Source organism: Paenibacillus mendelii (assembly GCF_024498075.1).
Classification (GTDB): Bacteria; Bacillota; Bacilli; order Paenibacillales; family Paenibacillaceae; genus Paenibacillus_Z; species Paenibacillus_Z mendelii.
On record NZ_JANHOF010000007.1, the window covers coordinates 230686 to 285320 of the forward strand.

The 54635-nt window shown below is 52.3% G+C and carries 47 protein-coding genes and 1 riboswitch (1 of these 48 running past the window's edge); of the genes, 31 read left to right on the plus strand and 16 right to left on the minus strand.

Annotated features, from left to right (window positions below):
* Positions 1-397, plus strand: partial view of a sulfatase family protein gene (locus NNL21_RS22185; RefSeq protein ID WP_204820268.1) — the end only. It extends 1118 nt beyond the left edge of the window; 397 of the gene's 1515 nt are visible here — the last part of the coding sequence; its start codon lies beyond the left edge, outside the window; it ends in the stop codon at positions 395-397.
* Positions 398-624: 227 nt separating this feature from the next.
* Here the strand turns inward: NNL21_RS22185 and NNL21_RS36325 are convergent, their stop codons facing one another.
* Complete coding sequence (locus NNL21_RS36325) at positions 625-1998, minus strand: BclA C-terminal domain-containing protein (RefSeq protein WP_204820267.1); 1374 nt, start codon at positions 1996-1998, stop codon at positions 625-627.
* 236 nt (positions 1999-2234) lie between these two features.
* Between NNL21_RS36325 and NNL21_RS22200 the strand changes: the two genes are divergently transcribed.
* From NNL21_RS22200 to NNL21_RS22235, 8 genes are all read left to right on the plus strand, one after another.
* A complete protein-coding gene (locus NNL21_RS22200; protein WP_204820266.1) occupies positions 2235-3527 on the plus strand; it encodes an MFS transporter in 1293 nt (430 codons plus the stop codon).
* Between the two features lie 75 nt (positions 3528-3602).
* On the plus strand, positions 3603-3833 hold the full coding sequence (locus tag NNL21_RS22205) for a hypothetical protein (protein WP_204820265.1): 231 nt from the start codon (positions 3603-3605) through the stop codon (positions 3831-3833).
* A 354-nt stretch (positions 3834-4187) separates the two neighbouring features.
* Positions 4188-4586, plus strand: a complete 399-nt coding sequence (locus NNL21_RS22210; protein WP_204820264.1) for a VOC family protein — start codon at positions 4188-4190, stop codon at positions 4584-4586.
* Between the two features lie 571 nt (positions 4587-5157).
* Positions 5158-5364 (plus strand): hypothetical protein, encoded by a 207-nt coding sequence (locus tag NNL21_RS22215; RefSeq protein ID WP_204820263.1) that lies wholly within the window; start codon positions 5158-5160, stop codon positions 5362-5364.
* Positions 5365-5529: 165 nt separating this feature from the next.
* Positions 5530-6312 carry a YheC/YheD family protein gene (locus NNL21_RS22220; RefSeq protein ID WP_204820262.1) on the plus strand — a complete coding sequence of 261 codons (783 nt, stop codon included), beginning with the start codon at positions 5530-5532 and terminating at the stop codon, positions 6310-6312.
* A 185-nt stretch (positions 6313-6497) separates the two neighbouring features.
* Positions 6498-6863 carry a GntR family transcriptional regulator gene (locus NNL21_RS22225; protein ID WP_204820261.1) on the plus strand — a complete coding sequence of 122 codons (366 nt, stop codon included), beginning with the start codon at positions 6498-6500 and terminating at the stop codon, positions 6861-6863.
* A 2-nt stretch (positions 6864-6865) separates the two neighbouring features.
* Positions 6866-7759, plus strand: coding sequence for an ABC transporter ATP-binding protein (locus tag NNL21_RS22230; protein WP_204820260.1), 894 nt, complete (start codon positions 6866-6868; stop codon positions 7757-7759).
* Positions 7759-8442, plus strand: coding sequence for a hypothetical protein (locus NNL21_RS22235; protein WP_204820259.1), 684 nt, complete (start codon positions 7759-7761; stop codon positions 8440-8442). The genes NNL21_RS22230 and NNL21_RS22235 overlap by 1 nt, the downstream gene beginning before the upstream one ends.
* Positions 8443-8488: 46 nt before the next feature.
* On the opposite strand, the gene NNL21_RS22240 is transcribed toward NNL21_RS22235, so the two are convergent.
* Positions 8489-8995 carry a hypothetical protein gene (locus tag NNL21_RS22240; RefSeq protein WP_204820258.1) on the minus strand — a complete coding sequence of 169 codons (507 nt, stop codon included), beginning with the start codon at positions 8993-8995 and terminating at the stop codon, positions 8489-8491.
* Between the two features lie 137 nt (positions 8996-9132).
* The gene (locus NNL21_RS22245; RefSeq protein WP_204820257.1) at positions 9133-9483 is read right to left on the minus strand and encodes a hypothetical protein; all 351 of its coding nucleotides are present in this window, start codon (positions 9481-9483) and stop codon (positions 9133-9135) included.
* A 370-nt stretch (positions 9484-9853) separates the two neighbouring features.
* Here NNL21_RS22245 and NNL21_RS22250 point away from each other — a divergent pair, with 370 nt between their 5' ends.
* Together NNL21_RS22250 and NNL21_RS22255 are read left to right on the plus strand one after the other, a co-directional pair.
* The gene (locus NNL21_RS22250) at positions 9854-11050 is read left to right on the plus strand and encodes a ParM/StbA family protein (protein ID WP_204820256.1); all 1197 of its coding nucleotides are present in this window, start codon (positions 9854-9856) and stop codon (positions 11048-11050) included.
* Between the two features lie 51 nt (positions 11051-11101).
* Positions 11102-11452, plus strand: a complete 351-nt coding sequence (locus tag NNL21_RS22255) for a hypothetical protein (RefSeq protein ID WP_204820255.1) — start codon at positions 11102-11104, stop codon at positions 11450-11452.
* A 177-nt stretch (positions 11453-11629) separates the two neighbouring features.
* On the opposite strand, the gene modB is transcribed toward NNL21_RS22255, so the two are convergent.
* On the minus strand, positions 11630-12292 hold the full coding sequence (gene modB / locus NNL21_RS22260; RefSeq protein ID WP_204820254.1) for a molybdate ABC transporter permease subunit: 663 nt from the start codon (positions 12290-12292) through the stop codon (positions 11630-11632).
* Between the two features lie 185 nt (positions 12293-12477).
* Here modB and NNL21_RS22265 point away from each other — a divergent pair, with 185 nt between their 5' ends.
* The 5 genes from NNL21_RS22265 (at position 12478) to NNL21_RS22285 (ending at position 18873) form a co-directional block, all read left to right on the plus strand.
* The gene (locus NNL21_RS22265; protein ID WP_373567590.1) at positions 12478-13839 is read left to right on the plus strand and encodes an extracellular solute-binding protein; all 1362 of its coding nucleotides are present in this window, start codon (positions 12478-12480) and stop codon (positions 13837-13839) included.
* A 147-nt stretch (positions 13840-13986) separates the two neighbouring features.
* Positions 13987-14877 carry a carbohydrate ABC transporter permease gene (locus tag NNL21_RS22270; protein WP_204820253.1) on the plus strand — a complete coding sequence of 297 codons (891 nt, stop codon included), beginning with the start codon at positions 13987-13989 and terminating at the stop codon, positions 14875-14877.
* Positions 14878-14893: 16 nt separating this feature from the next.
* Complete coding sequence (locus tag NNL21_RS22275) at positions 14894-15775, plus strand: carbohydrate ABC transporter permease (protein ID WP_204820252.1); 882 nt, start codon at positions 14894-14896, stop codon at positions 15773-15775.
* 76 nt (positions 15776-15851) lie between these two features.
* Complete coding sequence (locus NNL21_RS22280) at positions 15852-17717, plus strand: sensor histidine kinase (RefSeq protein ID WP_373567591.1); 1866 nt, start codon at positions 15852-15854, stop codon at positions 17715-17717.
* Positions 17695-18873 carry a response regulator gene (locus NNL21_RS22285; protein WP_204820251.1) on the plus strand — a complete coding sequence of 393 codons (1179 nt, stop codon included), beginning with the start codon at positions 17695-17697 and terminating at the stop codon, positions 18871-18873. Before NNL21_RS22280 ends, NNL21_RS22285 begins: the two co-directional genes overlap by 23 nt.
* A gap of 35 nt (positions 18874-18908) precedes the next feature.
* Here NNL21_RS22285 and NNL21_RS22290 read toward each other — a convergent pair whose 3' ends face one another.
* The gene (locus NNL21_RS22290) at positions 18909-19859 is read right to left on the minus strand and encodes a phytanoyl-CoA dioxygenase family protein (RefSeq protein ID WP_204820250.1); all 951 of its coding nucleotides are present in this window, start codon (positions 19857-19859) and stop codon (positions 18909-18911) included.
* A 450-nt stretch (positions 19860-20309) separates the two neighbouring features.
* Here NNL21_RS22290 and NNL21_RS22295 point away from each other — a divergent pair, with 450 nt between their 5' ends.
* The 6 genes from NNL21_RS22295 (at position 20310) to NNL21_RS22320 (ending at position 28557) form a co-directional block, all read left to right on the plus strand.
* Positions 20310-21185, plus strand: coding sequence for a helix-turn-helix transcriptional regulator (locus tag NNL21_RS22295; protein WP_204820249.1), 876 nt, complete (start codon positions 20310-20312; stop codon positions 21183-21185).
* Positions 21186-21346: 161 nt separating this feature from the next.
* The gene (locus NNL21_RS22300; RefSeq protein WP_204820248.1) at positions 21347-22354 is read left to right on the plus strand and encodes an ABC transporter permease; all 1008 of its coding nucleotides are present in this window, start codon (positions 21347-21349) and stop codon (positions 22352-22354) included.
* Positions 22355-22427: 73 nt separating this feature from the next.
* Positions 22428-23300 (plus strand): carbohydrate ABC transporter permease, encoded by an 873-nt coding sequence (locus tag NNL21_RS22305; protein ID WP_204820247.1) that lies wholly within the window; start codon positions 22428-22430, stop codon positions 23298-23300.
* A gap of 112 nt (positions 23301-23412) precedes the next feature.
* Entirely contained in the window at positions 23413-25137 is a 1725-nt protein-coding gene (locus NNL21_RS22310) for an extracellular solute-binding protein (RefSeq protein ID WP_204820246.1), read from the plus strand.
* A 125-nt stretch (positions 25138-25262) separates the two neighbouring features.
* The gene (locus NNL21_RS22315; RefSeq protein WP_204820245.1) at positions 25263-27050 is read left to right on the plus strand and encodes a cache domain-containing sensor histidine kinase; all 1788 of its coding nucleotides are present in this window, start codon (positions 25263-25265) and stop codon (positions 27048-27050) included.
* Positions 27016-28557 (plus strand): response regulator, encoded by a 1542-nt coding sequence (locus tag NNL21_RS22320; RefSeq protein WP_204820244.1) that lies wholly within the window; start codon positions 27016-27018, stop codon positions 28555-28557. Before NNL21_RS22315 ends, NNL21_RS22320 begins: the two co-directional genes overlap by 35 nt.
* Before the next feature lie 186 nt (positions 28558-28743).
* On the opposite strand, the gene NNL21_RS22325 is transcribed toward NNL21_RS22320, so the two are convergent.
* Positions 28744-29256, minus strand: a complete 513-nt coding sequence (locus NNL21_RS22325) for a cupin domain-containing protein (RefSeq protein ID WP_204820243.1) — start codon at positions 29254-29256, stop codon at positions 28744-28746.
* A 186-nt stretch (positions 29257-29442) separates the two neighbouring features.
* A riboswitch (cyclic di-GMP riboswitch) is annotated at positions 29443-29533 on the plus strand.
* An 80-nt stretch (positions 29534-29613) separates the two neighbouring features.
* On the opposite strand from NNL21_RS22325, the gene NNL21_RS22330 reads away from it, so the two are divergent.
* Entirely contained in the window at positions 29614-31059 is a 1446-nt protein-coding gene (locus NNL21_RS22330) for a putative bifunctional diguanylate cyclase/phosphodiesterase (protein ID WP_204820242.1), read from the plus strand.
* Positions 31060-31179: 120 nt separating this feature from the next.
* Here the strand turns inward: NNL21_RS22330 and gdhA are convergent, their stop codons facing one another.
* Positions 31180-32541 carry an NADP-specific glutamate dehydrogenase gene (gene gdhA / locus NNL21_RS22335; RefSeq protein WP_204820241.1) on the minus strand — a complete coding sequence of 454 codons (1362 nt, stop codon included), beginning with the start codon at positions 32539-32541 and terminating at the stop codon, positions 31180-31182.
* Between the two features lie 441 nt (positions 32542-32982).
* Positions 32983-33966 (minus strand): diaminopimelate dehydrogenase, encoded by a 984-nt coding sequence (locus NNL21_RS22340; RefSeq protein ID WP_204820240.1) that lies wholly within the window; start codon positions 33964-33966, stop codon positions 32983-32985.
* A 345-nt stretch (positions 33967-34311) separates the two neighbouring features.
* Between NNL21_RS22340 and NNL21_RS22345 the strand changes: the two genes are divergently transcribed.
* The 3 genes from NNL21_RS22345 to abc-f all read left to right on the plus strand — a co-directional run bounded on the left by NNL21_RS22345 (position 34312) and on the right by abc-f (position 37286).
* Positions 34312-34845 (plus strand): YceI family protein, encoded by a 534-nt coding sequence (locus NNL21_RS22345; protein ID WP_204820435.1) that lies wholly within the window; start codon positions 34312-34314, stop codon positions 34843-34845.
* A 251-nt stretch (positions 34846-35096) separates the two neighbouring features.
* The gene (locus NNL21_RS22350) at positions 35097-35240 is read left to right on the plus strand and encodes a hypothetical protein (protein WP_204820239.1); all 144 of its coding nucleotides are present in this window, start codon (positions 35097-35099) and stop codon (positions 35238-35240) included.
* 96 nt (positions 35241-35336) lie between these two features.
* Entirely contained in the window at positions 35337-37286 is a 1950-nt protein-coding gene (abc-f, locus tag NNL21_RS22355) for a ribosomal protection-like ABC-F family protein (RefSeq protein WP_204820238.1), read from the plus strand.
* Positions 37287-37378: 92 nt separating this feature from the next.
* Here the strand turns inward: abc-f and NNL21_RS22360 are convergent, their stop codons facing one another.
* The 6 genes from NNL21_RS22360 to NNL21_RS22385 form a co-directional block, all read right to left on the minus strand.
* Entirely contained in the window at positions 37379-38173 is a 795-nt protein-coding gene (locus NNL21_RS22360; RefSeq protein WP_204820237.1) for an ABC transporter ATP-binding protein, read from the minus strand.
* Positions 38173-39105, minus strand: a complete 933-nt coding sequence (locus NNL21_RS22365; protein ID WP_204820236.1) for an ABC transporter permease — start codon at positions 39103-39105, stop codon at positions 38173-38175. The genes NNL21_RS22360 and NNL21_RS22365 overlap by 1 nt, the downstream gene beginning before the upstream one ends.
* Before the next feature lie 89 nt (positions 39106-39194).
* Entirely contained in the window at positions 39195-40241 is a 1047-nt protein-coding gene (locus NNL21_RS22370; protein ID WP_204820235.1) for an ABC transporter substrate-binding protein, read from the minus strand.
* Between the two features lie 472 nt (positions 40242-40713).
* Positions 40714-41910 carry an MFS transporter gene (locus NNL21_RS22375; RefSeq protein WP_204820234.1) on the minus strand — a complete coding sequence of 399 codons (1197 nt, stop codon included), beginning with the start codon at positions 41908-41910 and terminating at the stop codon, positions 40714-40716.
* A gap of 62 nt (positions 41911-41972) precedes the next feature.
* Positions 41973-42254 (minus strand): ArsR/SmtB family transcription factor, encoded by a 282-nt coding sequence (locus NNL21_RS22380; RefSeq protein WP_204820233.1) that lies wholly within the window; start codon positions 42252-42254, stop codon positions 41973-41975.
* Between the two features lie 129 nt (positions 42255-42383).
* On the minus strand, positions 42384-43769 hold the full coding sequence (locus NNL21_RS22385) for an MATE family efflux transporter (RefSeq protein ID WP_256555398.1): 1386 nt from the start codon (positions 43767-43769) through the stop codon (positions 42384-42386).
* Positions 43770-44039: 270 nt separating this feature from the next.
* On the opposite strand from NNL21_RS22385, the gene NNL21_RS22390 reads away from it, so the two are divergent.
* From NNL21_RS22390 to NNL21_RS22400, 3 genes are all read left to right on the plus strand, one after another.
* The gene (locus NNL21_RS22390) at positions 44040-44996 is read left to right on the plus strand and encodes a phosphotransferase (RefSeq protein ID WP_204820231.1); all 957 of its coding nucleotides are present in this window, start codon (positions 44040-44042) and stop codon (positions 44994-44996) included.
* Positions 44997-45149: 153 nt separating this feature from the next.
* Entirely contained in the window at positions 45150-45611 is a 462-nt protein-coding gene (locus NNL21_RS22395) for a zinc-ribbon domain-containing protein (protein ID WP_204820230.1), read from the plus strand.
* A 95-nt stretch (positions 45612-45706) separates the two neighbouring features.
* Complete coding sequence (locus tag NNL21_RS22400) at positions 45707-48034, plus strand: ATP-dependent DNA helicase (RefSeq protein ID WP_204820229.1); 2328 nt, start codon at positions 45707-45709, stop codon at positions 48032-48034.
* Positions 48035-48153: 119 nt separating this feature from the next.
* Here the strand turns inward: NNL21_RS22400 and NNL21_RS22405 are convergent, their stop codons facing one another.
* Together NNL21_RS22405 and NNL21_RS22410 are read right to left on the minus strand one after the other, a co-directional pair.
* A complete protein-coding gene (locus NNL21_RS22405) occupies positions 48154-48876 on the minus strand; it encodes an amino acid ABC transporter ATP-binding protein (RefSeq protein ID WP_204820228.1) in 723 nt (240 codons plus the stop codon).
* Positions 48869-50407 carry an ABC transporter substrate-binding protein/permease gene (locus NNL21_RS22410; RefSeq protein WP_256555399.1) on the minus strand — a complete coding sequence of 513 codons (1539 nt, stop codon included), beginning with the start codon at positions 50405-50407 and terminating at the stop codon, positions 48869-48871. Before NNL21_RS22410 ends, NNL21_RS22405 begins: the two co-directional genes overlap by 8 nt.
* Positions 50408-50618: 211 nt before the next feature.
* On the opposite strand from NNL21_RS22410, the gene NNL21_RS22415 reads away from it, so the two are divergent.
* On the plus strand, positions 50619-52610 hold the full coding sequence (locus tag NNL21_RS22415; RefSeq protein ID WP_204820227.1) for a GTP-binding protein: 1992 nt from the start codon (positions 50619-50621) through the stop codon (positions 52608-52610).
* 153 nt (positions 52611-52763) lie between these two features.
* Positions 52764-53837: a nitric oxide synthase oxygenase gene (locus tag NNL21_RS22420; protein ID WP_204820433.1), complete on the plus strand. Its 1074-nt coding sequence runs from the start codon at positions 52764-52766 to the stop codon at positions 53835-53837.
* The last annotated feature ends 798 nt before the right edge of the window (positions 53838-54635 follow it).

A 54635-nucleotide genomic window follows, 5' to 3' on the forward strand; every position in this document is an offset into this window, starting at 1 on the left:
CGTCGGTACCTGCGACATTCATGCGACAATCCTGGGGCTGGCCGGCGTGGAGATGATGCCGCAGGGCGCGGATGGCCGTTCCTTCGCTCCCGTGCTTGACGGACATGAGCTGACGGATTGGCCGGACAGTGTCGTTACCGAGGGCGCGGGCTTGGAGGGCGTCATGTACACCCAGCGGATGATCCGCAAAGGGCACTACAAGTACGTATTCAATTGCGGTGATTTGGACGAGCTGTACGATCTGAGCAAGGATCGCCACGAGCTGGATAATCGGATCAGCGATCCGGAGTACGGCAGCATCTTGAGTGAGATGCGGCAGGCGCTGGCTGATTGGATGGTCCTTCACGAGGACGGGGCGCTGAAGCAGTACAAGCGGTTGAGAATGAGTTCGCAATGACGCGGGGGGTCAGCGTGATCCAATAACGTTAAAAAGGGTATTTCAACTTAGATGAGTTGAGGTACCCTTTTTTATATGTGATTGTTTGACTCCAGGATTGGGTTGGTTACGACCAACGCAAAAACAAGGTGGCGCAGGAATAACTCCCTGCGCCACCTTTGTTTGAAGCTAGCTGCTGTGCACATGCTTTAGTTGCATTAGTTGCATGCCTGTGATGCAACTGCTGCTTAGCTATCGGAATGGATTTTCATGATAGTAAGAGCGGCTCCCTGGCTGCCTGGCAACAACACGGCGGCTCCAATTAAACCATCTAGTTGAAGGCCGACGGTAGATCCAGCGGATAAACGAACGATGGCGCTTGCCGAGAAACTGTTCCGCGATAGTACAGGTGCGATTGTAAGCTCGGGTTTTGCTGTGCCATTAACGATTATTTTGCTGTTGACCAGAAGACTTGCAGTCAGATTAATGGAATAAGAAACGTAATACGTTCCAGCTTCTGCGACTGTAAACGTGGTGTTGGAGCCATTCACAGTTATGCTTGTTCCGATTGTTTGGCTGTTCGGCAACGGTATTGGGGTTCCTCCCAGAATGACGGCAATTGTTGAACCGGTAGTGTTCACTGCGAAAGCGTAAGGCAGCTCAGAGGCGCCTGCAGATCCCTGCGGTCCTTGTGGACCAGCAGGTCCAGGTTCTCCGGTATCCCCCTTGGGTCCCGCAGCCCCTGGTGCTCCCGGCGTTCCAGGAGCGCCGGCAGGTCCTTGTGGTCCCTGCACTCCTTCAGGCCCTTGCGGTCCAACCGGACCAGCTGGACCAGCAGGTCCGGTATCGCCTACCGCTCCAGCTGGTCCTACGGGACCCTGCGCACCAGTATCGCCTTTAGCTCCCTGCGATCCTGAGCCGCTGGAGCCAGCCGGTCCTTGCGGTCCGGTGTCACCTTTATCGCCCTTATCGCCCTTATCGCCCTTATCACCCTTGTCTCCTTTCTCTCCTTTATCGCCTTTAGGACCAGCAGCTCCCTGCGGTCCAGTATCGCCTTTCTCGCCCTGCTGTCCGGCATTAGGCTGCTGCTTCTCGATCGTGATTCTTTTACTTCCGCTGTCCCAAGCCACATTCAGCCCGAGTGCCTGTCCTAATGCCCTCACAGGCAAATAGACCGTCCCTTCGATTAGGGTTGGATTAATCCGTTTACTTGCCGCATCGAGCAGCACTGTTTTTTGTCCGTCAATGAATATCTCGCCTGTGCTTATCGTGCCTTTAACGGTCCTGCCGAAGGCATTTCCTTCACTCCGGGGGGCCGCCTTGTCGGCCGAACTGGCCGGGGAGTCAGTCGTAATATAGACGGCATGGGTATCCGATTTCCATTCCACCTTCAAATCGAGGGCCTCTGCAATTGCCCGCAGCGGCAGGTAATAGGAGCCATTCACCGTAACAGGCATTGTGCTGGAATATAGCAGCTCGCCATCAATGTAGACCGGGGCGGCGCTTGTAATTGCCGTCACGCTTGAGCTGGCCCCTGCCGCTTTCCCCCAAGCCGTCTGGCCCATAATAGCCGATGCGATAACGACGGCTGCGGTCATACTGCTAATTGTTCTTAATTTCACCAATATTCCTCCTTATATATTGAACTAGTCAACAAAATTCGACAATAAATCAAAGAATCCTGCAAGAAAATGTCAATTTATCTGGAATACAATCAAAAATGATCCGTTATTTATCACGATCACACATCACAATGAGGGGCATAGAAGCAGATCCAGAACATAAATAGTACTAACCCCCTAAGCGGTGCTGTGAGAGGGGGATGACCGGAGCTTCCGGGCCGTAAAGGAGCCGTGCGATGAAGAAGAAGTTTATGAATTCACCGACCGCTTTTGCGCTGGGCATGTTCGCGATTATGATTCCGAGCACCGCCTTTGGTTCGTTCTATAGCTACTATTACGTGGAGAAGCTGGGGCTTGGAGTGGGGCTGGCAACATTGGCGCGTACAATTTACCTCATCTGGGATGCAGTAAACCAGCCGCTATTCGGCTATTTATCCGACCGTACCCGTACTCGATATGGACGTCGGAGGCCTTGGCTCATTTCCGCTATACCGCTCTTCATGGTCACCTTTATCCTGGTGTTTGCTGTGCCGGAAGGGCTGGCAGGTTACAGTCTGTTTCTCTGGTTCCTCATTGCCCTGATTCTGTATGAAGGCGTTGCTACGATTCTGTGGGTCAACTACGGTGCGTTGTTTCCAGAGCTGTTCAAGGGAGACCGGCTGCGGGCCAAAGCCTCCGCGGTACAGCAAGGTTATCAAATTGTTGCGCTCCTCATCGGTACCGCGTTAACGCCGATCCTGTATGATGCGCTGGGATTTGGTTCAATGGCGGCTGTGTATGCGCTTGTTTTCGCACTCGTCATGCTGCTGTTTCTGCGGTACGTAAGAGAAGGCGATGAAGCACGCTTGGAACCGCCGCTGCGAATGAAGGAGGCATTCCGCGAAACGTTGAAGAACCGTCAATTCTGGATATTCAACATCGCAAACTCGTTTGCTCAGACCGTCAACGGACTGGTCAGCTCGATGATTCCCTTTTACGCAAAATACGTGCTGCACATACCCGAGTCCCAAGTGTCGATTCTTCTCGCCTCGGTGTTCGTATCGGTCATTCCTCTGGTGGCGGTCTGGTATGTCATCGCACGCAAGATGGGAGGCATACGAAGCTGGCGGCTGTCGCTCGCCATCTATGGCTTATCTGTTATTCCATTGGGATTCGGATTTAATTTGATTAGCGGAATCGCGGCAGGTGTTGCGGTAGGCTTCGGTCTGGCAGGGTTCCTGGTAACGCCGCCGGTCGTCAGCAGTCAAATCATTGATCGGGATTTCGAGCAGACGGGACGCCGGAGGGAAGGTGTTTATACGGCCGTTGGCGGCTTCATTACCCGTTCAAGCGGGCTGATCGCGGCGCTTGCGTTCTGGGTGGTCGGCATGATGTTCGGTTATGTCAGCGGAGATAATCCCGGTCCTAACCCGGAAGGGACATTCCGTTTCTTAATCTGCGTTGTTCCCCTGGGTCTATTGGTGCTGTCTTTCGCAATCTCCCTCTTTATCCGAATGCCTGGAGTAGCGTCGACTCAGAGAAACAGATGACTGCCGCAGCTCCTTTCCTCCTTGGGACAAAATCTTCCGAAGCGGGTAAAGGATACGTAGATGGAGGTGTTTGTTTTGTCTAATGATGAGCGGAATAACCCGAAGCCGGAGGAAATACCGGCAAAAGAAATACCGGAGATGCCGGCCAAGGACATACCGGAGATGCCTCCGGCCGATATTCCGGAAGGCATCCCCAAGTCACCACCTGAGATCAGCCCTGATGTCATTCCAGAAATAACGCCTGATACGCTGCCGGAGATTGATCCGAACGTTTCTCCTGCACCGCCTGATACACGACTTCCATAACGCAAGAGAAGCCCCCTCATGCAGGGGCTTCTGTCTGTTGCATGTTAAGAAAAATGGTATGGTTCTTTTTTGAAATTTGCATAATAACAACCTTTTTGTAACAGACTTATTATTGCTATAAGTGTAAATTTATTTAATTTTTTATTAATATAACTTATTTCTTTATTGCATAAAAGCAACTAAAATAATGGTGCGGCCGGGTTGCGGGAATTGTCTTTAACACCTGCCGGCAGCAGTATTTATAAGCGTCTGCCTTGGACCTGAAACACAGCAATCCATAAGAAGTTTGACATCTTTGGAATGCTATAATGGGAACGAGCACACCCAAATAACTTGATGGAAGGATGATGGAGGATGGCAACGCTTAAACCCTATCTATTCTCGGAGGACTCCAGAGCTCAAGCGGAGTTCTATGTCGGAGCGCTCGGCGGGGAGATTCAATCCGTTATGACGTACGGTGAGGCCCCGGAACCCAAATCTGTGAACAAAGACAAAGTCATGCACTTATGCCTGAATGCAGGAGGGGTTAACATCTTCATGTCCGATTCCTTCGATCCCATTACACGAGGGAATGGCATGAGCCTGAATCTGGAGTTTAAATCTGGATCCGAAGGCCGGGAGGCGTTCAATAATCTCGCGGCAGGAGGCAAAGTGCTGTATCCTCTCGAACCGGTTTTCTGGGGCGGAATGTATGGGCAATTGGAAGATAAATTCGGCGTGAGTTGGATGATCAGCTGCGGAGCCGAAGGATAAACCAAGGCTGGAGCTGGCTGGTTGCGTGCAGGTGCCGGAACCGACGCAACTTGCAATCTATAGAACCGTCAGGGGAGCTCCCTGACGGTTCTTTTATTGAAATGGGCGATGCAGAGAGTCCACTCGCTGTCAAACCGCATTGAGGGGCTTACGGCAGTAGGAATGCGGGATAGCGGGGGCAATCGTTTGGACACGATATGAATAATGTTATTCTGCTCGCTCACTCAGGTTTGCCGGGTTACTGCGCAATCCGTACGATGACCTGCATAATGCCATGCTGCAATCGGCAGCAGGTATTGCTTCGTAAATAATAAGACGTATGGTACAATACGACCTGACCGGTGCCGATTAAAGACTTACCTGCCAACCAATTGGCCGAGCATGATTACCCGTTCTGGGTTGGATAGGAATTGGATGGTTCAATCCGCGGTGAATTGGATGGTTCTTAAGCGGGCGGTATGCAGTAATGTGAAGATATAAGTCATTGAACAGTCTTTTATGAACATTGAACAAGGCTTGCGGTGTTTGCGATTTCGGGGGCATGGCACAACATAAAGAGGGAGGGGATTTCATGAATGTTTTGATCGGACTCGTGATTGTGTTTATGGTACTTGCCTTGATCACAACCTTTCTTGTCGGGTTCTCGAAGGAAAATAAAGAAGGCAGTCCCACATATGAACAGAAAACGGGAGCCAAATGGGCTCGGCTGTCGAGTTTCTATATTATTGCTGCCGTCGTCTGTTTAGCCATTTTTTTGATGATCATGATGAATGGATAGATGCCGCACGAGGCATGCAGGCTGCGTGGAGACAATCACTGACGGTAACAGTCAGTGATTGTTTTTTTGCAATCCGGCAGAAGGATTAATTTTTATCTTTGAAACTACGCAAACGTACAATTCCTCCAGGTGCGAGATTCATAAAGTATCGTGAGGTGATCCACGTTGCGCTCGAAAACGTATAAGAGCAGTACGATCTGGGGAAAGCTCCGTGTTTGCCGATATTTATCCGCCGACAAATCGACGAGGAGCATGGTTCCAGATACGGTTTTTTTTACCGAATCGAATTTGAAACGTTTGGCCGGGAAATACAGTACCCTCTACATGAAACCGGATATCGGCTCTCTTGGTATCGGCATCTATAAGTTGAGCCGGACGGCGGATGGCTACCGGCTCGTTCGAATGTCGGGAAGGAAACAGATCTCGGAGACGTTCAGGACACTGACGTCCGTATACAAATATGTGAAATCCCTGCAGAAGAAGAAGCGCCTGATTATTCAAAAAGCGATTAGGCTCGACCGGATTAACGGCAGGCCCTATGATATCCGAACGATGGTTCAGCGCAAGCCAAAGGGTGCCTGGACATGCACGGGGTTCATGGTCAAAGTCGGAGGCCGCCACAAAATCGTCACCAACTATTATCAAGGCGGCGAGATTTATACCATTCACAATTTGTTAAAGCAAATGGGGTTTTCCGGGGAACGGTCCTCCGCGCGGATAGAATCGCTCACCCGCAAGGGAATCGCCGTAGCCAACGTATTAAGCCGCAAACGCTCTGGCATGCGCGAGATGGGTATCGACTTTGCCTATGATGATGACAATCGCTTGTGGGTACTGGAGGTCAACTCCAACCATCCTCAGTTCCATCCCCTCAAGAAGCTGGATCGAAGATCGTATAACCGCATGATGGATTATGCAAGAAGCTATGGCAGATATAACGCAAAATAAGCTTTCTTCATACTCTGACTTCATTGCCCCGTAAACAAGACACTTCGTGGGAAGTGCCTTGTTTACGGGGCATTGTTGTGCTTACGGGCATTCTTTTTGAATATAGGCGAAGAATCGGTTGACAGGTGCCAAATTAACCTATATGGTTAGTTGCATAAGTAATTAACCAAAGTGGTGATGAAGCGATGACATCGATAATTGATGACAGCCGTCCGATCTTCGTGCAGATCGCACAGCGGATAGAAGAAGACATTATTGCAGGATCATTACTCGAAGAAACACAAGTACCTTCGACAAATCAGTTTGCTTCGTTGTATCAGATCAACCCGGCAACTGCGGCGAAGGGCGTTAACTTACTCGTTGACCAGGGCATTTTGTACAAGAAGCGGGGGATTGGCATGTTTGTGGCAGAAGGCGCTCGCCAGAGATTGGTGGAGAATCGGAAAGAACAGTTCTATGAGCAGTATGTTGTGGCGATGATCCAAGAAGCGAATAAGCTTGGCATTACGGCGGAACAGCTGGCTGACATGATTCGAAGAGGGGATGCGTAGCGATGCAGAGCGCAGTTGCTGTAAGTAACCTGACGAAGACGTATGGCAAGGTCGCGGCAGTAAGCGAAGTCAGCTTTACAATGGAGCCTAACAAAATATACGGACTTCTCGGACGGAATGGCGCCGGCAAAACAACGATTATGCATATGATTACGGCGCAGCTGTTTCCGACTAGCGGCGAATTGCGCGTGTTTGGGGAAGCGCCCTATGAAAACGCGAATGTCCTCAGTCAAATATGCTTTATTAAAGAAGGCCAGAAATACCCCGATCTCTTCCGGATCAGTGACGTGCTGGATGTAGCGGGAGGGTGTTTTAAGAATTGGGATAATGAGTACGCCTACTCCTTGGTTGAAGAGTTTCGGCTTCCATTGAAGAGACGGATGAAGAAGCTGTCCCGGGGCATGCTCTCCTCCGTGGGGATCATTATTGGGCTAGCCAGCCGCGCACCGCTCACCTTATTCGATGAACCTTACTTGGGGCTGGATGCGGTGGCCAGAAGCCTGTTCTACAATCGATTAATTGAGGATTATGCGGAACATCCACGGACCATTGTACTGTCCACACACTTGATCGACGAAGTCAGCCAGCTTCTGGAGCATGTGATGGTCATTGATAAAGGGAGGCTCATTCTTAATGAGGAATCCGAGATGCTTCGCGGCCGTGCGCTTACGGTTATCGGCTCGGCAGCAGCTGTTGAATCCTTCGCAGCGGGCAAGGAAATGATCGAACGCGAAGCTTTCGGGAGTCTGATGAAGAGCACTGTAATGGGAGGAATAGATGAGGATGAGATCAGACGGGCAAGAGCACTTGGTCTCGAGACGACGGCCGTCTCGCTCCAGCAGTTAATTGTTCATCTCACGAACGGCAATTCGGAGAGGGGAGCGGTTAGATTATAATGAACGCCATGACCGGTATATTTAAAATCCACTTGAAGTACAAAAATTATTGGTTCACTTTGCCGTGGTGTATTCTACTGTTAAACTTCAGCATCAATTGGACTATAGGTTATTTTTTTGAAGAGGAGTTTTATACAGGCGGATTAAGTTCAATCTATGTTTATATATTCATTATGGGAACCATTCTGCTGCATCAGACTTTTCCCTTCGCGATTGGTCTAAGTATTCGCAGAACGGATTACTATTGGGGAACCGCCGCGATCAGCGTTATTGTGACTCTCTTATCATCGATTCTGTTGATGCCGCTCTCCATCATTGAAACCAAGTTCACCGAAGGCTGGGGAGTCAGCTTGCATTACTTTAATTTGCCTTATTTGAGCGATGGCTCCATTCTCGAGCAAATGTGGATTTCATTTGTACTGCTGCTGTTCTTTTTTTACCTCGGATTCGTCACAGCCAGCGTACATCGGCGGTATGGGAAGATCGGCTTGCTCTTGTTATCTGTGGCCGCCTTTCTAGCCTCCAGTCTTGGAATCTTCCTAATGTCGTACTACAAGTGGTGGGGCAGCCTATTTACATCGATGGCTGATTTGTCCGCCTTCCAGATCGCTTCGTGGACATTCCCGATCACCCTCATTCTCGCAGGAATATCGTATCTATTGCTTCGGCGGTCAACCGTCTGAAGACAGGAAAGCCTCCCGGCATGGCTGCCTGGGAGGCTTTCATTCGTTATACTTCTTTCTTACGCATAATGATCATCAGGGCCCCGATCAGGATGACTGCACCGGCTAAGAACGGACGTCCCAGCGTGAGATGATTGAGCAGCGACCCGACGGAGAAGACGGCGAAGAACAGTAGTGACAATACAGTCAGGATGTTGATTGGAATAAGCAGCCACCTGTTACGGCCCCCAAACCAGTACAATTCGAATAATCCTACCGCTGCAGCGAGAATAAAGCCCGGCCACGTATAGCCCCAACTATCGAACAGCATAGAGACCTGACATACAAGGCCTGCGGTGAGCAGCACGCCGCCCGGAACCAATAGTCCGACGCCTCTTCGGTTGGTCATAAAGAAGTACAGCCAGTGAAAGAACAAGCCCAGCGGTATAACAAACAAGGTTGGCCAGAAATAGCCGAATATGGTCCCTGGTCCGTAAGATTCAGGCCCGTTACTAAATAATAAGTAGGCGCCCAATAGGATCAGTAAGGGACCGAAGATTGTTCTTGGATTCAATTTATTTTCCTCCTCGATTAACGTCTCATTTGTTTAAGCATAGCACTGCAATGGAACGTTTGTCGTCATTCTCGAGGAGGAGACGGTCTCGTTCTAGAGAAGTTATTTTGTCCATGTTGCATATATAGGCGTCAAAGTTATTCTCCTAGCGGAATTCGATATTGAGAATGATCTTCTATGATATGCTCACCCTGCTGGTAGACCCATTTGAATTGGAACTGGCTGCCCTCATAGCCTGTACGGGTACGAATATCTGGCACAATAAGGGATTCGAGATTGTGAGTTATGGTTTGCTGAAGTTCATCGAAACGAAGCTTGTTTGCTTCGCTTTGTTTCCGTGCGCTGTCCTCGTCCATTGTCTGCATGAAATAGGCAGTGGCAATATCCGCTTCACTCATGTCATCGGGAAGTGGATGACCGGAGCCGCGAAAAACCTCTTTCACCGTATTGATCCAATCTTGGTACAAATCCATTGTAACTTCGAACATGTTCAACTACTCCTTTTCTGCTGCGTGGAATGAATCCCGTCAGTTGCTAATCTTGCTTCTGTTCGCCCGAATACGACGGTCACTTCGTATACTGTGCTATAATACGGAGTACTACTACATGTTAATTATTGTCTATATATTCTTTCCTAACGTCAAGGAATCGTAAACGAACCCTGTAAACGTACCATAATTTTTCTCTGTTAGAAACATTAGAACGCCTTAACCTTTCGTGAAGCAGCAGGAAAATGCCCCATGGAGATGGAATTAATATTAAACATAATACGAAGTAGAACTCGTACTTCGAGTTTAAGCAACACGAAGTATGGTAAAGTAATGCTTGATAATACCAGGTATAAAGGAGGAAGTAATCATGAATTATCATTTTTTTGTAGGCAACGATAATGGTAACAGCGAGCATGACATGATTGTTGATGGCCGATTAATTCAACAGCCGAATGTCAATTGTACGGTAGACGTACTGCCGTGGAGCGAGGAGCAATCGCCGGAGAGCTTCATCAAGAATCTCCAGGAACAGTTAGTTGTTACGATCGATTCGCCTGCGACTCGTCCAGGCATGTACTATGTTGGTAAATTCGCGCTGGAGAGCGGTGAGATTCTCGATAACCTGCAAATCGGTATCGATTTGAAATGTGATATGGATTTGCCGGTCGTTAATACACTTGCCCAAATCGCAGCTGTGGCGGTTCAGAAGGCGTATGACGAGGAGAAGAAAATTCCCGATCAAATTGATGTGGAGATCGATATGGCAACTGCGCTGCCGGTTACCCAGCATACGGATGAGAACGCGGCTAAGTTTGAGAAGCGCTTCATGTCCGGCACACATCATGTTACGGTACACTTGGGCATTCATCGGGTTGCGGTCAAGCTCGTCTTCTCGTTCACGAAGGTCGTTCCGGAAGCAACGCCGGTCATCTTCACGCTGCAGAAGGATGCTGACGGCAGCTGGCGCGATGGCGATATTTTCAAGGATTTTACCGAGACATACGGGCTGGAGAAGAAGTTTAACGGCAGTTATTTCAAGGATAAGCGGATTCTTCATGTCGATATCGGAGATGGTTCCACAGAATACCCGATTACCGAAGGGAATAAATTCCTTCGCCAGTTCGTTCATGGCAGCCATCATGGCATTGGATACGCCATCGAGGAAGCGCTGGATGATTTCAATAAACAGATTCACCTTCCCGACAGCCCGCGGCAGTTCTTCAGCGATGTGATTAAGAACACTAAACATAAGTACCATGCCCGTGCGCTCCGTACCTTGAAGCGTCCGCTAGAGAGCCAAGCCAGACAGATTATTCAGAACGTGAAAAGACAGCTCACGAAAGCGCGTAATGAAATCGACGTCATCTGCGTGTATGGCGGCGGAAGCATCTTGCTGCATACGATTCTAAACCCGCTGCTCAAGGAGCTATGCGATGAGCGGGAGATGAAGCTTCTCTATATCCCTTCGGAGTTCGCGGTTCAATTGAACGCGATGGGCCTTGATTCATTCGTCCGCGGGAAAATTTATGAAGCGCTGAAGAACAAAGCGGCTCTGCCTGTATAAGCCGAGCAGAGGTTTCTTTGATAATTCAAGGATTGGCAGAAGGTGACAAGGATGAAGAAAACGAAAGAACCCGGCGGCAATATAAGTTTGAAGACGAAGAAGAACGAGGATCCCGCCATCATGCAATGGCTCAACGCGCAGACCAACCTGATGGATTCCATCCGATATCTGATCGAGAATGAAATCCGTCAGAACGGCGTGCGTAATTTGCAGGCATTCGTTCCTGCCGAACGCGCTTTTGGGGCTTCGAGTCAACCGCTGTCGAATACAGGTGTTCCGGCTTCGGGGGCGGCAGGCTTCCAACAAGAGGTCGCAGCTGGTATTGAAGAGCCCGAATCACAGACGCCTGAGCCGGCGGCAGAAGACGATATCGATGACGATGATATTGAGTCGTGGACATAGAAATCACATAAGTAATACTTAGTAATATGGAATATTACAAAGACGCACTAAGTAAAACTTGGTGCTTCTTTGTGATGAGAAAATAGAATTACTTGATATGACTTAGTATTACTTACGGAAAAGGCTTTCTCCGATCTAACCGGGGAAAGCCTTTTTTTCTGTAGATTTTCACTTTATCTAATCCTTTGAAAACCGGTTTGCAAGCATGAGCATGATGAAGGAAATCAGGATCATTGCCCCGGCCCAGGCCCAAGCCAGCTGCATTCTGTCGCTGTCTACCGCGATATAGATGGCCGTTGCTATCGTCTGTGTTTGGCCAGGAATATTTCCGGCAATCATTAGAGTTGCCCCAAACTCGCCAAGACCACGCGCAAACCCGAGGATATAGCCCGCTGTTAAGGTTCGTACGGCTAACGGTGCCGTTATGTATCGGAATACTTGCCACTCCGAGGCGCCAAGAGCCCGTGCCGAATCCTCGAGCTCGTGATCCACGCCCTCGAAGCCGGCTCTCATCGTCCGGTAGGCGAGAGGGAAGGCTACGACAGCCGCTGCTATGATTGCCGCTCCTAGCGTGAAGACAATCGGTGCGCTGAACAGCTTCTCGTAAGCTATTCCAACCCAGCTTCGCCTGCCCAGGACGACGAGCAGGATAAACCCGATAACTGTAGGCGGCAATACAAGCGGCAGCAGGAGCAGCGTTTCCACGATATTCTTGAAGGTAAAGCGGGCGCGGGCCATCCACCAGGCTAACATCATTGACAGAAAGAAAACAAGGATACTTGCTGCGACCGATATTTTTATCGATATGATGATCGGTGCGATGAATTCATTCCAGTTCATAATGTTCATCCTAACTAAATCTCATCCTTATACATAGTTCCCATTGAAGGTATCGTACCATATTGAAGTGATGGATCGTAAAGAAAATCTAAAGAAAGCAAACCTCTTACCTGAAGTTCCTGCATTGTAAGGGCTATCATTCACCGCGCATAATAAAGCTATAAACGAACCGAGGGGGACTACAAGTGGCTAACAAATTTAACTTGATGAAGCTCGTTCTGGCTGGCACACTGGCGCTTACCTTAACTGCATGCGGCAGCAGCGGAACGAATAACGGCAATAGCGAAAATGCGGCGAAGCCCGACAATACAGCGGCAGGCAGTACGAATAAGCCGGAAGATACGAAGAAAGACAACGTCACCATCACCTTCCAAAACATCTATCCCGATCCGACCGATCCTAAGAATGGCATGATGAAGAAAATCGTGAAGCAATACGAGACGGAGCATCCGAATATCAAGATCGAGCTGGATTCACTCAATACGGACCAGCAGAAGCTGAAGCTGAAGACACAAGCCGCCTCCAAGGAGGTGCCGGACATTACAATCGTGAATCCGGCGGCTCAGATGCAGCCGTTCGTTGAGGCCGGATTGTTCGCACCGCTGAACGACATGGTGGAGCAGAATGGCTTGAAGGATACGTTCCAGGAAGGAATTCTGGATTGGTATACGTTTGATAATAACTTGTATGCACTGCCTGATGGCAACAATATCGGCGTTGTTTACTACAACAAAGAGCTGTTCGAGCAGGGCGGCGTCAACGTACCGACTACATTCGAGGAAATGGTCGATGTGGTGAAAGCCCTCAAGGCTAAAGGCATTCAGCCAATGGCGATTGGCGAGAAAGATACATGGACCGGTTCATTCTTATTCATGAATATGCTGCTTCGTACGAATGGCGGTCCTGGCTTCCTTCAGGATGTTATCGATGGGAAGAAAACGTTCGAGGACCCGGCTTTCACGGAGGCTGTTAGCAGCTTTGAAGATCTGGTTCAAGCCGGCGCGTTCCAAGAGGGAGCAACGTCCTTCGACTACAATGCAGGCGAGAACCTGTTCAAAACCGGTAAAGCTGCGATGTACTATATGGGCAGCTGGGCGACTGGCGGTATTGAGACCTCCTCTGTTAACGGCAAAGTCGGCGTATTCAAATTCCCGACGATCAATGGCAAAGGCAATGCGGATGAGTTCATGCTAGCTCCAGGCAGCGGATTCGCAATCTCCGCGAACAGCAAGCACCTGCAAGAAACGAAGGATTTCCTGAACTACTTCATGATTAATTTCCCGAAAGAAGCATTCGCCGTGAAAGGCGCGGTAGGGATTGCACAGAAGGTGGATGGCGATTTCAAGGCAGCGGGATACTCCGACATGGCTATGGAAGTGCTCTCCTTGTTCCAAAGCGTGAAGGGCGGCGATCTGGCGTTCGATAACACGATGAACCCGGGTACAGCGCAAGGCCATCTCACCAGCATTCAGAATCTATTCGTACAGAAGACAGACCCCGCTGACGTGGCGAAGGAGCATCAATCCGCTTACGATAGCAACAAGTAAGTGAAACCTAATCGATGTGAAGGGGTTCATCAGATCCCTTTCACATCGAAATTGTTTATGCCAAGCGAAGCTTCATACAACAACCTGTTTTGTTGCGAAGATGATTCACAGTAGTAATGCTCCCAAAACTTTTAGGAGGCGAGAAGGTTGAATGTGCTCAGAGTCTCCAAATGGACGATAGCCGCTTTCGTGCTGCCATGTTTGCTGATCTACGTTGGCCTAGTGTTTGTACCGATCCTCGTCTCGATTTATAGCGGATTGCTGGATTGGAACGGTATCGGTGAATCCAAATTCATTGGATTGCAAAATTTCCATAAGCTCTTGTTCGACGATCCGGTATTCTGGCCTTCGGTTCGCCGTACACTCATGTTCGCCGTGTTCTCCATGGTTGAAATTCCAGTCGCGCTGTTCGTGGCTATTCTGCTTAACCGTTTTATCAAAAAACCGAATTTTCTCGTATCCAGTTACTTTCTGCCCGTTATTCTATCGGTCGTCATCATCGGTCAGCTGTGGAAAACGATCTATAACCCTGCTGCGATGGGGGGCATGCTGAATCAAGTTCTCGAAGCGGTGCATCTGGACAGCTGGACGCGGTCCTGGTTGACCGACCCGAGCGTCGCGATGTACGCGCTCTACTTTGTCGCCCTTTGGCAGTACTTGGGCTATCATACGCTCATCCAGTTTACCGGTATACAGAACATCCCGGCTGATATCTATGAAGCGGCTAAGATTGATGGTGCCGATGGCCTGCAGGCCGACTGGTATATCACCCTACCGATGAATATTCCGATTATCAAAATATCGATCGTTCTCGCCTTTATCGGCTCGCTGCAGGCCTTCGACATGATTATGGTTATGACGGGCGGCGGACCGGCACATGCGACAGACGTGATCTCCACCCACATGTACAACATGTCGTTCTTGTCCATGAAATATGGATACGGCAGTGCGATTGCTGCTTTCTTAGTGGTCTTATGCTTGCTGGCGACCCTCATTATCAACCTCGTCTTTAACCGGCTGGAGAAAAAATTTACGTAGAGAGGAGGATGTGGCTATGAGTCAAGCCATTCAAGCAGCGACCGGCAACCGCGCCGTGAGGATCGGAAGAAAACCGTTCTCTCTGACGCGGGTGATCGTGATCGCGTTATTATCCGTACTATTCGTCACGCAGCTGTATCCGCTCCTCTGGCTGCTGATTTATTCGCTCAAGAACAATGAGGAGATTCTATCCGGGCGCTTCTTTTCCTTGCCGGCTTCCCCGCAATGGGTCAATTTCACCAATGCGATCGAGTCCGGCAACTACTTCAAATATTTGTTTAACAGTCTCTTCGTGACATCGGTGACGATGATCGGCGTGCTGCTGCTAAGCACACTTACATCATTCGCAATCGGTCGGTTCAGATGGCGTTATGGGCAGGCGGTTCTGGTCTTGTTTCTGGTCGGAATGATGGTTCCGATGCAGGCGACGCTGCTGCCCCTGATGATTATTTTTAAGAATATGGGCATTCTGAATACGCATCTATCGCTTATTCTGCCGTATATTGCCTTCCAGACGCCGATCGCCGTATTCATACTGAGCGGTTTCATGAAATCCATCCCCCACGAGATCGAGGAATCGGCGGTGGTCGACGGTGCGGGCATCTTCCGGATCTTCCGGAGCATCATTCTGCCGATATCCGTTCCGCCGATGATGACGGTATGCATCCTGACGTTCATTAATATCTGGAATGAATATATTCTGGCGGCAACATTCATCTCCTCGGAGAGGCTCAAGACGCTGCCTTTCGGCGTAAACAGCTTCGTCAGTCAATATTCCGTCAATTATGGAGCGATCGGGGCGTTTCTGGTGCTTGGCGCGCTTCCGGTTATTATCATTTATTTCTTGCTGGCGGACAAAATAACGAAAGGCATGGTAGCGGGAGCGGTGAAAGGTTAATTTCGCCACTCTCCTTCTTTTTGTTACCTGTGATAAGATGTGAGGAAACGCCGCACAAGAAAGGGGACGACATCGATTGGCACGGTCACGGGGCATGCATTCCATTCATAACCGGCTGTTCCTGTTGTTTCTCTCCTGTATGATGGCACTTCTCATCGTCGGTAGCTATTTGTATTATCGGAGCACCACGGAGATCATTCATGACAAGATCGGAGACATGGCCGAGAAAAATATTTCGCAGACAGCGGGTCTGTTCGACCTGCTGCTCGAAGGATATGACAGCGTTACGAAATCGCTCAACAGCAATTATGAGCTGCTGCGTCTGCTGGAGCTAAGAGAGAAGGAGAAGAATCCGGCGGTCAGCGCGAATATCGAACGGTCGATTACGAATATTCTGGGTGCTGTGTTCTATTCGCGCGACGACATCATCGGCATTCACGTTGTGACCCATAAGGGGAAGCTATACAACTACGAGAAACGCTTCGCCGGGGTAATTGATCCGGATTATAAAGAATCGGGCTGGTTCCAGAAGCTGAAGCAGTCGAGCGGCGAAATGGTATGGATGGGATTGTACGACGGCTCCGTCATCAATACGATGCAGGAAGAGCCGGTATTTGTCTTTGGCCGGCAGCTGTATGACTTGAATACGTACAAGAGGATCGGGGTGGTCTTTATCGAAACCGACCCGAAGCCGATTATGTCGGCGCTCTCCAATGTGACGATTAGTCCGAACAGCCGGGTGTACATCGCCGATAACGAGGATCGGATTATTGCTACAACTGAGAATGATGGGGTAGCTGCACCGTCCTTCAGCGGCTTGCCGCGGCCGGATCGCGATCATGTGATCGTAGACAACCGGACCGACCAGCTCATCGTCGCTGCAAGAGCGGAGCTGGCCGATTGGACGGTCTTCGGATTAACGCCCAAAGCGGATATCAACGCAGAGGTCGTGAAGGCGAGAAAGTATTTGCTGATCGTCATTGTCTTATTCGTCATGATGTCCACGGCGCTGGCATCCTTAATTTCCCGGAACATTGCTTCGCCGCTCAAGCTGTTGATTCGTCAGATGCGGCAGGTCGAGATGGGGAATTTCAAGGGTACGGTGAACGTCAATTCATTCGAGGAAATCAACAGCCTAGTCTCCTCGTTCAATCGAATGGTAAACCGCATGGATGAGCTGATTGAGCGGATCACGCTCGCATCGATTAGCGAGAAGAATGCGGAGCTGCAGGCGCTGCAATCGCAGGTCAATCCGCATTTTCTCTACAATACGCTGGATATGATCTACTGGATGCTGGACGAGAGGGAGAATGATCGGCTGGGGAGGGTGATTCTCTCACTGTCTCATATGTTTCGCTACAGCAGCGACTGGCAGGAAGCCTCCCGGACGACGCTCCGCCAAGAGCTCGATCAGATGCGTCACTACATGACGATCATAGAGAATCGCTTGGAAGGAAGGGTACGGACTGAGGTTCAAGTGGACGATGCCTGGCTGGATATAACCCTTCCGAAGATGACCATCCAACCGATTATTGAGAATGCGGTAAAAAGCGGCCTTGAACCGGTGAATCGCCCCGGCTTGCTTCGGGTCTATACGGAAACGAGCGGGCAAGAGCTGCATATCGTCATTGAAGATAACGGAATTGGCATGGATGAGCACACGTTAACAGCCTTGCAAACGGCCTTGTTGGACGGAAGCTCCACGCCTGATAGGGATGACGGCCAAGAATGGTCGGCAGACAGTGGAATCGCAGGTGCATCCAGTGCCATGAAGCGCAAGGGAATCGGACTTCCCAATGTGCATCGCCGTATTGTCCTCATGTTCGGGGAGCAATATGGACTTCGGGTCGAGAGTGAACAAGGTAAGGGAACGACGGTAGTGATCTCCATGCCGCTTCCCTCGAAAGGCAGGATGATCGATGAACATACTGATCGTAGATGATGAAACGACGATACGGGAAGGAATTCAGCGTACACTGCACAATCGGTTTCCGCAATACCGTATCTTGCTGGCATCTAATCCGGAGGAAGCCGCGGGGCTGCTGCGCATTCACCATATCCACATCGTGTTGACGGATATTCTAATGCCAGGCATGACGGGTTTGGAGTTTATGAAAATATCCCGCCACCGCCATCCTCATGTTAAATGGGTGGTCATCTCCGCCTACTCGGAATTTGCTTACGCCCAGGAAGCGGTTCGTCTTGGTGCAAAGGATTATTTGCTCAAGCCGATCGGCAAAGAAGCGTTGACCGAGATGATCGGAACGCTGGGTGAAGAGATTGCCCGGGAAATAGAGTTTACAGAGGAGGCAGAGCTGCTTAAGGTCGGACGTAAATACTTACGCGAGGCTGTTTTTCAGCGGTTCGCATCTGGCTTGGATACCGGTCGTATCGACTTGGAGCCATTCATGGAAAGTCATCCGTCCTTCTATCTCATCATGGTGAAGATGGAAAGTGACAAGGTCGTTCATCTGGAGCATTTCATTATTGAGAATGTGCTTAGTGAGCTGATAGAGAAGCATGGCATGGGGTTTGTGGCGATTCATGACCATAAGAGCATGCTGGGTCTGATCACGGTTCCAAACAGGGGGATATTAGCCGTTCTGCTCGACGAGCTGAGATCGCATTTAATCCGTTATTTGAAAGTACCGTTCCAAATCATGCATTCCGAGCTGATCGAGCAATTCGATGCCGTTCCAGAAGAGGTCCGGCGTATGAGTCAGGCCTCCTCCACACAGGTGTATGAACACTATGCCTCAGGCGGCGAACGCGCCGTAGAGGTGGCGCAGCAGTATATAAGGACGCATTATCAAGAGGATTTATCGCTGGAGAGAGTGGCATCGCTTGTTTATTTGAATCCGGCCTATTTCAGCCAGCTGTTCAAGCAGAAGACGGGCCATGGCTTCAAAGAATATGTGATCCAGCTGCGGCTGGATAAAGCCGAGAAGCTGCTGCATAATCCGAAGCTGAAGCTGGCTGAGGTCGCCGAGCGGATCGGGTATCAGGATATTCGGCATTTTGCGACGGTATTCAGGAAGAAGTTCGGTGTGTCGCCGTCGGAATATCGGCAATCATGCGTGAAGACCCCCACGTCTTAATGAGACGGGGGGTCTTCGCGTTTATTTTAGCTGTATTAGCATATTTTGTCCTGCTGCCAACGGATGGAGGCATCGAAGGGCTTGTAGTCGAACGATTCATTCTGCCAGTAGTACTGAAGGTCGGTTCTGCTCCAGCCCTTGTATAATTCTTCCCATACATAAGGTCCGTGTGGAAGCAGGGAATTGTTCTCGATCGGCGCGCTCAGCGGCTGGTAGCGATAATCGCAGGAGATGCGGAGTTGGTTCGGGACTTGGTTGGCCGTTGATTTGTGCACCGTGTGGCTGTGGAACGTAAGAATATCGCCAGCCTCGTAATCGCAGGTCTGCCACTCGTAATCCAGCCCGCACAGAATGCTCTCCAGTCCGCCTGCGCCAGGAGCGTTCGTAACGCCAAGCAGCCCTTCCTGCCGGCTTCCCTTCAACACGGCGAGCCCGCCAAGTGATTTGGGGATATCTCCGATCGGCATCCAGCACGTCCACGTATTCTCTTCGCCTTGAATATGCAGGAAATCCTGATGCGAAGGCGTCACCTTCTGATCGCGATGCGGAATCATGATCCGGCCGATGTTGCGTGGATGCACGAAGGGCGTCTCGCCGAACAGCATGCCGTACAACGACAGCATTTTCGGATCATGGGCGAGGGCGTGAAAGGATTCCAGCTGTTGCACTTCACGGTATATATGCATCGGGACCCCGACGCCGTTCCAGGCAATTTCGTCCTGCGAATAACGATGTGCCTGTTCCGGCAGCGTCATGCCTTCCATCAAGGGACGTGTTGGATCGAGCAACCCATCGCGCTCCACGATCTCCAGAATGTCCTTGCGCAAGTTCAAGACGGAATCCCGGTCCAGAAATCCGCGCAAAAACAAATAGCCATCGGCCGCGGCTTGCGCCCGCAGCGCCTCGGGATCGGTGAGCAGAGGCGTAGCGTCTTGGAGCTCCGACGTAATCGGTTTCTTATCGTTATCAGTAGAAGGGTGGGACATGGGATTTGACCTCCTAAAAGTTTTTGCGTGCTTCGCCGACGTCAGTCGAGCAAAAACTGGCATCGGAAGCATAGGCTTAAAGTTTTTGCGTGCTTCGCCGACGTCAGTCGAGCAAAACTGGCATCGGAAGCATAGGCTTAAAGTTTTTGCGTGCTTGCCCGGGCGCCAGTCGAGCAAAAACTGGCATCGGAAGCATAGGCTTAAAGTTTTTGCGTGCATCGCCCGACGTCAGTCGAGCAAAAACCGACATCGAAAGCAAGTACTTATGTTTCGTGGAGTGATACTGCGATGAATCAACATCGCAGCAAGCTGTATCCTCTTAAAATATCTTATAAGGACAGCATAGTACGACTGCGCGCGGACGTCTTTGGCTGCGGTAGGATTCATTTGTACTTTATCGGTCGATATGCTACATTGAGGGCGATTATGACCCTGATGGGAGGCATCTGTATGATGATAAATAACGATATGACCGGGGAGGTATTGCAGCCTGCCGTCGGATATGCCAATCGGCTCATTTGCAGCGGAGGGGAATCGTTCGGCCCCCGTTTCATCCACGATCATCAATTTATCTATGTAGAGCGGGGAACTGGCGCCGCCGTCATCGCCGGACAACGGTTCGAGGTCGGACCGGGGCAGCTCTATTATTACGGTCCCGGCGAGCCGCATTGGTTTCGAGCCGATGACAATGATCCATTTACGCTATTCGGCCTGCATTTTACCCCATATGCACGGACTGGCGAGGAAGAGGGCGGATTCGTGATCGAGCCCGCGCACAACTTGACCGACCTTCATCATGTACCAGAAGGGGAGCCCCGCCTGCCGGGTATCGCGGTCTGCTGCGAGACCGAGGGCTGGCCGCGTGCGTTGTTTCAGGAAGCGGTCGCGGAATTTCGCAAGAGCGATCCGTTCAGCGCGCTTATTCTGCGCGGCATCCTGCTTCAACTGCTTGGCCGGACGGCCCGTACGCTGGCTGGCGGCGAACATACGGACGACCCGCGGCATCTGCATATTTCGTTCATTAAAGGCAAGCTCGATGAGCTCGCCAGAGAAGCATACGATCCGGGCTGGCTGGAAGCTTGGTCGCCCTATGGGCATGATTACGCCTCCCGGCTGTTCCGCCGCCTATACGGTGAATCTCCGCACAGCTACCACCTGGCGCGCAAGCTGGATGCGTCCAAGGCAATGCTTCAGGAATCCGACCGGTCGGTAACCGCCATTGCCGCTGTACTCCAGTTCAACAGCGTGCATTATTTCTCCCGGCTGTTCAAATCCAGGTTCGGCGAGAATCCAAGCGATTACCGCAATCGCTACCGGTGGCTGTAGAGCAGCGCGCTTCCATCCATTTGTTAGGATGATTTCCGAAGGTCTTCTTCGGCGAATACAGTTCCACCGTGTACATTTTCAATCGCACAATGAACATTCCCTGGAAACAGCCGTGATAGAATGAGCCATAGTAAGCGCTATCATATGAGGGAGGAACAAGCATGTCCGAAGCAAAAAGGCCATCGGCTGGCAAGACGGCAGTAGTAACCGCAGCCGTTACGGGAAGTGCGGTGACGGCAGAATCGCCTGGCGGTGTCCTAAAAAAGTCTTTATGGAAGCGCATCCAACAGCACCGTACGCTCTATTTGCTGTTTATTCCTGTATTGGCGTACTTCCTGGTGTTCAAATATTGGCCGATCCTGCTGGCGTGGGTCGTAGCCTTCAAGGAGCTGCAGCTGGGATCAGGGGTATTCGAGAGCCCATGGGTTGGCTTGCAAAACTTTAAAGACATCTTCCTGTCGCCGGACATTCCGACAGTCATTCGCAACACGATCGAAATTAGCGTGCTGCGGCTCGTATGCGGCTTCCTGCCGCCGATTATTCTGGCGATCATGTTCCACGATATGGCGACCAGACGGCTCAAGAGATGGCTGCAGACACTCGTCTATATCCCGCATTTCTTCTCCTGGGTCATCGTGTTCGGCGTTGTGTTCGGCTTTTTCTCGGTTGGCTCCGGTTTTGTCAATAATATGCTGGCTTCGTTTGGATTTGACCGGCATGAGTTCCTGCTTGATTCCTCGTGGTTCCGTCCGATTCTGATCGGTTCGGCGCTGTGGAAGGAAATCGGCTGGAGTACAATCATCTATCTGGCCGCATTGTCCACTGTCGATTCGCAGCTGTATGAGGCAGCCGTAATCGACGGCGCCGGTCCGCTCAAGCGCATGCGGCATATTACGTTACCAAGCATTATGCCGGTCGTCACCTTCGTGCTGTGTATCAATCTGGGCTTCCTGTTGAACGCAGGCGGCGAGCAAATTCTGTTGTTCTATAACGATGCCGTACTCGACAAGGCGGATGTCATCGATACATGGGTGTACCGGGAAGGCTTAGCCAGGCTTCAGTTCAGTTTGGCGACGGCAGTCGGGCTGTTTCAATCGGTGATCGGGCTTGCGCTTGTCGTGATCTGCAACTATTTCGCCAAGAAGATATCAGGTCGCGGCATATGGTAAGAGATTTTGCTATTGAAGCGAGTATTGGCTCGGCTAACGTCGGACGAAGCACAGAAAACCTTTAGGAGGAGCTATGTATAAATCCAGGTCGGAGAGAACCTATCAAATCGTCATTCACGTCCTCGTCATCCTGATTGTCATTTCGGCGGTTTTCCCGCTGCTCTATGTGCTCGGTATGTCTCTGACGGGTCAGGTGGAGATGATGAAACGCAACTATTTCGTCATCATTCCACATGAACCGACCTTCGCAGCCTACGAACGCATTCTTGTGTCGCCGCTTATATGGAAATCGTTCGGCATCTCAGTCTTCCGCAGCGCCATCGGCACCGGCCTCATGCTGCTGCTGACCGTCGTCGGCGCCTACGTGCTGTCGGTGCGTACCTTGCCGGGCCGGAATATCATGCTGTTTCTCGTCGTCGCGACGATTCTGTTCAATGCGGGCCTAATCCCAACGTATCTGGTCGTAAAGCAGCTTGGCCTCATCAACTCCGTCTGGTCGCTCGTTCTGCTCTATCTCGTGGATAGCTTCGGCTTACTCGTCATCAAAATTTTCATCGAGAATCTGCCGGACGGACTGATCGAAGCCGGCAAGATCGACGGCGCATCCGAGATGCAGATGCTGGTGCGCATCGTCGTGCCGCTAGCTGCTCCGGCGCTGGCTGCCATTGGCTTGTTCAGCATGGTGTTTCATTGGAACAGCTGGTTCGATGCGATGGTGTACTTGAATGATGCGAATCTGTTCCCGATGCAGCTCATTCTGAAAAATATGCTAACCGCCGCTTCGAGCGATGCTATGCAAGCGCTGGTTATCAACGGCAGCGCCATCACGCCGGAATCGATGAAAATGGCGACGGTTATTGTCGGAACGCTGCCGATTCTGATGGTGTATCCGTTCCTGCAGAAGTATTTTGTCAAAGGGGTTTACATGGGTGCGGTCAAAGGCTGATCGCACCGGCAAGCAAAAGGCAAGGTGCATGGAGTTGCTAACGAAGCACCGCGGGCTTCTTGGCATAGATGAATGCAAGACCACCAAATGAACAAGAAGAGGGGATACAAGCATGTTCAGAAGAACGACCGTCATCGCGATTTCGTTGATGCTCGTCTTATCGCTGGTACTCGCTGCATGCAGCGACGGAAGCAAGGACTCGAACTCCGGCAACAACGGGAAAGGCAATCAGGCCGAAACGGGAGGCGACAAGCCGGATCAAGCTTCTGGCGGCGCTGCCGACGAAGCGGCTGGGGTCGTCAAGCCCGAGGATCTCGTATTTCCCGAGAAATTCCCCGACGTGCCGAAAGCCGTCGATTACGACAAGAGCTATGCCTATGACGACATGAGCAAAAATTACACAATCGACATCATGATCGGCGGCTTCATTAATCAGCCTGCCACCCAAGACATGATCAAGGAATTTTACGAGAAAACATTCAACGTGACGCTGAAATTCACCAATCTGTCCGCCGAGGACCTGGTTAACAAGACGAATGTCCGCTTTGCGTCAGGCGATGCGCCGGATGTCGTCCTGCTGGGAGACAAAGCGATTGCGCAAGCGCTGTTCAAGCAAGGACAGCTGCTGGAAGCGACGGAGATTCTGCCCTATATGACGCAGATGATGACGTACGTCACGCAGGAGTATAAGAACTGGTCGACCGATAACGGCAATATGGTAGGCATTCCGCGTCTGCCGGTATTCCCGGACGTATGGGGCAACTTCATCCGTCAGGATTGGCTGAAGAAGCTGGGCATGGAGATGCCGAAAACAGCGGATGAGGTATTCGCATATGCCAAAGCGGTTACCGAGCAGGATCCGGACGGCAATGGCAAGCCGGATACGTATTTCATGGGCGCGGCCGGCGGCGGTCAAGGCTTCGGCATGATGGCCGGTCTGATGGATATGTTCGGCCACAGAAGCTGGAACGTCAAGGACGATAAGATTAACCATCCGATGCTGGATGGCACGATGAAGAGCTACCTGGAATTCATGAAAAAGCTGAACGACAACAAGCTGCTCGCGCCGGACTGGTACACGATTCAATGGGAGCAGTTCAAAGCGTACACGCTGCAAAACAAAATCGGGATGGTCAATTACCCGGGCTGGAACCTGCTGCAGGAGCAATATTCCGCTTCGCAGAACGATGTCAAGACGATCGAGAATTGGGCGCCTGTACCGCCGCTCTCCGCCGTAGCGGGTCAAGAAGGGCTCATGCCTCCGGGCGGATCGCCGGGCGGAATTTACGTCATCTCCAAAAAAGCCGGCGAGGATCAAGGCAAGCTGAAGCGGATCGCCCACTTCCTTGACGCGGTGCAGTATCCGAATAAATATTATTGGGTTGGCAACCAAGGCGGCGGTCCTGAAATTTGGCCGGACTACACGAAAGTTGTCACGAATGAAGACGGCACGTACTACTACGAATCCGACATGGCCAAACTGCAAAACGAAATGAAGCCCGAGCTGAAGGGCATGATGGACTGGCAATCCCTCGGCTACACGCTGATCTGGGAGCGCCACCGTTATTCGCCGGACGTGCCGTACAACGAACCGGGTGACAAATACCAAGATATCGTGCGCGCTTATCCGCGCCAGAAGAACTATGACATGCTTCTTAATCTCGACGGTCCGACAATCAACCGGTTGAAGGATTTCACCGAGAAGAACGAAATTGCTTTCGTACTGGGCAAGCGAAGCTTCGACGAGTGGGATAAATATGTGGACGAATGGAAGAAAGCCGGCGGCGAGAAGCTGATCAAGCAAGCTGCCGAGCAGTTGGAGGCAGCAGCCCCTTAACCGTAAGCTCCGGGCTGCGCGTATTGTATGCCAGGTATATAGCCTGCCGCTTGACCAATGGACGGCTGGCTATATACTTGATACTACATACAAGCGCAACAACGGAGATTGAAGGGGGCTATACAATGCGGGGCGGACGGTTCGGAGCGCGGACGAAGCTGCTGATTTGGCTCATTATGCCGAGCCTGATCCTGGAGGCGGCGGTCATTCTATTGGCGCAATCGGGCACGACGTCTTTTTTGCGTCAGACGCAGGATAGCGCATTGAACGGGATGGTCGTGCAGTCGGTCCGCATGATGGAGAATCAGATGAACGATCTGGTGCTGAATGTGCTCGGCATCGAATCGGAGATTTTATACGGGCAGCAAGGGCCTGCCGATTGGATACGCATGATGGAGGCGGCTGCGCTGACGCGTCCTGAGCTCGTGCGGGGCGTCGTTTATATCCGGAACGACGGACTTGTTGCCGGGTATCCGGAATACTACTGGGATAGCTTTGGAGATAAAGAGATTGCCATCATCAAGAACCAGTCTTACAGCTCCAATACCGGCGTGGTCTGGTCGGAGCCGTTCAACTCGACGATGGGATCCACGGGGCTGACTAGTCTGGTCAGCATCGTCACCAAGCAGGTGGTCGACGAGGAAGGAAAGCAAGAGGGCGTATTGGCCTTCGTAACCGATGTGACCAACATCGTGCAGCGGAGCGCCGCGTTCGCAGGCAGCTATGATACACGGACGCTGCTGTACGACCGTAACGACAGGCTTATTTATTCCATTACCATTGTTGCCCGCAACAGCTATGAGACGCTGGAGTATGCGGAGCGCAATACAGAAACGCTTTCGCAAGCCAAGACTTATTTCGAGCGGACCGGACAATATTACGTCATCTCCGACATGAATCATGCGCCGTTCTGGAAGGCTGTCGTCGTCGGCGACGTCAAGACGCTAGAAAACAAATACCGGCCGGTTGTGAAGTTCGCGATCATGATTTTACTGCTTGGCTCAGCCGGCCTTACTTTCATATATATCGGCGTTTCCTGGTGGTTTACTAGGCCAATCGAATCGCTCACCCGGGGTATTCGACACATCGCCCGGGGTCATCTCGACCATCAGTTCGAGGTGACGCGGCAGGATGAATTCGGGGAGATGGCGCGCGAATTTAATCGGATGATGCGGACCATTCAGGAACTGATCGAGACGCTCAAGCAGACGGAGGAGCAGAAGCGGCAGGCAGACTTTCAAATGCTGCTGTCGCAAATTAATCCCCACTTTCTGTACAACACGCTCAACACCATTGATATCATGGTCGATATTAGCAGCAAAAGCGACGTCCATCGCGTGATGGCTGTCCTAATCAGGCTGTTGAAGTACGGGCTGGACCGGACGACCGTGCTCCGGCCGCTCAGCGAAGAGATGACTTATGTCAAAGATTATTTATATATATTGTCAGTCCGTTATGATAACCGGTTCGAATTCACGGTCGAGGACCCCCCTGAGTCGCTAGCCTCTATGCCGGTACTCAAGCTGGTGCTGCAGCCGATTGTAGAGAATGCCGTGTTCCATGGACTTCGCCCGTTGACGGACCGGAGAGGGAAGCTGACTGTTAGAGCATATGTATATGGGAACGAGCTAATTATCGTCGTCGATGACAATGGCGTCGGCATGACGAAGGAGAAGATCGCCGGGCTGATGAAGGGCGGTCTATCCACGGAGGAGACAGCCTCTGCAAGCGGAGGCTTCCATATTGGAGTGCGCAACGTTCACGAAAGGATTCAGCTGTACTATGGTACGGGATACGGTCTGTCGATCGTCAGCGATCCTCTGGCCGGGACGACCGTGACCGTGCGCCTTAGAATCATCGAAACGGGGGATGCAGCGGATGGAGGAGCAAACCGTCAAATTACTGCTGGTTGACGACGAGCCTTTTGCACTGCTTCGGCTTCGCAGCTTCGGGCTTGCTGCCAAGGGATTCGAAATCGTTGGAGAGGCGGAGAACGGCCTGCAGGCGCTTCAGGCTGTAGAACGACTCAAGCCGGATATTGTCGTAACGGACATCGGCATGCCGGTCATGGATGGACTGGAGCTGCTCAAGCGGTTGCAGACGATGCCGTCGCCTCCGAAGGTTGTGCTGCTCACGTGCTACGAGGATTTCGAGAAGGTGCAGCTTGCTCTGCGGTACGGAGCCGGCGACTACCTGACGAAAGTACTTCTTAGCGAGGAGGAATTTGTCGGTGTGCTGCAGCGGACGGCCGATATGATTCGTAAGGAGCAGGTGGATACCGAGCAGCTGATCCGTCTGCTGCTGCAGGAGCTGCTGCTGTTCCCGGCGGATCAGATGCCAGATAAGCTGAAGCAAGCGGGATTTATACATGACGGCTATGCGCTGTCTGTCATAAGGACCTCGCGGGCGCTGCCCGATGAGGCGGCCGAGGATTGGTTTGACGCAGCGTGCTCGGATCCAAGGTATCGTTATCTGCCGATCCGAATGGCACCTGATATCTGGTGTCTATTCTACTATGTGGTTGACCGGGAGAGCTTCGCTTCCTTCTACAGCTGGTATTACGAGCAGTGCGGCCGCGTCAGCGACAGGCTTCGCAGCCGGGCGGATGCCGGATCCGATGTCGATTACGTCATGAGCATAGGAGCCGTCTATCACCGGACCTCCGATATGCATGAGGCATACAGCCGGGGGCTCGCATTGTGCGAAGCGGGTTTCTATGCCATGCCTGGCGAGACTGTACGGGAACCGGGGACATGCGAGTATGAGCCGTTCCCGCCCGAACGGTTCCGCTCGCTCCTGGCGGCAATCGGCGAAGCCGCCCTGCGGGATGATGGTCAGGAGGCAGGAGATCGCATCCGGGAATGGGCCGAGCTGATTGGCGGGGAATATCGTCCCGTTCCGATTCAGGTCAGGCGGATGGCGCAGTCGATCGCCGCCCAGGTGGAATCGTTCAGCTGGGAGAAGAGCGAGGACGATGAGGCGGGCTGGCCGCCAGAGCGGTTCAAGCAAGCGGCGGGATCGGCGCTTCACGCTTCCGTGCTCGCTTGCGAGGCGCGGCAGCTCGCTGCTCTCATGGCGCAGCGCAAGGGCGGCAATGCCGGCCGCATGCGCAAGGAGATCAAGGAAGCGCTGCGCCTTATTGCGCGTGATTACGCGCAGATTGAGCTAGCCAACGCTGCACGGCAGGTTAACTTGAGCCCCAGCTGGTTCGCAGCGCTCTTCCGCAGTGAAACCGGCAAGAGCTTTCATGATTATGTGCAGGACTGCCGGTTGGACCGTGCGAAGAGTCTGCTTCGGACGACCGATATGAAGGTATACGAAGTGGCCGATCGTGTGGGAATACCCAATTCTCGGTATTTTTCACGGCTGTTCTCCGAATATGCCGGTGCTACACCGCTGGATTACCGGAAGGGCAATTAGCGCTGCGGGTAGAAGAATACTGAAGGGGCACTGCAGCGCTAAAGCTTACAGCATCATCTATCAGATAGCCTGCAAACCGCCGCCAATAGGCGATTTTATGCAGCGTTGCCGGAAGAACACATAGGCTTCCAATCAATCATGAGGCCGCCGCAAGAAACGGCGGCCTCATGATTGAGCTTCGGCCTGCTAAGTGGCTTGAATTCTCCAATATTTCATCAGTGGGCCGTTATGCCCATGTACAGGATCCGTCCCGGGAAGAGGCACCAGCGGAATTTCATCCAGTGCGGCCAAGCGGTCATCAGGCTTGCCCTTGCGCAGGTTATAGTGCATTCCGTCTGGATATGCCCCCACCACTTGAAAATCCGCGCTGGATGTCAGCCTTTTATGCACCGTTCCCGCTGGCAGAACGACAATGTCTCCCGCCTGTACGTGCACGGCAGCTCCTTGCTCGCCGCCAAGCTGAAGGGTTGCGCTGCCTTTGGTAACGCCCAATACTTCATGTGTATTACTGTGATAATGATGATAATCGAATACCCCGTTCGTCCAGCTGTTCCGCCAATTGTTCTGATTGAAGAGCTGCTCGATACGCCCGGTGTCGTCTTGCATAACACCAAGGTACACGAGAACAGGCAAAAGGCGATTATTCGGCATAACACCGTCATCTTCGAAAAAGTAAGTTGCGATCTCCGTTTCTCTCATCGTAGGATCTCCCTTCTTCTTGGCGTATTTATCCACACATAAACTAAAACAAGTTAGGTTAAACATACCAAATTTCGACATTATTCGATGATATCATATAGACAGTAAGTTACACCCAACCTATAATGGTTATATAGTCATGTTATAAATAGTTAATAAGAACTACATCAGCCAAAACATACATAATTTCATTAAAGGCAAACTTATTGAAAAATAAGGACGCAAAGTCATGGACCTAACGCAGATGTACCTCTGTTATGGTTGCCAGACCGCCAACTGTGGAGAACGATCCGGAGGGCGGATTGTTCTTATTTTTTTTGCGCCGACTTTTGCTTGGATTTGCATGAAGGAGGGAAGATGGCAGTGCCGGCATACGTATTTGCATTGCTCCTGGTTACCATATATCTGGCTGCATATTTATATTGGTTAAGCAAAGAAAGAATGCTGCTAGCAGAGAATGAAGCGTTCCTGCAAAAGGAGCAACGATTGCTGGATCGAAATGAATTTATGACCCATTATGACATGCTGTCAGGTCTGCCGAACCGTCAATATTTCGAGGAGAAGGTGTCCCTGGAGCTTCAGCGGCTGAAGGCAAACGGTGTCGAAGGCCGAATGCTGGCGGTCATGTTCATCGACTTGGATCGCTTTAAGTATATGAATGATAGCTATGGCCACGCAACTGGGGATGAAATTATACGGCAAGTCGGTATAAGGCTGAAGGAGTCCAGTGACGCCCGCATGACGGTCGCCCGGCTCGGCGGCGACGAATTCGCCGTTCTCTTCACGGACATCAATGGCCGAGGCGAGCCGTTCGAATGGTCGGAAGCGATATTGGAAGCCATTGAGGAGCCATTGTTGTTAGCCTCTCTCGAGCTTCGTTTGACGGGAAGTATTGGGATTACCATTGCTCCCGATGACGGTATGACAACGATGGAGCTTATGAAGAACGCCGATATTGCCTTGTACAAGGCCAAAGCGCTCGGGCGGAATAAGTGCTGGTTCTATACGAAAGAGCTCAAAGGGGCTCTAAAACGAAAGCTGGCAATCGAGCAGGCCCTGCGTATCGCATTGGAGCAGGACGAGTTCATTCTCCATTACCAGCCCCAGTATCGTGCGTGTACCAAGGAGCTGGTAGGGGCTGAAGCGCTGATTCGTTGGCAGCCTCGCAACGGCTCGCTTGTATCGCCAGCCGACTTTATCCCGCTTGCCGAAGAGACCGGACTGATTGTACCGATTGGGGATTGGGTTCTGCGAACCGCCTGCAGTCAGGCCGCGGAGTGGCTAAGGCAAGGGTTCCCGCCATTCCAAATATCCGTTAATGTGTCTCCCCGGCAGTTGGTGGAAGCCGACTTTGCCGATCGTGTTCGCACAATTCTTAGGGAGACGGGTCTTCCGCCGCAATATTTGATGCTGGAGATTACCGAAGGGGTTGCCATACGGGAGGAGATGGAGACGCTGGCCAAGCTTCTTCCGCTGAAACAGCAGGGCGTCCAAGTTGCAGTCGATGACTTTGGAACCGGTTATTCGTCATTAAGCTACTTAACGGCCGTACAGGTCGACTCGTTGAAGATCGCCCAGATGTTCATTAAGGACATACCCGGCAGCGGAGGGCAGGCGGCTATCGTGAAGGCCATCGTCGCCATGGCAGGCAGCTTGAAGCTCAATGTAATAGCAGAAGGCGTCGAGACGGAGGAGCAGTACGAATTTCTGCGCTCGCAGGGCTGCCATTGGATTCAAGGCTATTACTTCGCGAAGCCGATCGCGGCTGAGGAATTCGAACAACTTCACGGTAACAGACAATAGAGAAGGCGCCCGGTAATGCGGGCGTCTTCTTTATGATTCTTGGAAATAACGGATGACGCAAAAATGTCCCCTAACCGATTTATGAAGCGGTTGGGGGACATATAGGATGAGTGCAGTAAGCTAGATAACGCCTTGTGCCAGCATGATTCTTGCAACTTTCAGGAAGCCAGCGATGTTGGAGCCGACGACCAGATTGCCAGGGCTGCCGTAGTTCTCAGCAGCTTTCATGCTTTCGCTGTAAATGTTCTTCATAATTTGGAGCAGCCGCGCATCGACTTCTTCTGCTGTCCAAGCAAAACGCATGCTGTTCTGAGCCATCTCTAGTGCGGATACGGCTACGCCGCCAGCATTCGCTGCCTTAGCAGGTCCGAACAAGACATTGTTGTCCAGGAACAGATCGATAGCTTCCAGCGATGAAGGCATGTTGGCACCCTCAACGACTGCTTTGACGCCGCCTGCAATCAATTGCTTCGCTGCTTTTGCGTCGATTTCGTTCTGAGTGGCCGATGGGATGGCAACTTCACATGGGATCGACCAGATGTCCGTAAAGTTTACATGGAATTCCGCTTCAGGGTGAACCAGGGTGTAGTCGCTGATTCTTTTGCGGTCAACCTCTTTAAGCTGCTTTACGGTGTCCAGGTTGATGCCGTTGGGGTCGTAGATATAACCGCTCGAATCGCTGCATGCTACGACATGTGCGCCTAATTGCTGCGCTTTCTCGATCGCGTAGATCGATACATTACCGGATCCCGATACGATGACGCGCTTGCCTTCCATGCTGTCTCCAGTAGCTTTGAGCATCTCTTCGGCGAAGTAAACGGCGCCGTAGCCCGTTGCTTCTTTACGAATCAAGCTGCCGCCGTAATCCAGCCCTTTGCCTGTCAGAACACCAGCTTCGTTCGCATTGCGGATGCGCTTGTACTGTCCGAACATATAACCGATTTCTGCGGCGCCAACGCCGATATCGCCGGCAGGAACGTCCGTATCCGGTCCGATGAAACGGTACAATTCGGTCATGAAGCTTTGGCAGAAGCGCATCATCTCCATGTCGGATTTGCCTTTAGGATCGAAGTCCGCTCCGCCCTTGCCGCCGCCGATTGGCAGTCCGGTCAGGGAGTTCTTGAAAATTTGCTCGAAGCCGAGAAACTTAATGATACTTGCATTAACGGTTGGGTGGAAGCGCAGTCCGCCTTTGTAAGGGCCGTTAGCACTGTTGAACTGCACGCGGTAGCCGCGATTAACGCGTACTTTGCCTTGATCGTCTACCCAAGGTACACGGAAGGAAACCATTCTTTCCGGCTCAACGAGCCGTTCTAGAATACCGGCTTTAATAAACTCCGGATGCTGATCAAACACAGGCGCAAGAGAAAATAAAATTTCGTAGACGGCTTGATGAAATTCTTCTTCATTAGGATTGCGTTTAATGACGGTTTCATAGACTGCTTTGACGTAATCGGTTCCTTTTCCAGTCGTAATAAGCATCCGAGGGCTCCTGTCTATATTGTCTTTTGTATAAATCCACATACGATTTGTACTTTTAATCAATTATATAGGGATTTTCATGAAAAACAAAATAAAAATTATTTAATGACCCCTCAAAAAAAAAGTGATGAGGGCAAAAGAACCAATGAAACCGCGGGTTACACCGGTTTGAGTATCCACAATTCGGCAGACGGAAATCCGTCTGATATCGGACAAGAAGGGTGGTTTCGTTCGGATCTAGCATCATTAGAGGTAATGAATGCCATTGCTGCTAAATGGAACGCGGATAGCTGGTCAGAGGTGAGAACAAGCCTCCGAAATCCGCTATATTAGCGGTGCGGAGGCCTGTCCGCAGTGAATTGACAGGTAAACGCATAGCGGGCTTTCCCCTAGCAGGAGAAAGTCTGAATTTGACTGAAATAAACCAAAGAGAGGCAAACCTTACAGGAGCTCTGCTCTTAACTGCTCTGGCGATTTCGGAGACAAATAGCCCGGGGCGATATCAAAGACCGTCTTAGCGCCGGATACGCCTTCGCTAGACAGACGATAAGCGGCTCTAGCATAGGCAACCAGAACGCTTGCTGTAAATTCGGGGTTGCTGCTCAGCTTTAGGGAATATTCAACAATTTGGCGATTGTTGTTCCCGGTTATACCGCTGCGGATCACGAATCCGCCATGAGGCATTTCCGAGTGATTAGCCGCCAATTCTTCTTGGCTAATGAAGTGAACGGTTGTGTCGTAATCGGCAAAATAGTTGGGCATCGTCACGATTTCTTGGGTGATTTTCTCTAAATCTGCACCGTCTTCCGCGACGACAAAACATTCACGCAGATGCTTTTCACGAGTGGCCAGTTCAGGCGTTCCGCCATTGCGAATGTCATCGATAACCGATTGTACCGGTACCGTGTACTGAACGCCGCCTTTAACCCCGGGTACCCGGCGAATCGCATCGGAATGCCCTTGGCTGACGCCTTTTCCCCAGAATGTGTAATCAGTACCTTCGCGAAGAATGGACTCTGCCATCAGACGGTTTAAGGAGAACATACCTGGATCCCAGCCTGTCGAGATGACGGCGACTTTGCCGGACTTAACGGCTGACTGGTTGACTTTCTCGAAATACTCAGGGATTTTAGCGTGGGTGTCGAAGCTGTCTACAGTATTGAACATGGTGGAGAACTGAGGTCCTTGCTCAGGTAAATCGGTTGCCGATCCGCCGCACAAGATCATAACGTCGATCGAGTTTGTGTACTGCTCTACTTCTCTCACATGGAGAAAATTCAATCCGTCCGGATTGTTTAAGGTAGAAGGTTCCCTGCGTGTGAAAATACCGACGAGCTCCATGTCCGGATTTTGACCGATTGCAGAGACAACGCCTTTGCCCAGATTACCATAGCCTACGATTCCGATTCTAATGCTGTTACTCATTCTTGTTAACCTCCACAAAAGATTGAATGCATCTTCCGGTAGTCCCCGAAGCGGTGGTGATCATCCCCCACACACAAAGCTTACCCATCTTGTCATTATAGCAATTATTTCGGAAGTATACCGCTTCATTCCGTTATTTTTATTTGCAGTTTTCCCCCTATTATTTGCACTAATCGTGTAGTCGGCAGTCCAGAATTCACCTTATTTGTTTCAATTGCAGCGGAATAGGGACAATCGATCTCGAAAAGGGATTGACAAATGTTGGTGTGGAAACTACAATAGGTACATACATTCAAATAAGTTAGTATCTAATTAAAAGTAAGTAAATATGAGGAGGAATATATGATGGCATTATCGCAATGGTCTGTGGATCCCACACACAGCAGTATTGATTTTTCAGTCAAGCATATGATGATCGCGAAAGTGAAAGGAACGTTTCACACTTTCGAAGCTCAGATCGAGGCCGACCCTGAGGATCTGACCTCGGCCTCCATTCGGTTCAGCATAGATCTAAGCAGCATCGATACCCGTAATGCAGACCGGGATGCGCATTTGCGCTCCGCTGATTTCTTCGATGTGGAGGCAAATCCGAAGATGACTTTTGAGGCAACGAGAATTACGAAATCAGGCGATGGAGAATATGAGGTAACGGGCGATTTCACGCTTCATGGGATTACACGCCCAGAGAAATTCGCTGTTTCGTTCGAGGGTGCGGGCAAGGATCCATGGGGTAATGCGAAAGCAGGCTTCAGCGCAGTAGGCAGCCTCAAACGGAGCGATTACGGCTTGACTTACAATGCTGTATTGGAAACGGGCGGAGTGCTTATCGGCGATGAAGTGAAAATATCGATTGAAATCGAAGCGCTTCAGCAAGTATAAGAATCCGAAGTGGAGAATAGCAGGCCGGGGATATCCGATCTGCCGTTTGTTCGTCCGTCCGGTGACGTTCAGAACCAACTTTCAAAGGTGATGGGCGCATAGGAGGGCTGGGAACCGCTCTTGTTGCCAATACAAGATGAACTGTGGTAAATTTATAAGCAGTTATCAGCACATAAGTGCGAGCTTTTTCTTTATATGACGGAGCATTCGCTCCGCGGTATTTCAAACGAATGTTAAGGAGGTGAGGTAGGATGAATCGCGAATCGGTGAATAACCGGATCAGCCAGCTGCCCATAGCGATGGCTGGCATTGTGCATGCTTTTTCCCAAGACGGGAGAAGTCTGTCCATTGATATCCATACGGTTACACCATTCGCGAAAAGACGCCTACCTTAACCTCAGACGGATTATATCCAAGAGGGTCGCGGGGCTTTTCCCGCGGCTCTTTTTTGTCGTTTCTGGCTAGGGTCTTCATAACTAGGAGGATCCATTATGTTAATTGTAAATAGTCAAAATATAAAGCAATACCACGGTGCCCAGCTTATTCTAGAGGATGTGACATTCGAAATTCATGACGGGGAGCGGGTGGGGCTTGTCGGCCGCAACGGGAGCGGCAAGACGACCCTGCTGCGTCTTCTTGCCAAGGAGCTGAAGCAAGACGAAGGGCAGCTTGCCATTCGCAAGGATACGCAGATCGGCTACTTGGCCCAAGTGCCGGAAGAATGGAGCTCGGCTACCGTCCATGACGTACTGGCATCGGGCTATAAGGATTTGCTCGATTGTAAGGCCAGTATGAACCAGCTGGAGCTTAGCATGTCCGATCCGTCGACAGCTGAGGACCCGGACCGGCTCGCCCGGCTGCTGGAGGCGTATTCCAAGCTGCAGGAGCGCTTCGAGCGTGATGGCGGCTATGAGATGGAGGCTCACATCGATCAAGTGGCGGGTGGTCTGCAGATTGCGAAGGCGTTCTACAAGCGGCGGTTCGATACGCTGTCAGGCGGCGAGCAAACCAAGATCGGCCTTGCCGCGCTGCTCATTCGCAGGCCTGGATTGCTGCTGCTTGACGAGCCGACCAACCATCTGGATATGGTCAGCGTGGAATGGTTGGAGACATTCATTAAACAGTATGATGGCGCATGTCTGATCGTATCCCATGATCGTACCTTCCTCGACCGCGTTGTGACGAAAATTATAGAACTGGAAGATGGCGAGGCGCATACGTACTTGACCCATTACACCGGCTATATGAAGGAGAAAGAGGAGAGGCTGCTTCAGCTATTTGCCGACTATCAGGAACAGCAGAAGCGGATCAAGAAGATGAGGGAAACGATTCGCCAGCTGGAGGAGTGGGGACGGGTCGGGGGAAACGAGAAATTTTTCCGCCGCGCAGCTTCGATGAGAAAGGCGCTTGAACGAATGGAGAAGCTCAAGCGGCCGGTATTGGAACAGAAGGGGGCCGAGTTCGGGCTTTCACCAGCCGACCGCTCTGGAAGAAAGGTACTCCGGTTCGAAGGGTTAACGAAGTCCTTCGGTGCTGCTCAGGTGCTGAGCGGCATGAATGGCGAATTGGAATATGGGGAGAAGATTATGCTCGTCGGGCCCAACGGTTCCGGTAAATCAACGTTCATCAAGCTGCTTCTCGGTGAGGAGCATGCCGAGGAGGGAACGTTTGAATGGGGATCCCGGGTAGATATTGGCTATTTGGCTCAGCTGGACCCGCCTGGGGATGGCCGTACAAGCGTACTCACCTATTTCCGCGAGGAAGCAGGGCTGGAAGAAGGGGAGGCCCGCTCTCGTCTCGCCCGCTATTTGTTCTACGGAGCGGACGTGTTCAAAACAGTGGGCCAGCTCTCGGGAGGCGAATGGACGCGGCTGCGGCTGGCGCTGCTTATGCTCCGCAAACCGAATATGCTGATTCTCGATGAGCCGACCAACCACATGGATATTGCATCAAGAGAAGCGTTGGAGGAAGCGCTTGAGGAATTTCCGGGAACTATTCTGGCCATTACGCACGACCGCTATTTCATCAACCGGTTGGCCGACAAAGTGTGGGAGCTCGAGATGGGGCGAATTACCGTATACTTGGGCGACTTCGACGCGTATCAGGAGAAGCGGGCGCAGCTGCAAGCGGATCGGGCTGCTGGCTATAATGCCGTAAGGAATCCATCATCCTCCGTGGATGTAAGAACCTTGTCTGAGTCCAAAGCACCCAGGGCGGCCAAATTGCCACGTTCTATGAAGGCCGGGAATGCTTCTGAGCGCTTGGAGCCTTCTATTGCCCAGCAGGAGAGCCGGCTTATCGAGCTGGATGCCCGGCTGAATAAGCTGTCCGAACAATCAACGGATACCGAAGAGCTGGCAGCGCTGTGGGCGGAGCGGGAAGCCGTTCAGGATAGGCTGAACCAGCTTTACGAGGAATGGATGGATCAAGAGAACCCGTGAATAAGGGAACGAATAAAGAGGGCTGAGCCAAAGTCGTTAATTCGACTTCGCTCAGCCCCCTTTGTATGCAAGCTATTGGAATGCCATGCTAACTACCCGAATACGACGCGATCATCAGTCATCTTATGGCCGCTGATTTGTTCGAATTCGCCAAGCAGCTGAGCAACGGTCAGATCCTTCTTCCGTTCCTCGTTCACATCCAGGATGATCCGGCCCTTATCCATCATGATGAGCCGGTTGCCGAGCCGGATGGCCTGCTCCATGTTATGGGTGACCATCAGCGTTGTCAGCTTCATCTCCCGGACGATGCTCTCGGTCAGGCGGGTAATCAATTCCGCTCTAGATGGATCAAGCGCAGCGGTATGCTCGTCGAGCAGCAGGATTTGTGGTTTTGTGAATGTCGCCATTAGCAGGCTTAACGCCTGGCGCTCCCCGCCCGACAGCTGGCCGACCTTCGCACGTATCCGTTTTTCTAGACCAAGATTGAGCCGCCCCAGCTGCTCATAGAACAGCTTGCGTCTTCTCGCCGTAACGCCGAACGCAAGACCGCGAGACTTGTCGCGGGAATAGGCCATGGCGAGGTTTTCCTCGATCGTCATATGCGGCGCAGTGCCTGCCATCGGATCTTGGAAGACCCTTCCGATCCACCGGCTGCGCTGATGCTCCTGAAGATGCGTAATAGCCGAGTTGTTGATTTTGACATGGCCCGTATCTGGCGTCATGACTCCGGAGATAACGTTCATGAGCGTCGACTTGCCGGCGCCATTACTGCCGATGACGGTAATGAAGTCGCCGGGATTCAGCTTCAGGTTGATGCCGAATAATGCGATCTTCTCGTCCGGCGTTCCGGGATAGAACAATTTCGATACGTTAGAAAGCTCGAGCATTATCGTGCACCTCCTGTTGGCGTTGGCGTCTTCGATGCCTCGGCTGTTAGCTGAGCCGACCGTTTCTTGGCCATGCTCTTCTGCTTCATCGCCCGCCGCGCTGAAGGAAGTACGAGCGCTACGATGACGATCAAGGCTGTAATAAGCTTCAAATCCGATGCTTCAAGCCACTCCACCCGCAGAGCGAGTGCAACGACGATCCGATAGACGATGGAGCCCAGAACAGCGGCAAGCGTCGCCCAGAAGACGGTGCGGGCACCGAAGATCGCTTCGCCGATAATGACGGAGGCCAGACCGATTACGATCATGCCGATCCCCATCGAGATATCCGCATAGCTCGATTGCTGGGCAATTAATCCGCCTGAAAGTGCGACAAGACCGTTGGACAAGCTGATGCCGAGCATCTTTGTATTGTCGGTATTGGCACCGAAGCTGCGAATCATGCGTGGGTTGTCGCCAGTCGCCCGGAGTGCAAGTCCCATATCGGTACGCAGGAAGGCGTCCAGCAGAAACTTAATCACGAGAATACAGACAGCCATGACGATAAGCTTGACCCAAATCGGGGATATAGAGGAAAACATAGGCTCGATATCAAGCAAGGAAGTATTCGGCTTGCCCATGATGCGAAGATTTATTGAATGGAGAGCAATCATCATCAGGATGCCTGAAAGCAACCCGTTAATTTTGCCCTTGGTATGCAGTAGGCCTGTGCACGCACCCGCTACCGTTCCGGCAAGGAAGGCGGCGATCATGGCGATCCACATCGAATAGCCATTCGAAAGCAGGACAGCAGCAACTGCGCCTCCTGTTGCAAAGCTTCCGTCCACGGTTAAGTCGGGAAAATCGAGAATGCGGAATGTAATAAAGACGCCAAGCGCCATTAAACTGTACAGTAGGCCGAGCTCGACTGCACCATACATCGAGTCAAGCATGATTGTCCTCCTTTACCAATATTTACAGATGGGTTGATAACAGCATGAAGAGGGAGTGAACGAAAGAACGTTCACTCCCGCATTATCAATTATTGAATCAGGTTTTGTTCTTGATCTTTCACTTGGCTCTTCATATCGTCTGTTACTTCAATACCGTAATCAGCTGCAGCTTTAAGGTTAAGAATAAGGTCAAGCTTGTCCGGAACGGTAACTTTCATTTCGGCAGGTTTCTTGCCGTTCTTCAGAACTTCTACAGCCATTTGGCCGACTTGGTAACCATGGTCGTAGTACTTGAAGCCGACGGTTGCGAAGGCACCCTTCTCGACGGTGTCACGATCACTAGAGAAGAAAGGGATCTTCTTATTTTTTGCAACTTGCAAAATGGCATCCACGCCACTTACAACTTTATTGTCAAGCGTAATGTAGAATGCATCCACGCGGCCTACCAGTGATTCAGCAGCTTGCTTAACTTCAGATGAGTTGGTAATGGCGGCTTTCACAAGCTTGATACCGTGTTTGGTCAATGTCTCTTCGGCTTTCTTCGCCATAATGACTGCATTCGGTTCGCCTTCATTGATGACAATACCGACGGTCTTGATATTAGGGAAGCTGCCAGCGATGAAGTCCATCAGCTTGACGATCGCTTCCGGGTTCGTATCGGATGCACCTGAGATGTTGCCTCCAGGCTGGTCTACGTTCGTAACAAGCTTAGCATCAACCGGATCGGTTACAGCAGCGAATAACAGCGGCGTATCCTTCACCTTCGAAGCAAGTGCGACAGCGGACGGAGTTGCGATCCCGAGAACGAGGTCGTTCTTCTGGCCGGCAATTTTCTGTGCGATCGACAGGTTATTCGCCGGATCGTCCTGTGCATTGTTGTAATCAACTTTCAGGTTGTCGCCTTCGGTCAGGCCGGCATCCTTCAGTGCGGCTAGGAAGCCTTCTCGCGTAGCGTCCAGGGATGGATGCTCGACGATTTGTGAAATCGCGATCGTGTACGTTTTCTTCTCCGCATTTCCAGCTCCGCCCCCTGCGTTGCCCGAATCGGTGTTTCCGTTCTCGGTAGCTTTGCTTCCACAGCCTGCAGTTATCAGGACGGCTGAAAGGACAAGCGCTAGCCATGTCATTTTTTTCACGTAAATTTGCCCCTCTCAATAATGGACGCCACACATAAAACGGTTTAACGCTTTGGTCCATAAAAGCGGAAAAGCGTTGATGTTACGCCGTTTTTTGTGTATGCGTTAACATATAATATACCATATTAAGGTGCAACAACCGATTCGTCAATTGAATATAAAAACCAACTATTTACATGCGAAAGGTCTGCTCCCACTATACATTATGTATTATACAAGTATTATTTCGTTACGTCATGTGTATAACATTAATTACCATTTATATTGGGTGGATAAACAGGCAAGCACGATGGGATAGAACCATATATACAAGCGCCCCTTCACAGTTGGTGAAAGGGCGCTTATCTATAGCAAACTCGATTCATTGCGGTCCATTAGTCCAGCAATGGTTGAGCGGATTGGTATAACCTTACAGCAAGCGTTGTGGATAAAGTGGATATGTTGTTGATAAGTTGGGGATAAGAACAATTGATCAAGCTCCCGCTTTCTCCAGGACGGGCTCGACGACACACCTATGCTTGCGTATGCGGTTTAGTTTTATGGAAGCGAAGGCTGTACCTGCCGCGATGGCGACACCCAATGCGCCGATCCAACTAATGGACGATAGTGAAGCCCGCTCGACGACAACGCCGCCGATGCCTGCGCCTGCCGCCATGCCCAGCTGAAGAACGGAGCTGTTCAGGCTTAGCATAATGCCGGAGGCTCCAGGGGCAAGCGTTAATAAATAATACTGCTGCGTTGGCCCCGTCGTCCACGCGGTGAACGACCATAGCATCAACAGCGGAAACACGATGGCCGGGGTTCCGGCGGTTAGAGACAAGAGGATCAGAGCAGCGGCATGAATGCCTATTCCGCCTACCAGCGTAAGGGGAACCCCCCATCTGTCCGTACTGTAACCGCCGAATTTCGACCCGATCAAGCTTGCGATTCCGAATGCGAACAACCCGGCGCTTACGCCTTTCTCGCTCATTCCTGTTACGGTCAGAAGAAACGGTGATATATACGTATAGGCGATGGCGTAGCCGCTAATCCAGAGAAAGGTAACTGCCAAAGCAATGGCGATTCTGGGCTGTTTCAAGAGGGCCAGCTGGCTTCGCAGCGGTACGGGCTCTTCGCCAGCGCTCTGCGGCAGGGCGAAGTAGATGATAAACATGGCAAGCACCCCAAGCAGACCGATCCCCCCGAAGATGGCTTTCCAGTCGTAGACGGAGGCAATGACTCTGCCAAGAGGTACGCCCACGATTAAGGCCGTACTGAAGCCCATAACGAGTGTCGCGATGGCGCTCCCTTGTTTGTCAGGCGGAGCGAGCTTAGAGGCTACCGTCAGCCCTGTAACGACGAATACTCCGGTGCTGAGCGCCAGGACGATTCGCGAGGCCACAAGAAATTCGAAATTGGGCGATAGGGCTGCGATGATGTTACCGGCGATAAACACAGCAAGTGAGTAGAGCAGAAGCTTCCGTCTTTCCACGCGGGCTGTAACAGCCATGAGAAAGGGAGTGCCGAAGGCGTAAGCCAGTGAGAACACCGTAATTAGCTGACCCGCAGCAGAAACGGAAACACCGGTATCTTCCGCAACCTTATCCAGAATACCTGCAATAATAAATTCTGACGTTCCGACCAGAAAAGTGACGATGGCCAGTATATAGATTTTCCAAGCGTTCGACATGGTCCCTCGTCTCCTCTCTTTATTTCGATATTTCTAAAAACATAGAAATATAAACAAAAATATTACGCCAGCAAATATGGCGCATATTTCTCTGCCATCTCACGGTCCACACTATAGTAGATATAAGTGCCGTCTTTGCGGAGATTCAGCAGACCGCAGTCCGTTAACTGCTTGAGATGATGAGATAGCGTTGAACCGGCGACGGATTCGAGCTTGCCTGCGATATCGGAGCAGCATAGATTACGCTCTTCGGTTAGCAGCAGGGCGATTCTGAGCCGGGTCGGTTCTCCTAGCGCTTTATATACCTTGACAGCTTGCCTTACGTCCGCGTTATCTTCGGCCATATGCTGTCTCACTCCCATCTGCATCTATATTTCTAAACTTATCGAAATAAAAATAACATACCTGGCCCTGGAAGTAAACCGTGAATTCGAATAAAAAAAATTCGGCCCCTAAGCGGGGCCGAGTACGAACTAGCTTGCAGAGCCAGCCACAGCGGCAGCTGCAGGTTCCATGGGATCAACGAGTGAACGCTTCTCCCACACCCTGCTTCGCCAGCGCTGCCACATGATGATCCCTCGCAGCCACTCATCGGCGGCAATCGCCAGCCACACCCCGACAAGTCCCATATCCAGACGGAATACGAGCATATAGCCAAGAGGCAGACTCATGCACACCATCGAAATAAAACCCATATACACCGGAAATTTCACATCGCCTGCCGCCCGCAAAGCATTGATGAACACAAGGTTAACTGAGCGTCCCGTTTCGAGCACGATACTGAACAGAATGACATGTGAGGCCATACGAATGACATCCGTGCTATCGGTGAACAGGCCAATTAACGGCTCGCGGAATGCTATGACCACGATATCGACCACGATTGTAATGGTCACGCTCCAGATAACGCTTTGCAGTACCCGCCGGTACGCCTGGTCTTTCAGCCGTGCGCCGACGTAGCGACCAACGATAATGGCCGTACCCATCCCGATCGCCGCACTGAACAAGTAGATATACTGTGATATTGTCATGGCGTAAGAGCGGGATGCGAGCGCTGCTGCGCCCAAGAAGGTAACGTAGTAGAGAAAGACCGTTTGACAAGCGTGATAGGTCACCTGCTCGAGAGCGGACGGAATGCCGACCGACAGGATTTTACGAATATACGTCTTGGAGAACGTCACATAGTCGCGCAGCATAATGCGGACCTCCATGACGCGGTAGAGCACCCAAGCGAAGACAACCAGCGCCAGCGCGCGGCTGATCACCGTGGATACCGCGGCACCGGCTACGCCCATTTCTTGAAATCCGAGATAGCCGAAGATGAGCACGTAGTTAAGCCCAACGTGAATCACGTTCATGCCGAGAGCGACATACATGGATTCCTTCGTGAATCCGTACGTACGCACCAGGCTGGCGATGACATTGATAAGTGCCTGCAAAAAGAGAAATCCGCCTACGATCCCCATATACGTATTCGCATACTCGAGCACCTGTCCGTCCAGGTTCATCGAGCTAAGAATGGCATCACTGAAGATGAACAGCGCCGCGCTGACTACCAGTCCGAGCAGCAGGTTCAGCGTGATCGATAATGCTGCGATCTTGGAGGCCTCAAGCATCCTGCGGGAGCCTATATATTGCGCCACGACGACGGATGCGCCGTTGCTGATGACTTCCATGATGAGGATGCAAATAAAGATATACTGATTCACGACGCCGACCGCGGATACCGCATCGTCGGATACCCCGCTCAGCATCAGGGTATCTGCCGTTCCCATCAACATAAACAGCAATACTTCGAGAAATATCGGCCACGTGAGTTTATACAAATTCAAGCTTACGCCGCCTGTTTTATTATTCATAGCTGCCTGTTCCATTCTGACTGCCTGCACATCCGTTCTTATCGCTTAATTTTGAACAATGAAGCTATAGTATCACAGAACGGCGAAGGTTTTCATAGATTTTCATAAAAAATATATTTTCCAATCCATGCATGCCAAAATCGATGGGCCGGCACACCGTTTTTGATAAAATCGAGAGCGGATTCTGAACGAAATGAATGATGGATGATATAATAAGAAAAGCAACTTGTGGAAAACAATGGATGCACAAACGAAACGGAGGATCGAAGCATGGGGCTTCCGAGGGGAATGATACTGCCGGACGGCTCTTTGGATGGGAGGCTGATCGCTACGCGGGACGCACTGTATACGGGCATGAACGGCAGCAGCGTCGAGCGTCTCCGCCTGACGGTTGGCGGCAGCTGCATCTTTAAGCCGCTCACCAATGACGGACAGTGGGGCTCTGAGCTGTGGGTTTACAAGCATGTCCTGCCTTATTTTCCGCCCTTATACCCGCGTCTGCTCGCGGCTTCCATAGATAGTCAAGAAGGGAGACACTGGCTTCTCTTCGAAGATCTTGGCGCTCTGGATCATACATTCCGGGAGGAGACGGCTGTTGAGCTTATACGGTATATGGCTTGGTGGCACGCCTTCCCGACGGGCGGACTTCGCGATGGTCCGCTCCAAGGGCCGAAGCCGCCCATCGAGATACTCGCCGCGGAACTTATTTCGGATGAAGAGCATGTGCTGCAGACAGGCGTGGAGCTTGGGGTAAACACCACATATCTCCAAGAGGTGTTGAATATTCTCAAGGCGGAAGAGACGCCGTTCGGACAAGAGAAGGTGCTGTCGCATGGAGACCTGCATGCGGGCAATTATGCCTTGTCCGATGGGCGCTTAATCGTGCTCGATTGGGAGCATATGCACCTGAACTCGCCTTTCTGGGATTTGTATCATGTGCTGGACATGTCTCACCCGACGTTTCCCGGAAGTATGACGGAGAAGGTGAGAGAAAGGCTGCTGGACGTATATGCGGCTCAGAGGAAGCGGCAAGGCAGCAAGCTGGATACGGAGTTGCTCCACAGGGAATATGCCTTGTATGCTGCGGTGTTCTCGATCTGGATGCTGCGGCTGATCGATGGCGACATCCGCCGCGGCTCGGCACTGTGGCCGCTGTCCGCGTTAATCAGGCAGCGGCAGGAAACGTTGACAAGCTTGAACCAGTGCTTGGGACGGTTATTGGGATGAACACTGCTTGCAGCTCATATGTATGAGCTGCGGTGTGCTGCTCAAGGCAACCTTGATAATGGCAGGATGCGCCGATGCTGCAGGCATCTCGCAACCTTTTTGCCTGGTGCACCGTAGGAGAAGCCATCACAAACCGTTTGGAGGCGAAGCGTCATGAGAAGCATCAAGCCTGGAAGAGGACCTTCTGCGATGGGAGCGGCAGGCAGTGTATTTGCCATTATTTTCGGCATTATTTGGACCGTAATTGCATTTAACATCACGAAGGATGCTCCTTTCCCTTTGATCAGCGTCGTCTTCCCGCTGTTCGGTATCGCCTTCATCGGCATGGGCATCGTGCAGGCGGTATACCATTACAAGAACGCCACCTCCCGCAACCGGATGTCCCTGCTCGACATTGTGGACGAGAAGGAGGAGCCGGATCCGCTGAACCTTCGTTTCGGGAGCGGCGGTTCCATGAGCGACAGCATTGATCCAAATGATGTTGATTCGGTTCAGAATGGGAATCGTGCGCGGGGACAGAGAACCCGTAAATATGCCGGAAACTATTGTCCGTTCTGCGGCGATAAGGTGGAGGCAAACTTCGCGTTCTGCCCGGGCTGCGGGAAAGAGATTTAAGAAGGATACAATCTAAGGTGCGCGGGACGCTCCGGCCGTGATACAATGGAGGAACAAATGTTCTCTCGCATGAGGGCAGGCAGGAGAGGCGTATAATGGCGGATACGGTTCAAATTTCTGTAAGGTCGCTTGTCGAATATGTGTACAGGAGCGGGAGCATCGAATCCGGATTCCACACGACGACAACTCTGACGGACGGCACGAAGGCCCATCAGAAGATCCAGAAGCTCTATGGCGAGAAGGATCGCAAGGAAGTATATGTGAAGACGGAGATGCCCCGCGGCGATCTCCTCTTTGTCGTGGATGGGCGCTGTGACGGCCTGCTCGATTTGGATGAAGGGCTTACCGTGGATGAAATCAAGTCTACGTCGGGCAGCATAGAAGCCATTGGCGATGATGGATACCCGGTTCATTGGGCGCAAGCGATTTGCTACGCCTATATGGTGGCGGAGGAGCGGGGGCTTCCTAGCATGCGCATTCAGCTCACCTACGTTCAGGTGGATACCGAAGAGCAGCGCAGGTTCGTCCGTGAGATGACCTTCGAGGAGCTGGCACAGTTCATGGAAGAGATGGTTCGCGGCTACGCCCCTTATGCGGAGCAGAGACACCGTCATGTCATCGCCCGCGCTGCCAGCATGAGGGCGCTGCCTTTCCCCTTCGACGCGTACCGGGAAGGGCAGCGGAAGCTGGCCGGATCGGTGTATCAGTCCATAGCGGATAAACGCAAGCTGTTCGCCAAGGCGCCAACGGGAACAGGCAAGACGATCTCGACGCTGTTCCCGGCAGTCAAAGCGATCGGCGAAGGACTGCTTTCGCGATTGTTTTATTTGACGGCCAAGACGATTACCCGAACCGCCGCAGAAGATGCATTGGCCCTGATGCAAGCGAGAGGGCTGCATATGCATACGGTAACGATAACGGCCAAGGAGAAGGTGTGCTTCCAGTCGGAGATGCGCTGCTCCAAGGAGTTCTGCGAATATGCCGACGGCTATTATGATCGCGTGAACGGCGCTTTGCTGGACATGCTGTCCCATGAGACGGCTATGACCCGGCAGGTAGTGGAGCAATATGCCCGCAAGCACAAGGTATGCCCCTTCGAGTTCTCGCTGGATGCCGCCTACGCCGCAGATGGCATCATCTGCGATTATAACTACATTTTCGATCCGAAAGTAAATTTGAAGCGGATGTTCGAGGACCAGAAGCGGCAGACGGCATTGTTGGTCGACGAAGCGCATAATCTGGTGGACCGGGGCAGGGAAATGTACTCCGCCGAGCTGAATAAGGCGGATTTCCTTGAGCTTGCGCGGACGTTCAAGGCGATTCGAACAGATGTATATGAAGCCTCCAAGGAAGTGAACCGGCATCTGCTCAGTGTACGCAAAGCAATGGGAGAACAAAAGACCCTTGTCGAGTCAGAGCGGCCGGAAACGCTTATCGAGCTGGTCGAGTTCTTCGTGTATACGGCGGAGAAGGTGCTTGCTGCAGGGACGCTGGGCGTGGAGCATGCGCATGCGGCCTCGCTGCTGCTTGATGGTTATTTTACCGCCCAAGACTTCCTGCGCATTGCCAATCTGTATGACGAGCGTCACGTCACCTACACGGAATGCTTCAAGAGCGAGGTGCACGTCCGGATGTTCTGTCTGGACCCCTCGTATCTGCTCGGTCAGATGGGTAAAGGCTTCCGCAGTCATATTTTCTTCTCCGCCACGCTGTCTCCTCTCAGCTTCTACGTAGAGATGCTTGGCGGCAGCGAGGAGGATTATGCCGTTGCGATCCCGTCGCCGTTCTCGCACGAGCAGCTGGATGTCATCATTCAGCCGCTGTCCACGCGCTATCAAGACCGTGAACGGACGAAGGAACCGCTCGCGAGAATGATCAGGCAGATCACGGAGAAGAAGCAGGGTAATTACCTGGTGTTCTTCCCTTCGTATGCGTATATGACCGATGTGTACGAACGGTTCATGACGATAGATGGAGGGCAGGAGCACGCAGATATCCTCATCCAGCAGACGGGCATGTCTGAGGAGGAACGAGAGCGGTTTCTAGCCGCTTTCGATGCTGCCAACGCAAGGACGCTCATCGGATTTGCCGTCATGGGCGGCATTTTCTCCGAAGGCATCGATCTGGTGGGAGACCGGCTAAGCGGGGTCATTGTCGTCGGCGTAGGGCTTCCGCAGCTTGGCTTGGAGCGGAATGTAATTAAAGACTATTTCGAACGGACGGGCAGGAACGGCTATAATTACGCCTACGTCTATCCCGGCATGAACAAAGTGCTGCAGGCGGGAGGACGATTGATCCGCTCGGAGCAGGATCGCGGCACACTCGTGCTGGTGGACGACAGATACCTGAAGGCGCAGTATCAACGGCTGCTCCCCGACGAATGGAGATCGTATTCGGTCGTGAACATGGAGAGCCCCCACTGAGCGATCAACGGCTGCTGCTGTGTTAGGAAGGAAAGAACCGCCGAGGGCATTCCCCCGGCGGTTCTTTCGTTTCGTATGCGAAATGATATCAACCACTGCCAACTGCTAGCCAGCCTTTCTTACAGAACTTGCTCGAGAAAACGGGCAGCGCGTTCGCTTTGCGGCTGTCGGAAGAATTGCTCCGGATCGGCCCGCTCAATCAGCTTGCCGCCATCTAGAAAATAGATCGTGTTGGCCGCTTCGCGGGCGAACTTCATCTCATGCGTTACGATCAGCATCGTCATGCCGGTCGAGGCGAGATCGCGGATAACGGCGAGCACCTCCTTGACCATCTCCGGATCGAGCGCGGATGTAGGCTCGTCGAAGAGCAGAATCTCCGGGTCCATGGCCAGGCTGCGCGCAATCGCGACACGCTGCTTCTGCCCGCCGGACAGCTTCGAGGGATAGACGTCGGCTTTATCCTGGAGACCGACGCGTTCGAGCAGCTGCAGTCCCTTCGTTCGCGCTTCTTCAGCGGACAGCCCCTTCACTTTCATGGGTGCGAACGTAATGTTATTCATGACGGTCATATGCGGAAACAGATGAAAATGCTGAAACACCATGCCAACCCGCTGACGGATCCGGGTAATATCGTTTTTCGGATCGGTAATGTCCGTTCCGTCGATTATAATCTGGCCTTCTGTCGGTGTTTCCAGCAGATTAAGGCAGCGCAGGAAGGTTGACTTGCCGGAGCCGGAAGGTCCAATGATCGCCACGACCTCCCCGCGGCTTACGGATGTTGAGATGTCTCGCAGCACTTCCAGCTTACCGAAGGTTTTGGACAAATGTTGGACATCAATCACTGCGGCGCATCCTCCTTTCTAGCAAACGGGCAAGTGAGGTCAACACAAGCACGAGAATGTAATAGATCGCCCCGATGAATAAGAGCGGCTCCAGCGCGCGGCCGGTATCGGCCTGGACGACATTCGCCCTGCGCATCAAATCGGCGACGCCGATCACGGAGATGAGCGACGATTCCTTGACCAGCGCAACGCATTCATTCACGAGCGCCGGAAGGATGGTCTTGATCGCCTGCGGAAAAATGATGCTGACCATCATCGTTCCGTATGGGATGCCGAGCGCCATCGCGGCTTCGCGCTGGCCTTTGTCCACGGCAAGAATGCCGCCTCGGATCGTCTCCGACAGGTAGGCGGCCGAGTTCAAGCCGAATGCAAGGCCGGCCGCCTGCAGCGCCGTTATATCGTAGCCGGTCAGCTGCGGTGTGGCATAATAAAAGAGAATCAGCTGCAGCAGCAGCGGGGTACCGCGGAATACGGACGTGTAGACCGTCGCGAACCATTGCAGCGGCTTGATGCTGGATATTTTGAATAAGGATAGAATGGCACCCCACACGAAACCGAACAGCGCGGATACGAATGTGAACAGAAGCGTGATGAACACGCCGCGCAGCAGATAGCTGGCGTAGCCTTCCAACACACCAAAGTCGATGACTCCGGAGCCCCGCTTGTTCTCTTCCTCGTTCTCGTTACCGAACCACTTGTCTGTAATCGCCTGCAGCGTGCCGTCATTCTTCATTTCTTCCAGCACGCGGTTGAAATCATTCGTGAGCGCAGAGCCCTTCGGGAATGCGATGGCATACCCTTCGTCCCCGGAGGACGCCGGAATCATATTGAATTTAAGCTCCGGATTCGACGTGGTATATTCCAGCGCAATCGCATCCTCGATGATGGCGGCGTCCAGCCGGCCTGCCCGGATCTCTTGAATCATATCGGGAATGCGGTTCAGCTTCTTCACGGACGCGTCCTTCAATTCTTGGGTGACTTTCTCCTGTGTGGAGCCCAGCTGCACCCCGATCCGCTTTCCCTTCAGCTGATCCAGAGAGGTGAAATTATCCTCTTCGCTGGAGACGATCGTATTCCGTGCGGCATAGTAGCTATCGGAGAAATCGATGCTCTGCTTGCGCTCCTCCGTCACCGACATCGCCGACATGACGAAGTCGACCCGTTTGGTTTGCAGTGCCGCGAGTAAACCGTTGAAATCCATGCTGGATATCTTCAGCTCATAGCCCAGCTTATCCGCAATGTGGTTGGCTATGTCGATGTCCATGCCGATGATCTCGCCGCCGCCCTTGGCATCGACGCTTTCATAGGGGGCATAGTCGGGTGACGTACCCATCACAATCGTTTTCTTCTCGGCATTATCTGTCGCTGCCTCCTGGCTGGTCTCACCCAGGAGGCCGGCAAATAAGTCTCCCGATCCCGCCTGATCGGAGCCGCTGCCGAATAGTGATAATGCATGGACGTTCGTAAAGCCGCCTGTTAGCACTAGAATGCCGACAAGCGCCGTCAATGTCCATTTCAACATTTTGCTCATCGTGTGATCCTCTTCCGAAAATAGATTTTGTTAAAAAACGCGCATAGTATACTATACCCAAAAGAGAAACAATCCCTCAATGTAGAAAATATTCCTGCTGCTCCGGGGCGGAGAATGGAAAATGTTATTAATATCCTTTTGCCGACTTGAATCTCTGGCTCGCTTTGCGCATGATAGAGTAACAAACAAGAGTGGAAGGAGAACGTCAGCGATGAACGAGCAACATCATACGATGCGCAATGTAGGCTTGTTCGCTCACGTCGATGCCGGCAAGACGACGACAACGGAGCAGATGCTGTTCCGGAGCGGACAGCTGCGGTCGCTAGGCAGCGTGGATACGGGCACGACCCAGACGGATTCGCTGGAAGTGGAGCGCCAGCGGGGGATATCCGTCCGGGCTGCCGTTACGAGATTATCGTGGGGCGGAACGGACATCAACTTGGTAGATACGCCCGGGCACGTCGATTTTCTGTCCGAAGTCGAGCGTTCGCTGCGGGTCATGGACGGCGCTGTCCTTATCGTATCGGCGGTCGAAGGTGTGCAGGCGCAGACGGAGGTCATCTGGCAGGCACTGCGGGAGCTGCGGATTCCTACCCTAATCTATGTGAATAAAATGGATCGGATCGGAGCCGATGCTGATGCGGTGCTGAAACAGATCGGCCGTCTGCTCTCCCGCCAAGCGGTGCCTATAAGCGCTCCTGACGGCCAAGAGGCCGATTTCGGCGGATCTGCCGATTTACTGAGCGGCGATGAATGGCCATTGAAGGCTGAGGCCTATCGGGAGAAGCTGATGGAGGCCGTGGCGGAGCGGGATGAAACGGCAATGGAGCTGTATCTGGAGCAGGGCGAGCTGGATTCTTCCTTGATGCTGCCCCACCTCATTGAAGGCGTTCACGCCAGCGAGCTGTTTCCCGTCCTGTTCGGCGCATCGGGCCGGGGCATTGGGGTGGAGGCACTGCTGGATGCGATCGTCCGGTACATGCCTCCTCCCGCGGGGAGCGTGGAAGCTCCGTTATCCGGCGTCGTATTCAAAATCGAGCGTGATCCCGCTATGGGGCGAATCGCTTTCGTCCGTCTCTATGACGGCGTCATCCGCAACCGGGATATGATTCGGAATTATACCCGTCAGCTGGAGGACAAGGTGACGCAAATTCGCCGGTTGATCGGGCAGAAGACAGAGGATATCGGCGTCTTACGGGCGGGTGACATCGCAGCCGTATATGGCTGGAACCGGGCTCGAATCGGCGATATCGTGGGATCGCCGGATGGGGTGCCAGGCGAGAAGCGGCTTGCGGTGCCGCTGCTAACCGTGCAGGTGCAGTGGCGCAATGACGCGGAATATCCGGCTGTCGTGACGGCCTTTCAAGAGCTGGCCGACGAGGATCCGCTGCTTGATCTGCAGTGGCTGCCTGAAGAGCGGGAGCTTCATCTGAAAGTGATGGGGCAGATTCAAGTTGAGGTGCTCACCCATCTGCTGCAGAGCCGGTTCGGCCTGCAGGTGACCTTCGGGGCACCGAGCGTCATTTACAAGGAAACGCCGGCTTCCGCGGGAGAGGGCTTCGTCGCCTATACGATGCCCAAGCCGTGCTGGGCGATCCTGCGATTCCGGATTGAACCCGGCGAGCGTGGAAGCGGGCTTACCTATACATCGCTGGTTAGAGGAGAGCAGCTGCTTGACAGCTATCAGAACGAAGTGGCGCGCCGCGTGCCGGAGGCGCTGCAGCAGGGGCTTCGAGCGTGGGAGGTTACCGACCTTCGCGTTACGCTCGTCGAGGGCGAGCATCATGTGTGGCATACGCATCCGCTCGACTTTGTCGTGGCGACCCCGATGGGCATCATGAATGGCCTCATGAACACGGGGACGAAGCTGCTGGAGCCGCTGCTCCGGTTCCGGTTATCGGTCCCCGAGGAGTATGGAGGCAAGTTGATGAATGAGCTCATCATGATGCGCGGCGAGTTCGATACGCCCGTTGTCCGTCAAGAGCGGATGGAAATTGAGGGGCTGCTGCCGGTCGCGACCTCTCTTGAGTTTCCGGCCCGGCTTGGATCGTTGACCAAGGGCCGCGGGACGCTGTCCGCTTTCTTCGCGGGCTACCGGGACTGCCCGCCGGATGTCGATGTCGAGCGGCTTCGCCGGGGCGTTAATCCTCTCGATCAGGCGAAGTATATTTTGGCGGTGCGCAATGCGCTCTCTAACCAGTAAAGTGCTTTTTGCATCATACTATTCATAAGAATAAGGCTAGAAGTTCCCGCCGGCTTCGGTGGGGACTTCTTATTGTTGTATAATAGATGAATCATAACGAACAGGTGGGGTCTTCCGGTGGAACAGCAGGCTGCTGCACAACATAGAACACGAATGGAAGAGTCGGAATCGTTCATCCGCGCATGCTTCCGCGAGCTTGGAAAGACAAGGCTGGAGACGGATAAGCGCATCCGGGAAGTAAGTGATTCGATTGCGGAGACCGGTACATACACCCATACGTTCGAAGAGCTGGAGCATGGGGCCAAAATGGCGTGGCGCAACAGCAACCGCTGCATCGGTCGTCTGTTCTGGGAGACGATGCGCGTCCTGGACGCACGCGGCGCGCAGACGGAAGAAGAGATGGCGGAGGCGTTATTTCGCCATATCGAATATGCGACGAATAAGGGCAAAATCCGTCCTGCGATAACGGTGTTCCCGCCTGCAGCGGATTCTGCCACCGGGGATGGGCCTCGCATCTGGAACTACCAGCTCATCCGGTATGCGGGGTATGAGACGCCAGAAGGCATTATAGGCGATCCGGCTTCCGTGAAGCTGACGCAAATCTGCCAGTTCATGGGCTGGAGCGGAGCGGGTACGGCATTCGATGTGCTCCCGCTTGTTCTGCAGCTCGGGGGCAGCAAGCCGAAGCTGTTCCCGATCCCGGAGCGGCTCATTCTTGAGGTGCCGCTGGTACATCCGGATTACGAGCAGTTCACGGAGCTGCAGTTGAAATGGTACGCGGTACCGTTGGTATCCAACATGCGGCTGGAAATCGGCGGCTTGCACTATACAGCCGCGCCGTTCAACGGCTGGTACATGGGAACGGAAATTGGAGCACGCAATTTGGCGGACGAATTCCGGTATGACATGCTGCCCCGGGTAGCGGAGATTATGGGATTGGATACGAGCAAGGAAGCGAGCTTATGGCGGGACCGCGCGCTTGTAGAGACGAACGTGGCGGTTCTGCATTCGTACAAGCAAGAAGGCGTGACGATCGTGGACCATCATACGGCGTCCAAGCAGTTCGCGAGGTTCACCGATAAGGAACGCCAAGCGGGGCGGGCGGTTACCGGTAACTGGTCTTGGCTGATCCCGCCTGTGTCACCCGCGACGACGCCTATTTTTCACACCCATTACGACAACCTAACGGTCAACCCGAATTATTACTATCAGGATGATCCGTACTGACGACGGGATTGTAGAATGGGGGGCGGCAGCTCGATGGCTTGATGCGGGGAGTGGGTATTACCGGGGCGGCTGGAGTAGGTGAGCGGTACAAAGGTGAAGATAAAGGTGACAGTCGGCTGCTGATCGGATGCGCTAGTGAAAGGTAACAGGTGGCTGTTGACCGGGGATCGTCGTCGATGATGGTCGAAGGATTAGCAGCCGGGGATCGGGAGCTGTAACGGTAGAAAAGGGTCTAACAGCTGCTGCCCATAGAGAGGGGCGACGCTGTAAGACCCTTTTTGGGTGTTACAGCTGGTGAAAGTGTACGGGCAGCCGGGAATTGGGAGCTGTAACGGTAGAAAAGGGTCTAACAGCTGCTGCCCAGAGTGGGGGGCGATGCTGTAAGACCCTTTTTGGGTGTTACAGCTGGTGAAAGTGTACGAGCGGCCTGGGATCGGGAGCTGTAACGGTAGAAAAGGGTCTAACAGCTGCTGCCCATAGAGAGTGGCATAGCTGTAAGACCCTTTTTGGGTGTTACAGCTGGTGAAAATGTACGAGCGGCCGCGGATCGGGAGCTGTAACGGTAGAAAAGGGTCTAACAGCTGCTGCCCAGAGTGGGGGGCGATGCTGTAAGACCCTTTTTGGGAGTTACAGCTGGTGAAAGTGTACGAGCGGCCGGGGATCGGGAGCTGTAACGGTAGAAAAGGGTCTAACAGATGCTGCCCATAAAGAGTGGCGATGCTGTAAGACCCTTTTCGGTTTAACCCCCTAATTTTGGACACTAACCACGCTCATACTACCGAAATTACATCATAGCGC

Coding starts and splice junctions, on each gene's coding strand:
- NNL21_RS22200 (WP_204820266.1), top strand. CDS start 2,235: ATGAAGAAGAAGTTTATGAATTCACCGACCGCTTTTGCGCTGGGCATG.
- NNL21_RS22210 (WP_204820264.1), top strand. CDS start 4,188: ATGGCAACGCTTAAACCCTATCTATTCTCGGAGGACTCCAGAGCTCAA.
- NNL21_RS22215 (WP_204820263.1), top strand. CDS start 5,158: ATGAATGTTTTGATCGGACTCGTGATTGTGTTTATGGTACTTGCCTTG.
- NNL21_RS22225 (WP_204820261.1), top strand. CDS start 6,498: ATGACATCGATAATTGATGACAGCCGTCCGATCTTCGTGCAGATCGCA.
- NNL21_RS22230 (WP_204820260.1), top strand. CDS start 6,866: ATGCAGAGCGCAGTTGCTGTAAGTAACCTGACGAAGACGTATGGCAAG.
- NNL21_RS22235 (WP_204820259.1), top strand. CDS start 7,759: ATGAACGCCATGACCGGTATATTTAAAATCCACTTGAAGTACAAAAAT.
- NNL21_RS22245 (WP_204820257.1), bottom strand. CDS start 9,483: ATGTTCGAAGTTACAATGGATTTGTACCAAGATTGGATCAATACGGTG.
- NNL21_RS22250 (WP_204820256.1), top strand. CDS start 9,854: ATGAATTATCATTTTTTTGTAGGCAACGATAATGGTAACAGCGAGCAT.
- NNL21_RS22255 (WP_204820255.1), top strand. CDS start 11,102: ATGAAGAAAACGAAAGAACCCGGCGGCAATATAAGTTTGAAGACGAAG.
- modB (WP_204820254.1), bottom strand. CDS start 12,292: ATGAACTGGAATGAATTCATCGCACCGATCATCATATCGATAAAAATA.
- NNL21_RS22275 (WP_204820252.1), top strand. CDS start 14,894: ATGAGTCAAGCCATTCAAGCAGCGACCGGCAACCGCGCCGTGAGGATC.
- NNL21_RS22285 (WP_204820251.1), top strand. CDS start 17,695: ATGAACATACTGATCGTAGATGATGAAACGACGATACGGGAAGGAATT.
- NNL21_RS22290 (WP_204820250.1), bottom strand. CDS start 19,859: ATGTCCCACCCTTCTACTGATAACGATAAGAAACCGATTACGTCGGAG.
- NNL21_RS22295 (WP_204820249.1), top strand. CDS start 20,310: ATGATGATAAATAACGATATGACCGGGGAGGTATTGCAGCCTGCCGTC.
- NNL21_RS22300 (WP_204820248.1), top strand. CDS start 21,347: ATGTCCGAAGCAAAAAGGCCATCGGCTGGCAAGACGGCAGTAGTAACC.
- NNL21_RS22305 (WP_204820247.1), top strand. CDS start 22,428: ATGTATAAATCCAGGTCGGAGAGAACCTATCAAATCGTCATTCACGTC.
- NNL21_RS22310 (WP_204820246.1), top strand. CDS start 23,413: ATGTTCAGAAGAACGACCGTCATCGCGATTTCGTTGATGCTCGTCTTA.
- NNL21_RS22315 (WP_204820245.1), top strand. CDS start 25,263: ATGCGGGGCGGACGGTTCGGAGCGCGGACGAAGCTGCTGATTTGGCTC.
- NNL21_RS22320 (WP_204820244.1), top strand. CDS start 27,016: ATGGAGGAGCAAACCGTCAAATTACTGCTGGTTGACGACGAGCCTTTT.
- NNL21_RS22325 (WP_204820243.1), bottom strand. CDS start 29,256: ATGAGAGAAACGGAGATCGCAACTTACTTTTTCGAAGATGACGGTGTT.
- NNL21_RS22330 (WP_204820242.1), top strand. CDS start 29,614: ATGGCAGTGCCGGCATACGTATTTGCATTGCTCCTGGTTACCATATAT.
- gdhA (WP_204820241.1), bottom strand. CDS start 32,541: ATGCTTATTACGACTGGAAAAGGAACCGATTACGTCAAAGCAGTCTAT.
- NNL21_RS22340 (WP_204820240.1), bottom strand. CDS start 33,966: ATGAGTAACAGCATTAGAATCGGAATCGTAGGCTATGGTAATCTGGGC.
- NNL21_RS22345 (WP_204820435.1), top strand. CDS start 34,312: ATGGCATTATCGCAATGGTCTGTGGATCCCACACACAGCAGTATTGAT.
- NNL21_RS22350 (WP_204820239.1), top strand. CDS start 35,097: ATGAATCGCGAATCGGTGAATAACCGGATCAGCCAGCTGCCCATAGCG.
- abc-f (WP_204820238.1), top strand. CDS start 35,337: ATGTTAATTGTAAATAGTCAAAATATAAAGCAATACCACGGTGCCCAG.
- NNL21_RS22360 (WP_204820237.1), bottom strand. CDS start 38,173: ATGCTCGAGCTTTCTAACGTATCGAAATTGTTCTATCCCGGAACGCCG.
- NNL21_RS22365 (WP_204820236.1), bottom strand. CDS start 39,105: ATGCTTGACTCGATGTATGGTGCAGTCGAGCTCGGCCTACTGTACAGT.
- NNL21_RS22375 (WP_204820234.1), bottom strand. CDS start 41,910: ATGTCGAACGCTTGGAAAATCTATATACTGGCCATCGTCACTTTTCTG.
- NNL21_RS22380 (WP_204820233.1), bottom strand. CDS start 42,254: ATGGCCGAAGATAACGCGGACGTAAGGCAAGCTGTCAAGGTATATAAA.
- NNL21_RS22385 (WP_256555398.1), bottom strand. CDS start 43,769: ATGAATAATAAAACAGGCGGCGTAAGCTTGAATTTGTATAAACTCACG.
- NNL21_RS22390 (WP_204820231.1), top strand. CDS start 44,040: ATGGGGCTTCCGAGGGGAATGATACTGCCGGACGGCTCTTTGGATGGG.
- NNL21_RS22395 (WP_204820230.1), top strand. CDS start 45,150: ATGAGAAGCATCAAGCCTGGAAGAGGACCTTCTGCGATGGGAGCGGCA.
- NNL21_RS22400 (WP_204820229.1), top strand. CDS start 45,707: ATGGCGGATACGGTTCAAATTTCTGTAAGGTCGCTTGTCGAATATGTG.
- NNL21_RS22410 (WP_256555399.1), bottom strand. CDS start 50,407: ATGAGCAAAATGTTGAAATGGACATTGACGGCGCTTGTCGGCATTCTA.
- NNL21_RS22415 (WP_204820227.1), top strand. CDS start 50,619: ATGAACGAGCAACATCATACGATGCGCAATGTAGGCTTGTTCGCTCAC.
- NNL21_RS22420 (WP_204820433.1), top strand. CDS start 52,764: ATGGAAGAGTCGGAATCGTTCATCCGCGCATGCTTCCGCGAGCTTGGA.